Annotated in this window: 52 protein-coding genes and 1 tRNA gene (1 of these 53 cut by a window edge); 27 read left to right on the top strand and 26 right to left on the bottom strand. The window is 64.2% G+C overall.

Translation table 11 applies throughout. The features are described 5' to 3' along the window. From FRC96_RS08505 to FRC96_RS08525, 5 genes are all read right to left on the bottom strand, one after another. Nucleotides 1-188: YicC/YloC family endoribonuclease (locus FRC96_RS08505; protein ID WP_230470029.1), on the bottom strand; the 188-nt coding region annotated here is incomplete at its 3' end. A gap of 30 nt (nt 189-218) precedes the next feature. Further along, nucleotides 219-452, bottom strand: coding sequence for a Sec-independent protein translocase subunit TatA/TatB (locus FRC96_RS08510; RefSeq protein ID WP_115603188.1), 234 nt, complete (start codon nt 450-452; stop codon nt 219-221). Between the two features lie 106 nt (nt 453-558). Further along, complete coding sequence (rnc, locus tag FRC96_RS08515; protein ID WP_146974075.1) at nt 559-1,377, bottom strand: ribonuclease III; 819 nt, start codon at nt 1,375-1,377, stop codon at nt 559-561. Between the two features lie 11 nt (nt 1,378-1,388). Beyond that, nucleotides 1,389-2,480 carry a tRNA 2-thiouridine(34) synthase MnmA gene (mnmA, locus tag FRC96_RS08520; RefSeq protein ID WP_434006974.1) on the bottom strand — a complete coding sequence of 364 codons (1,092 nt, stop codon included), beginning with the start codon at nt 2,478-2,480 and terminating at the stop codon, nt 1,389-1,391. A 168-nt stretch (nt 2,481-2,648) separates the two neighbouring features. After that, nucleotides 2,649-3,806, bottom strand: a complete 1,158-nt coding sequence (locus FRC96_RS08525) for a cysteine desulfurase family protein (RefSeq protein WP_146974076.1) — start codon at nt 3,804-3,806, stop codon at nt 2,649-2,651. Between the two features lie 401 nt (nt 3,807-4,207). Between FRC96_RS08525 and FRC96_RS08530 the strand changes: the two genes are divergently transcribed. Further along, nucleotides 4,208-4,954: an SRPBCC family protein gene (locus tag FRC96_RS08530; RefSeq protein WP_146974077.1), complete on the top strand. Its 747-nt coding sequence runs from the start codon at nt 4,208-4,210 to the stop codon at nt 4,952-4,954. 22 nt (nt 4,955-4,976) lie between these two features. Then, nucleotides 4,977-5,651, top strand: coding sequence for an HAD family hydrolase (locus tag FRC96_RS08535; protein ID WP_146974078.1), 675 nt, complete (start codon nt 4,977-4,979; stop codon nt 5,649-5,651). A gap of 31 nt (nt 5,652-5,682) precedes the next feature. Here FRC96_RS08535 and FRC96_RS08540 read toward each other — a convergent pair whose 3' ends face one another. Genes FRC96_RS08540 through FRC96_RS08555 form a run of 4 tightly spaced genes read right to left on the bottom strand, consistent with a single transcriptional unit; the run spans nt 5,683 to nt 8,992 of the window. Next, a complete protein-coding gene (locus tag FRC96_RS08540; protein ID WP_230470031.1) occupies nt 5,683-6,261 on the bottom strand; it encodes a response regulator in 579 nt (192 codons plus the stop codon). Between the two features lie 54 nt (nt 6,262-6,315). Continuing rightward, nucleotides 6,316-6,807 (bottom strand): hypothetical protein, encoded by a 492-nt coding sequence (locus FRC96_RS08545; RefSeq protein ID WP_146974080.1) that lies wholly within the window; start codon nt 6,805-6,807, stop codon nt 6,316-6,318. Nucleotides 6,808-6,815: 8 nt separating this feature from the next. Further along, entirely contained in the window at nt 6,816-8,219 is a 1,404-nt protein-coding gene (locus tag FRC96_RS08550) for an MXAN_6640 family putative metalloprotease (RefSeq protein WP_146974081.1), read from the bottom strand. Next, on the bottom strand, nt 8,219-8,992 hold the full coding sequence (locus FRC96_RS08555; RefSeq protein WP_230470032.1) for an HmuY family protein: 774 nt from the start codon (nt 8,990-8,992) through the stop codon (nt 8,219-8,221). Before FRC96_RS08555 ends, FRC96_RS08550 begins: the two co-directional genes overlap by 1 nt. Nucleotides 8,993-9,262: 270 nt before the next feature. Between FRC96_RS08555 and FRC96_RS08560 the strand changes: the two genes are divergently transcribed. From FRC96_RS08560 to FRC96_RS08580, 5 genes are all read left to right on the top strand, one after another. Further along, a complete protein-coding gene (locus FRC96_RS08560; RefSeq protein ID WP_146974083.1) occupies nt 9,263-10,249 on the top strand; it encodes an energy transducer TonB in 987 nt (328 codons plus the stop codon). Next, the gene (locus FRC96_RS08565) at nt 10,249-12,774 is read left to right on the top strand and encodes a TonB-dependent receptor plug domain-containing protein (RefSeq protein ID WP_230470033.1); all 2,526 of its coding nucleotides are present in this window, start codon (nt 10,249-10,251) and stop codon (nt 12,772-12,774) included. The genes FRC96_RS08560 and FRC96_RS08565 overlap by 1 nt, the downstream gene beginning before the upstream one ends. Further along, nucleotides 12,775-13,386 carry a hypothetical protein gene (locus FRC96_RS08570; protein WP_146974085.1) on the top strand — a complete coding sequence of 204 codons (612 nt, stop codon included), beginning with the start codon at nt 12,775-12,777 and terminating at the stop codon, nt 13,384-13,386. Between the two features lie 129 nt (nt 13,387-13,515). Next, the gene (locus FRC96_RS08575) at nt 13,516-13,689 is read left to right on the top strand and encodes an IS4/Tn5 family transposase DNA-binding protein (RefSeq protein ID WP_146974086.1); all 174 of its coding nucleotides are present in this window, start codon (nt 13,516-13,518) and stop codon (nt 13,687-13,689) included. A 9-nt stretch (nt 13,690-13,698) separates the two neighbouring features. Continuing rightward, nucleotides 13,699-14,955, top strand: a complete 1,257-nt coding sequence (locus tag FRC96_RS08580; RefSeq protein WP_146974087.1) for an IS4 family transposase — start codon at nt 13,699-13,701, stop codon at nt 14,953-14,955. 167 nt (nt 14,956-15,122) lie between these two features. On the opposite strand, the gene FRC96_RS08585 is transcribed toward FRC96_RS08580, so the two are convergent. The 7 genes from FRC96_RS08585 to FRC96_RS08620 all read right to left on the bottom strand — a co-directional run bounded on the left by FRC96_RS08585 (nt 15,123) and on the right by FRC96_RS08620 (nt 22,432). Continuing rightward, nucleotides 15,123-16,949: an ABC transporter substrate-binding protein gene (locus FRC96_RS08585; protein WP_230470034.1), complete on the bottom strand. Its 1,827-nt coding sequence runs from the start codon at nt 16,947-16,949 to the stop codon at nt 15,123-15,125. Between the two features lie 70 nt (nt 16,950-17,019). After that, nucleotides 17,020-18,468, bottom strand: a complete 1,449-nt coding sequence (locus FRC96_RS08590) for a hypothetical protein (protein WP_146974089.1) — start codon at nt 18,466-18,468, stop codon at nt 17,020-17,022. An 88-nt stretch (nt 18,469-18,556) separates the two neighbouring features. Continuing rightward, a tRNA-Arg gene (locus FRC96_RS08595) sits at nt 18,557-18,630 on the bottom strand. A gap of 97 nt (nt 18,631-18,727) precedes the next feature. Then, complete coding sequence (locus FRC96_RS08600) at nt 18,728-19,837, bottom strand: hypothetical protein (protein WP_230470035.1); 1,110 nt, start codon at nt 19,835-19,837, stop codon at nt 18,728-18,730. 445 nt (nt 19,838-20,282) lie between these two features. Next, on the bottom strand, nt 20,283-20,978 hold the full coding sequence (locus FRC96_RS08610) for a hypothetical protein (RefSeq protein ID WP_146974091.1): 696 nt from the start codon (nt 20,976-20,978) through the stop codon (nt 20,283-20,285). Continuing rightward, nucleotides 20,979-21,494 carry a hypothetical protein gene (locus FRC96_RS08615; RefSeq protein WP_146974092.1) on the bottom strand — a complete coding sequence of 172 codons (516 nt, stop codon included), beginning with the start codon at nt 21,492-21,494 and terminating at the stop codon, nt 20,979-20,981. A gap of 251 nt (nt 21,495-21,745) precedes the next feature. After that, nucleotides 21,746-22,432, bottom strand: a complete 687-nt coding sequence (locus tag FRC96_RS08620) for a hypothetical protein (protein ID WP_146974093.1) — start codon at nt 22,430-22,432, stop codon at nt 21,746-21,748. Between the two features lie 255 nt (nt 22,433-22,687). Here FRC96_RS08620 and FRC96_RS08625 point away from each other — a divergent pair, with 255 nt between their 5' ends. After that, on the top strand, nt 22,688-23,278 hold the full coding sequence (locus FRC96_RS08625; RefSeq protein ID WP_146974094.1) for a hypothetical protein: 591 nt from the start codon (nt 22,688-22,690) through the stop codon (nt 23,276-23,278). A 122-nt stretch (nt 23,279-23,400) separates the two neighbouring features. Here the strand turns inward: FRC96_RS08625 and FRC96_RS08630 are convergent, their stop codons facing one another. From FRC96_RS08630 to FRC96_RS08640, 3 genes are all read right to left on the bottom strand, one after another. Further along, nucleotides 23,401-24,051 (bottom strand): hypothetical protein, encoded by a 651-nt coding sequence (locus FRC96_RS08630; RefSeq protein ID WP_146974095.1) that lies wholly within the window; start codon nt 24,049-24,051, stop codon nt 23,401-23,403. Between the two features lie 90 nt (nt 24,052-24,141). Beyond that, nucleotides 24,142-24,831 (bottom strand): hypothetical protein, encoded by a 690-nt coding sequence (locus FRC96_RS08635; protein WP_146974096.1) that lies wholly within the window; start codon nt 24,829-24,831, stop codon nt 24,142-24,144. A gap of 189 nt (nt 24,832-25,020) precedes the next feature. After that, on the bottom strand, nt 25,021-25,815 hold the full coding sequence (locus FRC96_RS08640; protein WP_146974097.1) for a hypothetical protein: 795 nt from the start codon (nt 25,813-25,815) through the stop codon (nt 25,021-25,023). 643 nt (nt 25,816-26,458) lie between these two features. Between FRC96_RS08640 and FRC96_RS08645 the strand changes: the two genes are divergently transcribed. The 3 genes from FRC96_RS08645 (at nt 26,459) to FRC96_RS08655 (ending at nt 27,728) form a co-directional block, all read left to right on the top strand. Beyond that, complete coding sequence (locus tag FRC96_RS08645; protein WP_230470036.1) at nt 26,459-26,875, top strand: fluoride efflux transporter FluC; 417 nt, start codon at nt 26,459-26,461, stop codon at nt 26,873-26,875. Then, the gene (locus tag FRC96_RS08650; protein ID WP_146974099.1) at nt 26,872-27,252 is read left to right on the top strand and encodes a FluC/FEX family fluoride channel; all 381 of its coding nucleotides are present in this window, start codon (nt 26,872-26,874) and stop codon (nt 27,250-27,252) included. The genes FRC96_RS08645 and FRC96_RS08650 overlap by 4 nt, the downstream gene beginning before the upstream one ends. A gap of 113 nt (nt 27,253-27,365) precedes the next feature. Next, the gene (locus tag FRC96_RS08655) at nt 27,366-27,728 is read left to right on the top strand and encodes an NINE protein (RefSeq protein ID WP_230470037.1); all 363 of its coding nucleotides are present in this window, start codon (nt 27,366-27,368) and stop codon (nt 27,726-27,728) included. Between the two features lie 86 nt (nt 27,729-27,814). On the opposite strand, the gene FRC96_RS08660 is transcribed toward FRC96_RS08655, so the two are convergent. The 5 genes from FRC96_RS08660 to FRC96_RS08680 all read right to left on the bottom strand — a co-directional run bounded on the left by FRC96_RS08660 (nt 27,815) and on the right by FRC96_RS08680 (nt 33,171). Then, nucleotides 27,815-28,543, bottom strand: a complete 729-nt coding sequence (locus FRC96_RS08660; protein WP_146974101.1) for a metal-dependent hydrolase — start codon at nt 28,541-28,543, stop codon at nt 27,815-27,817. A gap of 141 nt (nt 28,544-28,684) precedes the next feature. Next, nucleotides 28,685-29,137: a GNAT family N-acetyltransferase gene (locus tag FRC96_RS08665; RefSeq protein WP_146974102.1), complete on the bottom strand. Its 453-nt coding sequence runs from the start codon at nt 29,135-29,137 to the stop codon at nt 28,685-28,687. A 9-nt stretch (nt 29,138-29,146) separates the two neighbouring features. After that, on the bottom strand, nt 29,147-29,788 hold the full coding sequence (maiA, locus tag FRC96_RS08670) for a maleylacetoacetate isomerase (protein ID WP_146974103.1): 642 nt from the start codon (nt 29,786-29,788) through the stop codon (nt 29,147-29,149). A 137-nt stretch (nt 29,789-29,925) separates the two neighbouring features. Further along, nucleotides 29,926-30,906, bottom strand: a complete 981-nt coding sequence (locus FRC96_RS08675) for a fumarylacetoacetate hydrolase family protein (protein ID WP_146974104.1) — start codon at nt 30,904-30,906, stop codon at nt 29,926-29,928. A gap of 213 nt (nt 30,907-31,119) precedes the next feature. Beyond that, complete coding sequence (locus FRC96_RS08680) at nt 31,120-33,171, bottom strand: hypothetical protein (RefSeq protein ID WP_146974105.1); 2,052 nt, start codon at nt 33,169-33,171, stop codon at nt 31,120-31,122. Between the two features lie 417 nt (nt 33,172-33,588). Between FRC96_RS08680 and FRC96_RS08685 the strand changes: the two genes are divergently transcribed. The 7 genes from FRC96_RS08685 (at nt 33,589) to FRC96_RS08715 (ending at nt 43,255) form a co-directional block, all read left to right on the top strand. Then, on the top strand, nt 33,589-35,085 hold the full coding sequence (locus FRC96_RS08685) for an HAD-IG family 5'-nucleotidase (RefSeq protein WP_146974106.1): 1,497 nt from the start codon (nt 33,589-33,591) through the stop codon (nt 35,083-35,085). Beyond that, nucleotides 35,082-36,521, top strand: coding sequence for a trypsin-like peptidase domain-containing protein (locus tag FRC96_RS08690; protein WP_146974107.1), 1,440 nt, complete (start codon nt 35,082-35,084; stop codon nt 36,519-36,521). Before FRC96_RS08685 ends, FRC96_RS08690 begins: the two co-directional genes overlap by 4 nt. Before the next feature lie 90 nt (nt 36,522-36,611). Further along, complete coding sequence (gene holB / locus FRC96_RS08695; RefSeq protein WP_230470038.1) at nt 36,612-37,610, top strand: DNA polymerase III subunit delta'; 999 nt, start codon at nt 36,612-36,614, stop codon at nt 37,608-37,610. A gap of 64 nt (nt 37,611-37,674) precedes the next feature. After that, nucleotides 37,675-39,135, top strand: a complete 1,461-nt coding sequence (locus FRC96_RS08700) for a PSP1 domain-containing protein (RefSeq protein WP_146974109.1) — start codon at nt 37,675-37,677, stop codon at nt 39,133-39,135. A gap of 115 nt (nt 39,136-39,250) precedes the next feature. Then, complete coding sequence (metG, locus tag FRC96_RS08705) at nt 39,251-41,227, top strand: methionine--tRNA ligase (RefSeq protein ID WP_146974110.1); 1,977 nt, start codon at nt 39,251-39,253, stop codon at nt 41,225-41,227. 30 nt (nt 41,228-41,257) lie between these two features. Then, entirely contained in the window at nt 41,258-42,445 is a 1,188-nt protein-coding gene (locus FRC96_RS08710; protein WP_146974111.1) for a hypothetical protein, read from the top strand. Between the two features lie 21 nt (nt 42,446-42,466). Then, nucleotides 42,467-43,255, top strand: coding sequence for a TatD family hydrolase (locus FRC96_RS08715; protein ID WP_146974112.1), 789 nt, complete (start codon nt 42,467-42,469; stop codon nt 43,253-43,255). A 28-nt stretch (nt 43,256-43,283) separates the two neighbouring features. Here FRC96_RS08715 and FRC96_RS08720 read toward each other — a convergent pair whose 3' ends face one another. Then, nucleotides 43,284-43,769, bottom strand: coding sequence for a hypothetical protein (locus FRC96_RS08720; RefSeq protein ID WP_146974113.1), 486 nt, complete (start codon nt 43,767-43,769; stop codon nt 43,284-43,286). Nucleotides 43,770-43,973: 204 nt separating this feature from the next. Between FRC96_RS08720 and FRC96_RS08725 the strand changes: the two genes are divergently transcribed. From FRC96_RS08725 to FRC96_RS08765, 9 genes are all read left to right on the top strand, one after another. Continuing rightward, nucleotides 43,974-45,533: a hypothetical protein gene (locus FRC96_RS08725; protein ID WP_146974114.1), complete on the top strand. Its 1,560-nt coding sequence runs from the start codon at nt 43,974-43,976 to the stop codon at nt 45,531-45,533. 83 nt (nt 45,534-45,616) lie between these two features. Further along, nucleotides 45,617-46,462, top strand: a complete 846-nt coding sequence (locus FRC96_RS08730; RefSeq protein WP_230470039.1) for an ABC transporter ATP-binding protein — start codon at nt 45,617-45,619, stop codon at nt 46,460-46,462. Then, entirely contained in the window at nt 46,459-48,171 is a 1,713-nt protein-coding gene (locus FRC96_RS08735) for a putative ABC transporter permease subunit (protein WP_146974115.1), read from the top strand. The genes FRC96_RS08730 and FRC96_RS08735 overlap by 4 nt, the downstream gene beginning before the upstream one ends. Nucleotides 48,172-48,199: 28 nt before the next feature. Then, nucleotides 48,200-49,705 carry a hypothetical protein gene (locus FRC96_RS08740; protein WP_146974116.1) on the top strand — a complete coding sequence of 502 codons (1,506 nt, stop codon included), beginning with the start codon at nt 48,200-48,202 and terminating at the stop codon, nt 49,703-49,705. Nucleotides 49,706-49,831: 126 nt separating this feature from the next. Next, a complete protein-coding gene (locus FRC96_RS08745) occupies nt 49,832-50,749 on the top strand; it encodes a hypothetical protein (RefSeq protein WP_146974117.1) in 918 nt (305 codons plus the stop codon). A 90-nt stretch (nt 50,750-50,839) separates the two neighbouring features. Continuing rightward, nucleotides 50,840-51,676, top strand: coding sequence for a hypothetical protein (locus FRC96_RS08750; protein ID WP_146974118.1), 837 nt, complete (start codon nt 50,840-50,842; stop codon nt 51,674-51,676). Nucleotides 51,677-51,914: 238 nt separating this feature from the next. Next, nucleotides 51,915-53,021 carry a hypothetical protein gene (locus FRC96_RS08755; protein WP_146974119.1) on the top strand — a complete coding sequence of 369 codons (1,107 nt, stop codon included), beginning with the start codon at nt 51,915-51,917 and terminating at the stop codon, nt 53,019-53,021. A gap of 175 nt (nt 53,022-53,196) precedes the next feature. Next, the gene (locus tag FRC96_RS08760) at nt 53,197-53,928 is read left to right on the top strand and encodes a hypothetical protein (RefSeq protein ID WP_146974120.1); all 732 of its coding nucleotides are present in this window, start codon (nt 53,197-53,199) and stop codon (nt 53,926-53,928) included. Nucleotides 53,929-54,032: 104 nt separating this feature from the next. Next, the gene (locus tag FRC96_RS08765; RefSeq protein WP_230470040.1) at nt 54,033-56,963 is read left to right on the top strand and encodes a hypothetical protein; all 2,931 of its coding nucleotides are present in this window, start codon (nt 54,033-54,035) and stop codon (nt 56,961-56,963) included. On the opposite strand, the gene FRC96_RS08770 is transcribed toward FRC96_RS08765, so the two are convergent. Next, nucleotides 56,946-57,379: the end of a metallophosphoesterase family protein gene (locus tag FRC96_RS08770; protein WP_146974122.1), read on the bottom strand. The gene runs 724 nt beyond the window's last position; the window shows 434 of its 1,158 coding nt (coding positions 725-1,158); the start codon falls outside the window, past its right edge; it ends in the stop codon at nt 56,946-56,948. The genes FRC96_RS08765 and FRC96_RS08770 overlap by 18 nt on opposite strands.

Here is a 57,379-nt window from a genome sequence, read left to right on the forward strand (position 1 = left end):
TCCAGACGCACATCGACGCGCCCGCGGCCGAGCCGCGCGCGCGCCGCACGCAACACGTGCGGCTCCAGCCAGCGCAGCTCGCGGCTGGCGTGCACGCGCACCTCCAGGGTGCGGTGGTTCACGCTCTTGCACTCCACACGCAGGCTGCGCCCGTGACGTTCAAGCCGCGCCGCCCCAAACCCCGTCATGCTCCTGACCGGCATCGGTCGCCCTTACGCTTAGGCCTTGGTGTCGACGCGCTCGTCGCTGGTCACCGCGGCGTCGCGCGTGGCGCGATCGGCGGACTTATCTTCGATGGAGGCCTGCTCCTCGTCTTTGCCGCGCACCGAGTCCTGGAAGTTCTTCACCCCCAGGCCCAGCTGCTTGGCGGCGTGGGGAAGTTTGCCCAGGCCGAAGATCAGCACGAGGATAAAAGCGATGATGAGAAGTTCGGTAGTTCCGAGACCAAACATAGGGTCCTCACTGTGGTGACGTTGACCACCTGCCAGGCGACTCCTGGCGAGTTGTAGACGTTGGAGATAACCCGTCGCGTCGCGCGGCGACGGGCCTCAAGGCGTTTTACCCCGCGCGGCCTTCCGGGGGCAACGGCGCGAGTTTGAGCTGCGACAAATCACCGCCGGCGGCGTCGAGCCGCTCGATGGCCTGGCGTGCGGCCTCCTGCTGCGCCTGCTTTTTGGAGGCGCCCTGGCCGCGTCCCAGCGCGACCTGATCCACGTGAACCTCCGCCACAAACGTGCGGGCGTGGTCGGGGCCCTCCTCGGCCACGATGAGGTAGCGCGGGTGCTCCTCGCACTGGCGTTGCACCTCTCGCTGCAGGTAACTCTTGAAGTCGGTGGGAGATTTCTGAGCGCCCTCCCCGACCATCGTCGCGAGCGGCTGGGTGAGGATGCCCTCGGAGATCAGCGGGCCGTGCTGGCGCTCAATCACCTCGCGCGCCGCCTCATACCCACCGTCGAGGTAAACCGCCGCCAGGATCGCCTCGTAGGCGTCAGCCAAAAGCCCGGGCTTGCTACGCCCGCCGGTGAGCACCTCTCCACGTCCCAGGCGAAGATGTTCGCCCAGGCAGAGCACCTCGGCGCGCTGCACCAGCGCCGCCTCACACACCAGATCAGACTGACGGCTGGAGAGCGCACCCTCGGCCGCCTGGCGATCGTCTTCAAAAAGAAGATGCGCCACGACAAGCCCCAGCACCGCATCGCCCAGAAACTCCAGGCGCTGGTTATCGCCCGCAACCCCGGCGGTCTCATTGACGTAGGAGCGATGCGTCAGCGCGCGCTCCAGAAGCTCGCGCGCCTCAAAGGTGTAACCCAGCGCCTCTTCGAGCGCTTCAAGGTCTTCGCGATGCTCGTATTGCAGCTCGTCGCGTTTGTGCTTCATCGCGCCCATCGTTAGCTCCGGGGCTCTTCGATCCAGCCCCCGCCCAGGACCTCCTCGCCCTGGTAGAAGACCGCCGCCTGCCCGGGGGTGACCGCGCGTTGCGACTCCTCAAACTCCACAAACGCTGTCGTCGGGTCGGCGCCCACCGTCAAAAGACAGGGCACCGGCTCACCGGCGTAGCGGATCTTCACCTGACACTCGATCGGACCATTGGGGCGGTCGAAGGAGAGCCAGTTGCAGCGCTCGGCCACAAGACCGCGCGCGGCCAGCTCGTCGCGACCGCCCACGATCACCGTGCCGTCTTCGGGGCGAATCGCTTTGACGTAGAGCGGCTCGTGGTAGCTCAGCCCCAGCCCCCGGCGCTGCCCCACGGTGAAGTTGTGGATGCCATCATGCTCGCCAAGCACCTCACCGGAGCTCGTCATAATGCGCCCCGGGGTGCGCTCCTGCTCGGAGAGAAGTTTGGCGACAAAGGCTTTGTAGTCGCCTCCGCCCACAAAGCAGATCTCCTGACTCTCGGCCTTCTCAGCCGTCTCCAGCCCCATGGTGCGCGCGATGTCACGGACCTCATCCTTGGTCATGCCCCCCAGCGGGAAGAGGATGCGCCCGAGCGCCTCCCGCGGAAGCCCGAAGAGGAAGTAGGACTGGTCTTTGTTGCGATCGACGCCGCGCAACAACTTCGGCACCTCGCCACTGCGGTCGATGCGCGCAAAATGTCCCGTCGCCAGATAGCTCGCCCCCAGCGCCAGCGAGCGCTGCAGCAGGATGTCGAACTTCAAATGATCGTTGCACGCCACACAGGGGTTCGGCGTGCGGCCGCGGCGGTACTCCGAGACAAAATATTCGATCACCCGCTCGCGGAACGCGTCTTCGTAATTCGCCACGTAGAAGGGGATCGAGAGGGAGTCGGCCACCGTACGCGCGTCAAAAAGGTCGTCTGGCGAGCAGCAGCTCTTGGTGTAGGACTCCTGCGGCGTGGAGTAGAGGCGCATCGCGATGCCCACCGCGTCATAGCCCTCGCCGGCAAGGATGCCGGCGGTCACTGAGCTGTCGACCCCGCCGCTCATCGCCACGACCACGCGGTCCTGGACGGCGAGTTTGATGTCCTCGGCGTCTTCAAGGCTGGGGGGGCGCTGGTCTACCGAGCAGCTCTGCATGTCTGTGATCGTCTGCGACATCGTCTTGTCCTGGGACTCATTCCACGGCAGGCCTGAAGTGGCCTGTCACGGCGACACAGCTAACCGCTGCGTTCAAAAAGTGCAAAAGCAAAGTTATACGGGTGGGTTGGCACCCATGGCGCGAAGTCGGGCCACGACCGCGGCGATGATGCCGGCGGCCCGCTCCAGATCGTCTGTCGGCGTGTGCGGCCCGAAGCTCAGGCGCACCGAGCGCCGCGCCGAAGCCTCATCGAAGCCCATCGCCAGTACCACGTGGCTGGGCTCAAGTGAGCCCGCCGTGCAGGCGGAACCACTCGACGCGCTGATTCCTTCCAGGTCGATGGCCAGCAGAAGATCTTCGCCGTCAACGCCCTCAAAAGCCACATTGATAGTGTTGAGGAGCTGGTGCTCGGTATCGCCGCGCAGCTCCATCTTCTCGATCTGCCCGGCGAGCGCCTCGATGAAGAGGCGCCGACGCTCGCCAAGGGCCTCTCGCCAGGCGTCGAGCTGCGTGCTGAGCGCGCGCGCGGCGGCCTCAAGCCCTGCGGCCGCCGGCACATTCTCAGTGCCCGGGCGACGCCCCCGCTCCTGATGTCCGCCGGTGAGCAGCGCCTCCACCTTGAGCCCCTCACGCGTCACGATGGCGCCGATGCCCTTGGGCCCGCCCATCTTATGGAAGGAGAGCGTCATGTAATCGATGTGGCTCGACGAAAAATCCACCGGGATGCGGCCGAGCGCCTGGGTGCCATCGACGTGGAAGGTGGCGCCGGCGGCCTGCACCTGCTCACCGATGGCGGCCACGTCGTAGATGTTACCGATCTCGTTGTTGGCCCACATCACGCTGACCAGAGTGGCGCCGGCGTCGAGCTGCTCGCCAAGCCAGCCTTCTTTGAGCCGCCCCCTCACGTCGACCGGCCAAAGCGCGACGCGCACGCCTTCCTTCTCGAGCGCGCGCACCGTCTCCAGTACCGAGGGGTGCTCCACCGCGGTGCACACGATGAAAGGATCGGGTGTCTGGCGGACGTGCTGGCGCAAGACCTGATTGTTGCTCTCGGTCGCGCCGGCGGTGAGCACCACAGCCTGCGCCGGCGCTCCGACCGCGCGCGCGACGGCGCGACGGGCCCGCTCGACGACCGCGCGCGCGGCCTGCCCCTCGCGATGAATGCTCGAAGCGTTGCCGTGCACAGCCCCGAGCGCCTCCACCATCGCTTCACGCACCTCCGGCAACACGGGCGCGGTGGCGTTCCAATCAAGGTAGATTCGCTGGCTCATCGAAAGTCTCCAGGGGTCAAAAAGCGCCAACCGAGGGCGTGCCTATAAGGCTCGCCCGACAACGCCTGCCAGTACTACGCTGTGAGCAGAAGTTGACGCTGGTGGATGCGAGATCGAGCGTGACGCGGGCAAGGCGCGAAACGCAGGCGATGCTTTAGCATCGTCGAGGCTTTGCAACCTAACCTGCGGTGCTCTCAATGCAGCAGACACAGCGTCAACGATAGCTCACGGCGTACTAATCGGTGGCCCGGGCAGGGTCAAGCGCTGGGCGCTGGCGACCCCGGATCCCGGTGCTTAGGCTTTGAGGCAAGGTCTGAGGGTGGCACGCACGCATCGTCAGGGCGGCTACCGGCCTCAGAACCACAGCACCGGCCCTGTATTCCCTTCTCCGAGGTTCCACCATGAGCTCGCGCGACCAACGCTCCGACACCGTGATGGCGCTCAACGCCCTGAGCCGCGAGCCCGGCGCGCGCGGCGGTGTCGGGTTTGAAGCCATCAACCCGCTGCCCTTTATCGCCGGCGCCCTCCTGAGCGCCTACGGGCTCAAGCGTCGCGGCATCTTCGGCTACTTCCTCACCGGCATCGGCGTGGGCGTCGCCTACCGGGCGGCCCTTGAGGAGCAGCTCTTCGAACAAGACTGGCAGCGCCGCCTGCTGCACACCGCTGCCCGCGAGATGGCCCCCATCCACCGCACCATCACCATCAACCGCGCCCCCGCAGAGGTCTACGCGTTCTGGCGCGAGGTCGAAAACCTGGCCGTCTACCTGCCCCGCATCCACGACATCGACCGCATCGACGACGCGCGCTCCACCTGGAGCTTCAAAGGGCCCGGCGACATCGTGCTCAAGAGCGAGGTCGAGATCATCGACGACCAGCCCGAGCGTCTTCTGGTCTGGCGGGCCGTTGAGCCCTCCGACCTCTTCCACGAAGGCTGGGTGAGTTTTGCTCCTGTCGAAGGAGGCGCGGCCACCGAGGTCGACCTGCATCTGCGGGTTCTGGCGCCCGGAGGCAAGGCCGGCGCCCGCCTTATAGAGCTGCTCGGGCGTATGGGCCCGCTCTCCCCGGCCGGAGAGCTTGCCAGGATCCGCGAAGTCCTCGAAGCTGGCATCCCCGACCGGGTTGAGGCCGCGTCCTCAACCCTGCACTGAGACTCTGATCCGGCATCGCACCATGACCCAGACCACCGGGCGGCCCGCCGCCTTCTTCGATCTCGACCGTACCCTCATCGCCATCAACAGCGCCTTCGTGTACGCGCGCCACGAGCGGCGAGCGGGGCGCATCTCGGCGATGCAATTCTTGAAGGCGTCGGCGTGGATGGGCCTCTACCACCTCTCGCTTGTCGATATGGAGCGGGCCTTCGCCGAGGCGGTGCGCCACTACCGTGGCCAGCCGGCCGAGTCGCTGCGCGAGCGCACCCGGATGTTCTTTGAGGACCATGTCCTCAAGACGGTGCAACCCGGCGCCGAGGCCGCGCTGGAGCGCCACCGCGCCCAGGCGCACCCGCTGGTGCTGCTGACCGCCAGCAGCCCCTTTATGTCGAAGTTAGCCGCCGACCACTGGCAGCTCGACGCCTGGCTCTCCAACCAGTTTCCCATCGACGAGCAGGGGGCGCTGCGGGGCACCTTTGAGCGCCCCATCTGCTACGGTGCGGGCAAAGTTTTCTGGGCGAAGCAGTGGGCGGAGCAGGTCGGCGTCGATCTTAAGGCGTCGTACTTCTACACCGACTCCTACTCCGATCTGCCGATGCTTCTGGAGGTCGGTCACCCGCGGGTGGTCAACCCCGATCCGCGACTACAGCGCGAGGCCCTCCGCCGCGGCTGGACCATCGAGGACTGGACCGGCTGAGCGCCGCAGCGCTCCGCGATGTGCGATGGACTCAACCCTCGACGAGATCTTCATCGCTCTGCTCGGCGCGCAAAAGCGCGCCGGCGACCTCGCCAAGGAGCTCATCGACCTCAAAGGGTTTTTGCACGATGCTCACCGCCCCCAGCCTGCGAGCCTCGGCCTGAATATCCTCGTCGTTGACGGCGGTCACCAGCACCACCGGCGGACGAACCCGGCTCTCGCGAAGCCCCATCAATAGATCGAGCCCGCTGAAGTTGGGCATGTTGATATCCGCCACAATCAAGTCCGGGCGGCGCACCGAGCGCCGATACACCTCCGAGGCGGCGACATAATTAAGCGCTTCGATCCCGTCGCCCAGCTCCACCACCTCGACGCCGAGGTCGTTGAGCAGCAGCGCGATCAACGCCCGCACCGCCTCATCATCCTCAACCAGCAACACACACCGCCCCGCCAGCTTCGTCCGTGTGCGCTGCGAGGCATCCGCCTCGTCCTGCCGCCCCACTGCCTGCATCTGCCCTGTCGTCATCGCTCTGCCCTCATTGACCGGATTCACCTGATCTTCCCCTTCGACGCTCCCCGACACATCAGGCTTCAACAGCACCCAGGGCATGCATCTTCCATACATACGTGTGACATTTCGTTCGTCTTCAAGCACTTACACGCCTCAGACCCGCTCCACGCGCACCGGAAACTCGACCTCAACGAGCTCCCCGGACTCCATATCCATCAGGATCACCCCGTCGACCTCGTAAGCGCAGAGATACTCCAGCATCTGCCGCCGGGTGGCGGAGTTGCGGACCGATGGCGCGCGTTTGCCAGTCTTAACCTCCACCACATAGCGCTTGCCGGCGCGCTCGACAAGCCAGTCGGCCGATAATCGCACAATCTCCTCATCGTCATTGACGCGCACCACCCAGTCGCGCCAGGCCTGCTCCTCGATGAGCTCAAACCCCTCCTTCTCCAGCCAGCGGCCGGCGCGCACCTCGGCTCGACGCGCGTACCTCCCCTGACGCCGAGCCCGGGCGCTGCGCCAGCGCTTGCGCAGACGACGCCACAAAAGCGTCGCCACAAGCCCCAGCACCGCCACCACCCCCAGTGTGGTCTCCACAGGCCCCAGGCCGAGCGCCTCGGCCAGACGCTCGACCGCCGCGCTCACCCCCTCCATCATCGCTTGCGACGCACGCGCCGCCCCATCAAACATAGTCCCAGAAGCGCCCAGACCACGCCCGACGTGCTCCCGGAGCCGGCCTGCGAACAACCGCCCCCTTCCTCATCACGCCCATCATTCGAGGGCACCTGCGGATCCTCGCGCAACACTCGCCCCTGAGCGCTGATCACCGCGTCTTCCTCCAGCCCCTGGCTGGCCACCAGGTACACCGGCGAATCCTCCGGCCCGACCTCCACCGTGTCGCCGACCTCCAGGCTCTCATAGCCATCATTTTCCTGCTGACCGCCCCGGATCAGCGCGAGCCTCGCCGCCGGCCACCCCTCCGCCTCCACCGGCGTAAGCGTCATCGGCACAGTCACCTCCCAGCGCGCAAAACGCGCGCTGAACGCGTCGACGTTCTGCTCCCAGTTAAACGCGCCATCGCCCGGCAGCTCCACGACTTCCACCCCGGCAAATCGCTCCGCCTGCGGGTAGCCCTCCCCCTCCCCGGCCAGCTCGCCAGTAAAGAGGTTGTAGATCGCAAAAAGCTCCACCGCGTCGTCGGCCTCACTGAAGTTATCCAAAAGCTCGGCCTGAAGCGCATCTTCGATCGTCTCCGACGTCGCAAAACGCTCCGCCACCGCCACGATCATCTCCGGCCCGAAGACCACGTCGAGAAAGTAGAAAAAGATCCCCGCCCCGTACGAAAACCCATCCGAGGGGCCGCGGGCCCGGTCATTGAGGCTGCGCGCCGAGTCCTCGAAGTAGTAGCCGGTGAGCCGCTCAAAATCGTCCTGCTCCGGGTAGACGAGCTCCTCGTACCAGCTCGCGCTCCCCTCCGAGGCCCACCCGGGCCAGTCGGCGCGGTAAGCCGCCTGCACCGCATGAAAGATCTCATGGCTGACCACGATCTTCACCGCAAGCTCCCGTGACGGGTAGTAAAGCGGCATAAAGGCATGATCGAGCATCGCATAGCCCGCACAACGCTCGGGCGACTCCGAGGTGCAATACTCAGGCACAAACTGCCCGTCACCGGCCTCGAAGTTGATCAGATAAATATCAAAGCGCCCGTCGCCCCCGTCATCAGCGCTCGTAGGGTAGAGCTCGCTGTCGACCAGCGGCAGGCGAAAGCCGTGGGTCGCCATCGCCTCAAACACGTCGTCGCCTACCTCGGCGACCATGTCGGCGATCTCCGGGGTTTCCCCATCTTCGGCGACTCGCGGCGATCGGTGCTCCCCCTCGGTGACATACCACACCCGCACATGCCCACCGGTGCTGTCCAGGTAGCGAGCCTCCACCCCGTAACTCTGCGGATGCCCGGGGTTGGTGGGGCGCAGCGCCTGCGCCTCACTTACACCCACCACCAACGCCGCCGCAGCCAGCGCTGCCGCCACGATCCTCTGCTGCGCGTATCGTTGCATCAGTTCAACTCCGCCCAGCGCAGCTCAAACTCACCATCGGACCACCCGGTGATCTCCAGCTTGTAGGCCACCCCGGCCTCCGGATCGCGCACCACGTACACGTCCCCCGCCACTGGCGAGATGCCGCCGCCGTAGCTGTACCAGGACTGCGAGCCCGACGGGTTGTCCAGGTTGAGGTAGTTGAACGCCGTCATCGGCGTGCCGATCGGGTCGAGCTCCGGGGTGCAGCTCGCGTCGTAGGTGTCGTCGGTGCGGTAGGCCTCCGGGTTGCCGGGCACCGAATCGACCTCTTCAAAGGTCGTGTTGCTGACCTTGGTCACCAGCACGCCGCCCGGACCCGAGTCGCCGCTGTTGCTACGAATGATGAAGCGCTTAAACCCGAGATGCCACCCCTCGCTGAGCGCGGCTTCCACATCGTTAAGCTCCGCTTTCTCACCGGTCGTAAGGTTGAGGTAGACGAAGGGGTTGCTCGCTGCGCCCTGAGTCCCCCCGGCGCTCGCGTCGAGGGTCGCCGTAAACACGCCGCCCTCCTCGGTGATCTCCACCGAGGCATCCGAGACCTCCTCCTGAAGCGGCCAGTCCGCCAGCATCTCCTCCCCACAGGGGAGCTCCGCCAGCGCGTCGCGATCATCGACCTCGCCAATCTGCTCAACGTCTTCATCGCCGGCGTCTGTCTCGATCACCGTCGGCTCTTCCTGCTCGCTGCTCTCCCCGCACCCCACCATCAGCCCCGCGCCCAGCACCGCACACATCCACGCATACTTCAACTTCATCGCTGCTCCTGCCCTCGTGCAGCACGCTTCAGCGCGCCGCGCTTCGTCAAGTCGCTCACAAGGCGACATTCCTGAACTCAGGGATGCGTCATAGCGGAAAGGGGGGGCGATGGGCAATCGGCCGCCTCCCTCACCCCTTCCTAAACAACCTCCCCCTCACTGGCTCACACCAGAATTAGGCCCCATTGACTTCTTGATTTGCCAGAGCTAATCCAGAAATTAGGATAACCTAATACATACAATTCAGATTCACCCAAACGCCCCCTGACCATGACCGACACCCCACCCCCTCCTCGAAACTCCCGCGCAACAACGCCGGCCCCCCGGAGTCACGAGGACCTCCTCTTCTGGCGCGTCCTGCTCGCCAGCCTCGCGGCTCATATCGCGCTGCTCATGCTGGCGCATACCTTCCCGGCCCCCTCGCCATCTCAGGAGCTCGCCAGCACCACCCGGCAGGCGCAGCGCCTGCTCGCCATCATGCCCGGAAAGGTCCCCCGGGAGCCCGTGACCACCGCCCCCACCTCCCAATCTCCTGCGGCCGCCCCGACTCCGACAGCCGCGCCTCTCCCCCCAACGTCCTCGACTGCCCCAGACGCCCTTTCAGACAAGCCCGCCAGGCCATCCAGAAAGGCCCCCGAGCCGCGACAACCACCCTCCGAGCCCGAATCGCCTCGCCAGGACGACAACGCGCCACAGCGCTCATCTGCGACGCCACAGCTCCAACGCGCCGCCACACGCAAGCCCCCATCCACAAGACTCATCGAGGCCGCTCCACAGCCATCTTCATCAGCCCCGAGCCCACACGCCGCGCCCTCAACCGACGCCCCCGGCAACGCCCCGGCACGCGCCGAAGACGCGCACGCTGAGGGCTCCGCAGCATCTTCACAGGCGACCATCCCCGGCCCACCCGACAGCGCCGGCGCAGGCCTGCCCGCCTCCAAAAATGACACCGACGCCCTTCGCGCGGCCTACCTCCAGCGCCTCGTCCCCGATATCGCTGGCCGCCACTTCTACCCCCGTAACGCTCGCCGACTGGGGCTGGAGGGCCGGGTTCTTGTCGCTTTAACGATTGACGCTCACGGCGACATCGTCGCGCTGGACATCTACCGCTCCAGCGGCCACCTCGCCCTCGATGACGCCGCCCTCACCGCCCTTCGCCGCCTGCCCCGTCTGCCGCCTCCCCCACCCGCCCTTCTCACCCGCGATCGCCTCCGCGTGATCGTCCCGATGAACTACCGCCTCTCTGGAGCCCCATGATGAGAACCCTCCTTCTGAGCGCCGCCTGCAGCGCCCTGCTCTTCATCCCTCTTTCAGCCTCTTCCGAAACCTCCGGCCCCCTCCGAATTTCCGCAACGTCGAGCGCTCCGGGCGTCTATCACCTGGAGCTTGAGGCCGCCCCCGACTGGAAGTTCAACAAACGCGCCAGCCTCGACGAGCGACTCGTCCTCACACTCCACGAAGACGACATCCGCTTTACCGGACACGACTTCACCCTCTCCGACCGCCTCGCCAGCCTGGATTTTCAGCACTCCGGCTGCCCCTCCGGCGAGCTCCAGGCGCTGCTCTGCCAGAAGACCCGGTGCACGAAGGTGGTTGAATCCCTGAGCTGGCCGGGATGCGACGCCGCCGCGGCCACCGACGATGACGGCGCGCTGATGATGCTGCCCGAAATCGGCGGCAACGCCGCGGCATCGCCCCCCACTCCCGACCCACCCGCCAGCTCCCACGCACCCTCGTCGCCGGAGCCTCCCGAGAGCAATCCCCTCACCCTCCCCGACGTCTTCGTCTCCGGGACGCGCGCCTGGCAGACCGACGATGAGGCCCCCGTCCATGCGCAGACCATCGAACGCGAGGCCATCGAACAACGAAACGCCCGCAACGTCGCCGAGGCGCTCGAGTACACCAGCGGCGTACGCGTGGAGACCGGCTGCCAGAACTGCGGGTTTACCCAACTTCGCCTCAACGGCCTGGGCGGCGCCTACACCCAGATCCTCATCGACGGCCTTCCATCCTTCTCGGGGCTGGCCTCGGTCTACGGGCTGGAGCAGATCCCCACGGAGATTCTGGAGCGGGTGGTCGTCGTCAAAGGTGGCGCTTCCGCCCTCTACGGCCCCGGCGCCGTCGCTGGTGTGGTGGATCTGGTCACGCGCCAGCCCACCGAAAACTTTCTGGGCGTCACCACAGGCTACGACCACGTGGGCCTGAGCGCCCCCGACGCGCGCTTGAGCTTCGACGGCGCTCAGGTCAGCGCCGACGGACGCGCCGCCGCCCACGTCTTCGCCACCACGCGTCGCCGCACTGCGCTCGACTTAAGCGGCGACGGCTTCTCTGAGCTGACCGCACTGCAGCAGCTCGCCGCCGGCGCCAACCTCTTCTACGCCCCCTTCGAGAGCGGCAACCTCCGCCTCTCCTTTCACACGCTTCGCGAATACCGCCGCGGCGGCGATCGCCTTGATCTTCCCCCCCACGCCGCCGCCATCGCCGAAGAGCTTCAAACCGAGCGCTACCAGGGCGACCTGCGCTGGAAACACCCCCTCTCCCCCAACCTCCGCTACGCTCTGGGCTACGTGCTCTCCTACACCGACCGCCGCTCCTACTACGGCGGCGGAGGCCGCGAAGATCTTGAACTTCCCGAAGATGGCCAGCCCCTCGACGAGGAGTTTCGCGAGGCCTTCGAGGTGCAGCGCACAGCGTTGGGAGGTTACGGCCGCACGCTCAACCCGCTGCAGGTAGGCGACGCCCACGTCGACTTAACCTTTGATGCCCGGGGGCCCCAGACCCTCACCCTGGGCGTTCAGGGAAGCATTGACCGCATCGACGATCGCTTTCTGGGCTACGCGCGGCAGATCGACGAGACCTACACCACGCTCGGCGTCTACGCGCAGCATCACTGGATCTTTGCCGATTGGGGTGAAGCCATGCTCGGCGCCCGCATCGACCGCCACAGTGAGCTCGAAGCGCCCATCGCCAGCCCCCGCGCCGCGCTGATGCTGCGCCCTGCCTCCTGGCTCAGACTGCGCACCGCCCTCTCCACCGGCTTTCGCGCCCCCCAGGTCTTTGACGAAGACCTGCACATCGACACCGTCGGCGGCAACGCCCGACTCATCGTCAACGCCCCGGATCTTCAGGCAGAGCGCTCCCTGAGCATCACCCAGCAAGTCTCCACCGCCCTCACCCTCCCGGGCGGCGCAGACCTGCGCGTCGGCCTCAACGCCTTTCACACGCGTCTGAAAAACGCCTTTGTGCTCAACAGCATCGACGCCCCGGAGCGCAACGAACACCTGCTGCAACGCACCAACCGCGGCACCACGAGCCTGCTCGGCACCGAGCTTGAAGCCGGGATCTTCGCCCCCACCTGGGCGCTTCGGGCGGGCTGGACCCTGGAGCGCGCCCTCAACGAGGAGCCCGACGACGACTTTGGCACCCGCCACATCCTGCGCACCCCCAACCACTACGGCTACCTCGATGGCCTCCTCAACCTCGGCGCCCTGCGCCTTGTCTCCGGCATCGAGATCACAGGCCCGATGCGCGTTCCCCGCTACGACGCCAGCGGCGCTCCGGCCCGGCTGCACACCTCCCCCTGGTTCTTCAACTGGAGCGCCAACCTCAGCTTCGCCACCATCGCCCGCGGCGAGCTTTTGCTGGAGCCCTTTTTAGGCGTCCGCAACGTCCTTGACTCCCGCCAGCGCGACTTCGACCAGGGCCCCACCCGCGACGCCGGCTACGTCTACGGCCCCTCCCAACCCCGCACCCTCTACGCCGGCATCAAAGGGAGGCTATAAATGAGAACCGCTGCCCTCCTCATATCCGGCATTATCCCGCCAGCTGTGGCACTCCTGAGTCTACTGGCGACGGGGTGCAGCGGCGTCGAAACCCGCTCGGCGCTCTACATCATAGAAACGCTCAGCGTAGCCGCCCCCGAAGCACCGGCGCTCTGCGCCGACGCCGCTCGCCACCCGACCACCCAATCCCCCCGGGCCACGCTCTATGTGTTCACGAGCGACTGGTGCGCCGCCTGCGACCGCCTGCTCACCAGACTCGACGCGCAACGCGCTGACTTTGCAAAAGCGCGAATCGCGGTGATTCACCTCGTCACCGGCCAGGGCACCACCTGCATCGACGCGGCCCGCGTCGGCCGCCGCGCGAGCGTTCCTTACGGCGCTGCTTCACGGCAGGTCGAAGCCAACTGGGGGGTGCGCTCCACGCCCACGATGTGGCTCGTCGACTGCGAGAACATCGCGCGCCTCTATGTGGAGGGCGAGCCGGAGGAGGACGCGTTGTTCGGGGCGATGGGCGAGTCGTTAGGGGGGTGGGTGTTGAAGAGCAGAGGGTCCGCCGCTCCGGACGGGCCCTTTTGCATCCCTTGCCCCCTCATGATCCCCCACATCTCCTAAAACCCGCATAAATACTCGCGCTCACAGCCCTCCTAACTATCCTCCCAGCCCCACCTTACACAATCGTCCTCAATTTGATCGACTGGCCACCGACAACAGCGATGAAACTCGAAGACAAGGACGAGCGCGATGGAACCGACCACGATGATGGCAGATCTGACGTTGAGCGATGAACTCCAAGACGTGGATCTGGGCGATAAACGGCGCAACGAGCGCTATGTCAGAATCGCCGGACGACTGGCCGCGCAACCCGATAAATCGATCCCTGACGCGATGGAAAATCACGCTGAGGTTGAGGCCTAGTATCGCCTGATGAGCAACGATGCTGCCGAGCACCAAACCCTTCTTGAGCCGCATTTCGACAAGACTTCCCGGCGCAGCGAAGCGTCGCAAACCGTGCTGGTCGCGCACGATACCACCGAGTTTGCGTACGCCATTCACGACGAGCCATCTCGGGAGAATCTGGCGCGTCTGCGGGCGAATCAACAGGGCTTTCTCTGGCACGCTTCGCTGGCGGTGAGCGCCGATGGAACCCGCGCGCCGCTTGGCCTTGTGGCCAGTCGCCCCTACGTGCACGCCTCGCAGATTGAGGGCCAGGAGGCGCTTGATTTCTGGCGCGCCCAGAACGGTCTTCTGGACAACGAGCAGACCCGATGGCTTGACGCTGTCGAGGCCTCCGAGGCCCGTCTTGAAGACGTCGACGAGGTGATTCACGTCATGGATCGTGAGGGCGATGATTTCAACACGCTCTTTCCGATGGTGTTTTCCGGCTACGGATTTGTGGTGCGGATGACGGGCGATCGCAGCGTCTCCACCGGCCCAAAACGCAGCGAGAAAGCGCCGCTTGAGGCGGTTCTCGACGAGGTCGAATGGTCGAAATCGATCCGCACCGTAGAGCTCTCCGCCCGGCCCAAACGCAAGGCAAGCAAGTCGCACCGCGCTCGCCGTTTCCGCAAAGCGCGCATCAAAATCCGCGCCACTCGGGTGGAGCTTCGCCGCCCCGACAATCTGCCGGCGGCAAACTCTCCGGCGCGCTTCGGTGTGAACGTCGTCGAGGTCAGCGAGATCCGCACGCCAAAAGGCGAAGATCCGGTGCGCTGGCTGCTCGTCACCGACCGCCCGATCGACACCGACGAGGACTGCTGGAAAATCGTCGATTGGTACCGCGCCCGCTGGCAGATTGAGGAGTATTTTAAGGCACTTAAGACCGGTGCGGCCTACTCCAAATTGCAGCATCGGAGCGCCCACACGCTGCTTGCCGCGTTGAGCGTCAAGGCGATGGTCGCCTGGAATCTGCTCGTGATCCGCTACCTGGGCCGCAACCACGAAGACGTTGAAGCCAGCGCTTGGATCACCCCCGCACAGCTCGCGATTTTGAGGATGAAACGCCCCAAGATCATGAAGCGAAAAGCCACCGCCGGGCGCATCATGGCGGCGGTCGCCTCGCTTGGCGGCCACATCAAAAACAATGGCCCGGCGGGCTGGCAGGTGCTGGGCCGCGGTTGGGCTCATCTACTGGAGTTGGAGCAGGTTTTTTTGATCGCGAGGCAGATGATGGATGAGATGTGATCAATCATGAGCCTTGCCCCCCCCCTCCAGACCCAACCCGGAGGTACAATTTCCGAAACAACATCAAACATTTAAAGCACCACACCAATCGGAGAGATATACCGAAAATACACATCCCTCCCCCCCTTCCACACGTTTCTACACACTCCATAATCACTTCAGTTAACTCACTGAGCATCCCGACCGTCAGACAGATACCAGCCGAGCGTGGAGACATGGGGCCGCACCGCCTGAAAGGATACGTTTTTCACGCGAGCGTTCCAGATAGCGTAGCCCCGCAATCCGAATAAGAACAAATAGGGCTGTTCCCAATATACGATGCGATGAAACTCCCGAAGAAGCGAAATACGCTCATCCTCGTTCACGGTAATACGGAGACGCTCAATAACCCGATCCGCCTCCTCATGACGAAACCCGACACGATTTGACCCATTCTCAACATCAGCCTGACTTGAGTGCCAGATTTGGTACAAATCGACTTCCCATGCTAACCCCCAACCGCCGGTGAATGCATCGAACTCACCACTTTCCATTCGACGAAGCAAATTTGGCCAGGATAAGGGAACCCCCTCCATCCTTACCCCAACTTGAAAAAGGTTTTCACGATACGTATCCATAATCTCAAGCCAGGCGCGCCCATTAAAATGAACCGCCTCGAGCGTTAATTCGAGAACTTCACCGTTAATTTCCTTCTCGCGTATCCCGTCGCCGTCACGGTCCATCCAACCAGCCTCATCCAGCAATTGCGACGCCTTAGACAGGTCAAACTCGATGGGCTCAACATCGGGTGCATGACCCGGGTGTTTGTAAAAATAAGGACCGGGCTGAAGGATCATATCATCCTCATAATACTTCGCGCCCACCTCCTCCCGGTCAAACGCATACGCAAGCGCTTGACGCACCCGCCGATCTTGTAGTTGCGGGCGGTCCAGGCTCCACCCGATATAATAATACGCAAGACGATCAAAGCTCGCATCTCTCATCCTTCCAACTTCAAACAGATTTCGGACAGAATCCCTGCTCAAAACTGTACTTACCGGAGCCCTGCCAGTAACATCCGCGACATCTGCATCGCCCTGGGTGACGGCTTCTACGGCCGCAACTTCACTTCGGTACCACTTCCATTCCAACCTCTCGATCGGAGGACGCTCTCCGACATAATTGTCATTGCGCTCCATACGAAGCAATGAATTAGGACGAAACTCAACCACCCGATAAGCCCCGACTCCAGGAAAATACTGTGAAGCCCAGTGCTCATAAAAACGTCGCGCGACTTCATCCTCTGGTATCGGACTTCCATCTCGCTCCCGCGAATAGAGCCAGCGCGGCACAACCTGCGCCATCAAAACTGTAACCTTCGCATGATGCAGGCGATGCGACCACTCAACCTGAAATGTATAACGATCCAGGGCTTCCACACGAACAATGTCTTTCAAATAGGACTTGATAGCCCCCGATGGCACATCGGGATGCCCCATCATCTCATAATAAAAGACCGCATCCTCAGCGGTCAGCTCTCTCGGTGACTGAGTCCAATCAAGCTCCGGCTCATCTTCGCTCTCCCTTGAAAGATGCCAGAACACCCCCTGTTTTAAGCGTACAGTATATACCGTACCATCAGCACTAACTGTCGCACGCTCCGCAACATCCGGAACGTACCGATACGAATCCCGAACCTCCAAACGGGTCAGCCCCCCTTTCACATAATGCTCAATCTCAGAAAGCGCCGAGCTATTTGAGCCATACCATCGAAGATCAGAAATTTGAGCATGCATTGCCCTTCGCAATACACCACCGTAATCCGCATCATCGGGGACGATTAGGCGAGTGGGCTTCGATAACAAGTTATCACCGCTCAAAGATACCAACGGTTCATGCCCAACATTATTTTCAGCCAACGTGTCGCCACCTGTTGTACATGAACTCAGCACCACAACACCGACAAACATAAAAACACGAAAAACGCCGACCAAAACGCACCATTTACTCCTCATAGCCCACCTCCTACAAACACAACAACGCCGGGCACCGAACTCGTAAATACGCATCAAAAATCAATTTTGTTTAACAATGAGTATCATACGATTCCTTTGCAGCCTCAAGCACACCAATGTTTGTGCCAAACTCCCGATCCACCAACGCAAACGCCGCAGCCACCTCCGGCGCCACAGAAAGCCCGGGCGCTCGTCTATACACCTCGGGCAACACGCGCACAAACCCGCCCATTGCCGAGGGTCCCGTCAGCAGCATAGCGTCAAACTCCAGGTCCTCGTCACGCGCATCCGCGCCTTCGGAATCAAGGCTCTTTATGATCTCAAAACCCACCCCACCGGCCCCGTACTGACGTCGAAGCGCGTACCGCCGGGTCTGCTCAAACACACGCTTCACCGGCGTCCAACCTCCGCCCACCCGGTGCGTATCCGCGACCTTCAACACGAGTTCCTCCAACTCCGCCGGCCGATAGTCGAAAAAAACGCCGTCGCGAATCATCATCTCCAGAAACTGCAACGGGAGGTCGGGCTCACCCTGGACCAACCAACCAAACGCCCCACCGGTCCGCGTATTGAATTCGGTGGGCACGAAGCCTTTTGCCGTCAGCACGCCATCGACGGTAAACGCGCCGCGGTAGCCCACTTCTCGGGCGAGCTGCCGCCCGACGCGCTTCGCGACCGCGCGCATCGCTTCTCGCGCACTCGCTGGCGGATCCCAGAAGGTCGCAAAACCTGTGTACAAAAACATCCCGGAGTTGGGCCGACGAAACACCACCATCTCCACCGGGCGAAACGCGATAGTTTTTTCGGGGAAAACCACCCCGTGAATGCTGCAGGGGATGCCTTCGAGATAGGGCATCACCCTCACGCGGTCGCAATGGCTGCGAAAGAACTCAAGCGCTGCATCGCGCTCGGCCTTGGTTTGGCTGTAGCGCACGTACATCGCCCCGCCGTTAATCCCCTCCCGGGCGTCTCCGGCCCAGACCACGCCCGCATTGTTGCCCAGTCGCGCCGCAGCCTCCCCGCACTGCGCATCGTCATGCGGATCGACCACCTCGGAAGGTGCCCGCGCGACGTTTGCGCGGTCCCAGAAGGCGTCGACAACCACCTTGTCCTCCAACTCCAGCCAGGACCTGAGCCGCGGCCCAAGCCTGGGCCGACCACAGAGCTCCTCGATGTCGCAGACATGCGAGCTCAGCACGATCGCTCGATGGTCCGGGTCGAAGCGCTCCACGGCCTCAACCACCTCCGGCGAGGGGTTTCGTAAGGCGGCCTCATAGTTCCGAAGACCCGTGAGCATATCGGGCGCCTTCGCCATAGACGCCACCACCCAGGGCGTCTGCGAAGGGTCGGGCACCTCCCCGGTCCCGATGCCGTCGCCCACAATCAAACACTCCGCTACGCCAAGCTCTCGCAACGCCTTCACGCGACCTGCGGAGCCGGCCACAGGCCCCATCGCCAGAATGACGCGCTTTCCGTCGAAAAACTCCCGCACAAGCTCACGGTAGTAGCCCACAGACATTTTCGACTCCGGATTCGAAACGAAAAAAGCCTCCCCAGACCCAACCCGGAGAGGCATTTTCACCAACACTTTCAACAACTTACAAAAATGACCCCGACAGGAATTGAACCTGTGACCTACGGATTAGGAATCCGTCGCTCTATCCGACTGAGCTACGGGGTCTGGGCGCGCCGTGATCGGGCGCGAGGCTGTTTTTCGCACCCCTGCGCGCGCGGATCAAGCCCTTTTGTAACCGCCCTTCGTCCTCGCACCTCCCACTCTACCAGACTGGTGGAGGAAACCCGTCGATCCCCTCTTGCAAAGTCCACCGCAGGTTACGCTCATAGTCGACAAGGACGAGGTTATCATCAACCTCAGTAAGAACCTCTCCCCCATAGACGCTCGTCCCAAACGCTCCCACCGCTCCCCCCGGGTAGGTGTAAACATGCCCTGGCTGTTGAGGATCAAGCTCGACAAGGCCACTTCTCCGACTGACGAGTACTTTCCCTGCTGTAGTCCAACTCAACCCATCGACAAAGAGCAGCGCCATATCAGAGTCTAGCTCTGAGAGGATGCGTACACCGTTTTGAAACTCTAAATTCGGATAGTACGTAATATGATTGGATCGTGGATTAAGACTGCAGTTTCTTTGATGCAGAACAACCTCATGCGTGACTGGATGAACCCGAATACTGCTGGTCCAACCACACGCAGGAGTATGCACAGTAATCTCACCAGCCCGATACACGAGCGGTGAATTGTTATAAGAAAGGCCTCCAGAAAATTGACCGACTTTAAGCACAATCGGATCCAGAAGGCCTCCGGTCGAACTCTCGACATAAAGCGACGCCGATGACGCATCGGTTTCGATAGGATCGAGCAGACGAACTGCCTCGCCACCTTCTGCGTTGACAAAATAAAGCGCGTGCGTCCAATGATGATCAGGTTTATCCGCCGTGAACAGAAGCCCACTACGATCCCACATCACCGTCATCGAATGTATCTCTCCAGAATGAGTATAAAATGGCTCGACATCGTAATATACCACCTCTTCTTGAAGATCGACGGACATGGCAATCTTCCAGATACTGGATGACGTCTTCATGAAAAATGCTTCGTTAGTAGCAAAAAATGCAGGCTCAGGTTCAGGCTCAGGTTCAGGTTCAGGTTCAGGTTCAGGCTCAGGCTCAGGGTTCGGATCAGTGTCAGTGCCTGGATTGGGCTCAGGCCCGGGATCGTATTCATCATCCCGACCACCATGGTCGGTTCCTGCGTCGGACTCTTCAAAATCGTCGTCGATAATAATTAGTGGTTCCTGCGGCGGAGCCGCCTCACCACAGCCACCGACAATCATCAGTACTACACTCAGACACCACATCTTCTTCAGCATGCCTTTCATCATTTCACCCCTCACTTGAAATAGTGACCTACACGCAAGTCCAAACAACCTTCATTTCAAAACCAAACACGGCACCTTCACATCTACCCTCAAGGCACAAAAGTGCCCCACATAGCATATCCACCAGCTACGTCTTCACGTCTCCCCAAAACACAATATGATCCGGGGCAAAGGTACGGGCACATAACATACGCGCACGACACGCATGCACGTGCCCTCACCCGTAGTTACAACACATCCTCACTTAGAATGAGCTAACACTAGCAGCCCCCTCGTGGTAGTCAACCCCCCGGCGTGCAATAATTTCGACTGAAAATGTTCTCTATCACCGCAGATTTCGGTACGTGCTTGCTTCCCCCTATACCGCTCTACTAAACGCACAGCGGTCACGCCTCTGAACATAACGACGTTACCCCTGACGTAAATGCCTTAGCCTCTACCGTGTCGCCCTATACAGTTCGTGCTCTCGCCATTCCTCGCCGCCTCGCCGCCTCACCCACACAACCCCCACCCCCAACACCACCCACATCACCCCCCAGGGCTCCTGCCCCTCCCCACCTCCCCCGTAGGCTGCGCATCCATAAAAAGGCCTGTCGTCCCCGCAGCTCCCGTCGTGGTCGTTGGGGACTCCGGAGTACGCGTACTGAATCAAGGCCAACCCTTCGTATTCATCAGCCCACACCTCCTCGACGCCCCGGTCCTCGCCAAAAAGCACGCTGAGTGGAAGCTCCCCCTCCCCTTCCGACTCGCCATAGAGCTGGTCGACCTCCGCGCTCAGCGTGAGGAGCGCGCCGTCGGCGACGCGTTCTCCGGGGGCGCGCTCCTCGCCCCACACGACCCAGACATCTTCACCACATGCGTTGCCAATATCGGCAAACATCTCGACGTGGCCTTCCCAGGGTTCCGTCCGAATTTCGTGCTCAACGATCAGGCAATCAAAAGCCTCGTTCTTCCAGACTTCATCGATCTGCGCCTCAAGTTCGACGTACTCGGGAGGCTGTACGCAGCTCAACGCGTGGGCCGACATCGGCGCCAGCGACGTCGCAAACGCCGCCAACGCGACGAGGAGCGCCGGTACGCCTGGCAAAGTCGGCGTCGAAGGTGTGTGGGGTGAAGGGATTGAGACATTCATTTATATCACCTTGATACGCTGTCGACGGACCATCAGACCCGCCAGCGCCACTCCAACAAACGTCAGCGGCCCCTCGGGTCCATGGGATTTGGATGTCGCGCACCCGTAAAGACCCGAATGCTCTCCGCACCAGTCGTCGTGCTCACGGAGAGTACCCTTATAGGAGTATCGAATTCGGGCCAGGGCCCTGTGGGGCGCAGGCTCCGGCGCGTTGCTTAGCCGTTCCGTCTCCGTGATCGCATAAAAATTGACCTCCCCCTCGCCCTCGGACTCCTCCATCAACTCCAGCAGATCGGCGCGTACCCTGACCAGCTGTCCATCGCCGACACGTTCCCCATTCGACCCATCTCGCTCTGCAACCACCAATAGCTCTTCACCACATACATTCGTGACGTCGAGAGAAAGTTGAATCACACCGGAGTCCGGATACGCCACGATCTCGGGCTCAGCGATCACGCAATCAAACGCTTCACTGGTCCAGATTTCATCAATGTGCGCGTTGAGTGATTGATACATGCCTGATTGCTCCACGCAATCGGACGCATGGGCCGAACGAAGGGATGTGACCGTCACGCAGACACCCACGCATAGCAGCGTCAACAACACGCACCAAAAACGTGGGGGGCCCGTAACATGCGGATCTTGAAGTCGTGTAGCCATGCGAATGTCCCTGACGTCGATTTTCAACCTTATACATGCCCAACGAAACCAGACCCAAAACGCTGGTCGCCAGCGCCGTGTCGTGTTTCACGCTTAGAAACGCTGCCTCATCGCCCCACTCGCCGCCTCACCCCCACCACCCCTAACCCCAACACCACCCACACCAGCGGCCAGGACAAAGGCGCTTGCGTCCCCGAACTCGTCACTGCGCATCCGAACGTGGTCCCCGGGCCGCAGTCGCCCTCATTGTAGTAGGGGTCCGCGTAGGTGGGCGTGCCCGAAAACGAATAATGCACGCTCGCCATCGCACGATACTCCTCGAACCCCATCTCCTCGCCAGTGCGCTCTGAGGCAGGAATCGCGCGAATCTCGGCGATGCCCTCGCCATGCTCTTCATCCTCAAGCTCCCTGATCGGACCGCCGAAGCGCAGCGTTTCCCCCTCAGCGACAATCTCTTCATGCAGGTAGGGTTCCCCGTAGGGCTTGTCGATGTTCATCGCGATCGCGATGTCCTCCCCGCAGGCGTTCGCGATGTTGAGCAGTAGGTGAACGAAACCATAGTGCTCGTCCTCGTCCATCTCATATTCCACCGCCAGGCAATCAAAGGCGGCCTCGCTATGCACCTCGTCGAGTTGCACATCGAGGTCCCCGTAGGCGTAGGGCCCGGAGCACATCATGTCGGCTGAAGCCTGTGGCACGCCCGTCAGCGCGCCCCACCCCACGAGCAGCCCCAACCCACAGGACGCAACCCTCAACACCCGTTCTTTTGCGCCTTTGCCAGACTTCATCGTCATCATGCCCTCGCCCTATCCATGGTTCGCTTTCATCGACTTTTTGGTGGGAGGGGGCAGTCTGCCGACCGTCGCAACGTGTTTCCAGCACTTTTGCGCGACGGGCCGAGGCGATGTGCACTCAGCGCTGCCCCTCGGTTGGGATTTGAAACGAATGTTGAAGTCACCGGCCAGCGCCTTGAACCCATCCTGCTGTGTCCTTAGGCTTTGTCGCACCCCGACGACATGACTGTTGGATTCGATGAAAAAGGAGCTGCCGTGATTGCTTTGCTTACGCCCCGCCCCCTCGCCCTCATCGCCCTGCTCGCGCTCTGTGTGGCCTGCGTCTCCGAAGACGGCACCTCGCCAGATCGCTACGACTCGGCCTTCTTCCAGCCCGACGAGGCCCTGGCCAGCTCGGAGTGGTCCAACTCCTACAGCGTGGCGCACACGATCAACGGCTCCGGCCTCCCCGAGGGCTTTGGGCCGGCCGACACCCACGCCGACTACAGCGGCAGCAACCACTGGACCACCTCCGACGGCGACATCGAGGGTGCCTGGGCCACCTACAGCTTCAACGGGCCGGCGACCATGGACACCCTCTACATCTGGCACCACCGCTCCACGATGCCCCCGGCCTACAGTGAGGGCTACGCCATCGCGCGCTTCGACGTAGAGTTCCTCGACGCCAACGGCGAGCAGCTCCTGCTCCTTGAAGACCTGGCCGGCGAGCCGGACCTGGCGAGCGCGGCGGTCTATGAGTTTGAGGAGGTGGAGGGGGTGCGGGAGGTGCAGATCATCGTGCGCGAAAACAACGGCGATGAGCAGGTCACGGGGCTGGCCGAGGTCGCTTTTGGCCTGACCCGCTAACCTGCTGACGCGCGACTTAGACGCACATAAAAAAGGCCGCCGGACTCTTCTCCGGCGGCCTTTTCGTTTTTTGCAACACGCAAGCGCGATGCCCGGCGCGGGCCTCAGTCGGAGCCTCGCTCTTACGATTGCGCGCTGCGCCGCACACGCCTCCCCAACCCAATAAGCCCCAGCCCCACCATCACCCAGGCCAGCGGCGCGTGGGCCGGAGTCGCGTTGGAGGCGGCACAGCCGCCACACCCCATGACAGAGACCTCGTCGTTGCACTCAAAGTCGCTGTTATCGCGGGGCGTCCCTTCAAACGAATAAAGAACACGCACGATCGGCTCGTCCTCGCCGGCCACGCGAAACTCCAGCTCGCCGTCCCCTTCCGGTGCATTCTGGTAGCTCTCCACCTGCACCTCCAACGTCACCGCCTCTCCCGCTGAGATGAATTCGCTATCTGGAGAAGGTGGGTCCATGGGAACGTGCGCGACGCGCTCGAACTCGACCATAACACCTTCCTCACACCCGTTGATGATGTCGGTGACGATCCACACGGCCCCCGTCGCCGCGTCGGTCACGGTGTCAGCTTCGACGTCCAGACATGCGTAACTCTCGGTCGACCCGATCTCGTCGATATAGGCATTGAGCTCATCGTAGCGATCGGGCGCAACGCATACCGCGGCCGCCTGCGGCACCCCTCCCAGAGCGACAAACCCTGCGGCGAGCCCCGGGAGGAGGGCAGACCTTTTCTTGAAAGGGATGAGCGTGGGGCGATGGGATGGCAGCATGGCATGTCCGAATGAAATAGCTTTGGATGACTCGGATGGGGCAGGTCGAGCAGTGTGCCGGAGGTGGCTTCCCTTTTCCATAAAAAGCTCTCAGGAGGCTGGTGGGCTGCGCCGCGCACGGCGCCCCAGCCACACCATGCCCAGCCCCACCATCACCCAGCTCAGCGGCGCCTGCGCTGGCGCTTCCGGCGAGCTTGCCGTCGACGAACACCCGAACATGGTGGCGTTGCTGCACGGCCAGTCGTCCATGTCGTAAAGCGTGCCGGAGTACGAATACTGAACCCGCGACAGCGGCACATACGCATCAGGGTCTGCCTCCATCGCGTCGCGCTCGGCGTCCGGCAACACCTCAAAAATCAGCTCCCCCTGCCCCTCTTCCCGGGGGCGCATCTCAAGCGAAGCGCGTACGGTCACGAGCTCGCCGTCCTCCACCCGCACCTCGTCCATCCGGTCACCGGCGGTGTAGAGATAGTCCGCATCCGCCCTCACCCAGAGGTCTTCTCCACATGCGTTGGCCAGGTCTGTGGAGACGTTCACAAAGCTGTTGCCCTCATGGACAGCGAACTCATGCTGAACCACCAGGCAATCAAACGCCTCGCTCGTCCAGACCTCATCGATCTGCCCCTGGATCTCCGCGTAGACAGGCGGCTCCTCGCAGTCCAGGGCGTTGGCGAGGGGCACTGTGCCCGGCGCAACCAGCCCGGCAGCGAGCCCGACGAGCAGGACCGCGGGCTTTGTGATGACTGCGCGCCGGGAGAAGAACGAGCGTGGGAACGTCATGCGATGTCTCGGTGCGTGGGGTTCAGGGCTTTCAAAGGGCGATGGGGCAGTGTGCCGGGGCATCGATCGCGTTTCCAGTCTTTTGGGCGACGTAGCTCCCTGAACCCTGACCCAAAAAGACCGCCGGAGACTCTCCGGCGGCCCTTTTTTGTTTCATTTTTCATGTTTTAGCGCGTTTCATCACGGAAACTACTCCGCCACCTCCGGCTGCGGCTCTGGCGAATCCTCCAGCTCGGGAGCAGCCGGCGACGCCGGAGTGTCGGGCTCACCCTCGTCTCCTGGCGTGTCGATGCCGAGAGACCGACTGACCGTGGGACGTACGCGCCGGGCCAGCTCATCGTCGCCAGCCAGGAGGTAGAGCTGCTCCATAATTGCAGCGACCGCCTGGTAGATGCGCGACCACTCCTCGATCAACGCGTCGCGCTCCGTGAGCAGACGCTCGGCTTTGCGCTCCTCCTCGTTGAGCGTCGTCAGCTCTTTGCGCAACCCCTCGATCGGAGCCTGAAGGTTGGCAGCAAGCTCGCGGGTGGAGATGGGCGAACCGAAGGCGTCGATGTGCATGTCGGCCTGATGAAGCATCTCGACGACGTTTTGGCCAAAAGACTCCACCGCCTTCGGATGGCGAGGCAGCTCACCGTCGACGCCGAATCGCCGGGCCAGCCCCGGAGCGCCGGCGTCCAGCAGCGAACGAACTCTGGCGAGCGCTGTGAGGGTCTGCGCCGCGGCCTCATCGCGAGCCGTCCGATGTGAGTCATCGTCCGCGCGCTCCCGGGCCAGCTCAGCTTCCTTCTGCCATAACGCATCGGTGCGCTCGTCAAGCGCGTCGCCCTGCCCGGCGATGAAGCGTCGCCAGTCCTCCACGTCGAAGCCCATCTGACCATCGAGCTTCGTGGCGACGTTCTCGCCATGCGTACGAATCGACGAGGCCACCCAACGACCCCAGGTCACGCGATTCTCCACCGTCTTTCCCACTTTGTTGCTCATCACAAACTCCTGTCTCCAAAAGCAGATGATGCGTCTCTCGCAAGCGCGCGGTGCCGCGCGCAAGCCTGATACGAGCCGCAAACGGACCCCCGTACGGCAAAAACAACTCGGGTATGCGACGCAGCCTACCAGACGCTCTTTCCCACACAAACCCGGGCACGCGACCGCTGATCTCACGTTCTGGGTTTCCAAAACGCGTGCGCGACCGTCGATCTCACGACTCGCCAGTCCAAACTTCAACCACGACCGCTGATCTCACGTTCTGGGTTTCTAAAACGCGTGCGCGACCGCCGATCTCACGCTCTGGATTTCTAAAACGCGTGCGCGACCGCCGATCTCGCGTTCTGGGTTTCTAAAACGCGTGCGCGACCGCCGATCTCGCGTTCTGGGTTTCTAAAACGCGTGCGCGACCGCCGATCTCGCGTTCTGGGTTTCTAAAACGCGTGCGCGACCGCCGATCTCGCGTTTTGAGCTCGGAATGCCGCCTTCGCGACACTCGCGAAGACGTTTTGCCCCGCGCAGCCCTCACCGCGACCGTCGCGCACCCGGGAGCTGGCCAATTGGCGCCCTCCCAGCCCTCATGCTAACTCTCCCCGGCCCGCCGCGCTCCGCGCCCCTGATCGAAACGCCGAGACGATTAACGATGCCCACCTCCCCCCCGACCCACCTGGCCACGCTGGCGCTCGTCGCCCTGGGCGGCGCGCTCGGGGCGCTGCTGCGCGTGTGCGTGGGGCTGGCGCTGCCGGCCATGGGGGCGATGCCCACGGGCACGCTTGTGGCCAACCTCATCGGTTGCCTGCTGCTGGGGATCGTCGCTGCGAAGGTCGCCTCCATAGGCCGCCCCCCGGCCTGGCTGCAGCAGGGCGTGGGGGTGGGGCTCCTGGGATCGTTTACCTCCACCTCGACCTTTGCGTCGGAGGCGTTCTGGCTCCTGAGCGACGCGTCGCCGGGGCTTGCAGCGAGCTACGTGGCGCTCTCGCTTGTCGGGGGGCTTGCGCTGGCGGCGCTTGGCGCGCGTCTGGGCGGCGCGCCCCTTTCACTCGCCGGAGGTGGGGCGTGAGCTGGGAGATGGCAGCCCTTGTGGGTGCGGGCGGGGCGGTGGGCGCATTGATGCGCTTTGCCCTCACGCGCGCGCTGGCGGAATTCTCCAACCGACGGGATTTTCCGCTCAACACCCTGCTCATCAACCTCGGGGGCAGCGCGCTGCTGGGCTGGCTGATGGCTTCAGCTCAAAGCGCCGACCTACCGGTGCACGAGAGCCCCCTCTTCATGGTTGCGGGGCTCGGGTTTTGCGGCGCCTTGACCACCTTTTCGACCTTCGCGGTGGAGACCCGGCAGCTCGCCGCGCGCTCCTTCTGGCGCGCGTTAGGGTATGTGGTGCTGACGGTGGGCGGGGGCGTAGGGAGCTTTGCGCTGGCGCTCATCCTGAGTGGTTGACCCGGGACATGGCAACGAGCTTGCGCAACACCCCCCAAAGCTCAAACAATGGCAAGCGATCATGCCAGCCCTTGTGGCCACCTCCCCGCACCCCATCCCGCAGGACGCCCGCTATGAAACGAAAAAAGACCGCCACCCTGCTGGCCTTCTTTTTGGGAACCTTCGGTGTTCACAAGTTTTACCTGGGCCTCCACGTCCAGGGCCTGATCTTCCTGCTGCTCTGTTTCACCGGCGCCTCCACGCTCTTCGCACTCTACGACACGGTGGTTTTTTTGGGGATGAGCCCGCAGAAATTCGACCGAATCTACAACAGCAAGCACGACGAGCCGGTGCTCCGCACCGAGCAGACAGGTCAGGATGCAAGCATGAGTCCGTGCGCCCTCCGACAGGACTTCAACGAGCTCAAAGAGCTGCATGTCAGCGGCGTGCTCACCGATGAGGAGTTTCTGGCCCAGAAGCAGCGCCTGCTGACCTGATCACACCGCCTCGTGGCATGAAAAAACCGCCGGCCCTCAAAGGCCGGCGGTTTTTTTACTTTTACTAAAAAGTACTCTGGAGCCACTTAGAAGCTATGCGCCTGCCCCGGCTCCAGCGCGATCACGTCGACCTCCAGCTCGTAGGTCTCCAGATACTCCACGAGCTCCTTCGGGGTGCCCGTGAGGGCGTCGAAGGTGCCGTAGTGGCAGGGGATCACCGCTTCGAGCTCCAGCAGGTCGGCGGCCAGCGCCGCCTGGAGGGGGTCCATGGTGAAGTGGTCGCCGATGGGCAGGATGCCCACGGTCGGGCCGTAGATCTCGGCGATCCAGGCCATGTCGCCAAAGAGGGAGGTGTCGCCGGCGATGTAGAGCGACTCGCCACTGGAGAACTCCACGACAAAACCGGCCGGCTCGCCAAGGTAGATGACCGTGCCGTCCTCGTCGGTGAAAGAGGAGCTATGGCGCGCGTCGGTCATCGAGACGCGCACATCGAGCGCTTCGAGCTCGACGGTACCGCCCTTGTTCATGCCCACGAGCTTGTCGGAGGCCACGCCGCGGCTCCCGAGCCAGGTGATCAAATCGAAGATGCCCACGATGGGGCCCGAGCAGCGATCGGCCACCTCAAAGACATCGCCGATATGGTCGTTGTGGCCGTGGGTGATCAGGATGGCGTCGGGGCTGATATCGTGCGCCTCCGCGGGGCATTGGGGGTTCGAGCGCACCCAGGGGTCCACCAGGATGTTCTTGCCCTCGGGGGTCGTGATCACAAAGGTCGAATGCCCCAGCCACTGCACTTTTACGCCTGCCAACGCCATGGTTGTCTCCTCAAGTAGGTACGTCGTCGTTTGCGAATTTTTGTGGTGCCGCACCGACCGAACATGATGGCCGGCGAGTTTCATTTCCCAAAAAGAGCGGCCCTCCGGTGAGCGTGGGTCGGGACGCCGCGCCGCAGAGTCTTAACGCGAGCCGCCCGAAGGCCAGCGCATCATCACATGCGGGATCTCCGCCTCGACAAAGGGCTCTCCGAAACGCTCCCAGCCCAGCCGGGTGTACCAGCGCTCCAGATGCGCCTGGGCGTGCAGCTCGGCGAGGCGCTCGCCAAGGTAGCGTTGCACCGCCTCCATCACCTTCGTGCCCAGGCCCTGCCCCTGAAACTCAGGGTGCACCGCCACCCGCCCTACCACCATCGGCGACGTTTTGTGGAAGATTCGGGCGGTGCCCACCAGACGCCCGTCGGCGCGCAAAAGCACATGGGCGCACTCGACATCGAGGCCGTCGACCTCGGGCTCGGCGGTGATCTTCTGGCCGACCACAAAGACCTCGTTGCGCAACACCATCACCTCGTAGAGCTCGCGTTTGCTGAGCTCCTCAAAGGTCTTGATCTGCGCGTCCAGCGCGTACGTCTGCACGTCAGAACCTCATTGCGCGTCGGGCTGCTGATCGGGGTGCGAGACCTGAAAGGCCTCCAGCGCGTTGCAGCGCTCCTCGATGCCCAGGATGGTCGGAAAAGCCTCCAGCTCCACGTCAAAACGGCGCGCGTTGTAGAGCTGCGGGATCAGGCAGATGTCGGCCAGGCTGACCTCATCGCCCACCGAGTAGGCGCCGGCGCGGCGCTCCGCAAGCAGCTCGTAGGCGGTCAGGCCGCGCTCGATCCAGTCCCGGCACCAGGCTCTGGCGTCGAGGTCGGTCTCGGCTTTGATCTTCTGAATCACCGCCAGGTTCTGCAGGGGCTGGGTGCCGGCGTTGATGACCTCGGCCATCTCGCGGGCCCAGGCGCGATGCACGCGGTTTGCGGGCAGAATGGCCGGGGTCGGCCGCAGCTCATCGAGAAACTCCAGGATGGCCAGCGACTGCGTGAGGTAGATCTCCTCGCCATTTTCTTCCCACTCCAGCATCGGCACCTGGCGCATGGGGTTTTTGGCGCGGTACTCCGCGCTGTGCTGCCTGCCGCCGCCTTCGACCAGGTGCACGGCGCGGTATTCGTAGTCGAGCTCTTTGAGCGCAAACCCGATACGTACCCGCCAGCTCGAAGAACTCCGCCAGTATCCGTGAAGAATCATCACTCGCCGCCTTTGCTCAGTGTCCGCCCGTCAGGTCGATACGCCAGACCTGTGCTTTAAGCCTATGCGTTAAACCCATGCGCGCCGCCGGCACAGAAGGCCGGCGGCGCGCTCCTCAACAGCTCGCAGCGTGTTGCTCAATCGGCGTCGACGACCTTTTGGTCGATGGTGCCGAAGATGTTGTTGCCGTTCTTATCGAGCATCTCGATCTTCACCGTGTCGCCGGGCTTCATAAAGGGCGTGGTGAACTCCCCGGTGTCGATCTTCTCGAGCATGCGCTTTTCGGCAAGGCAGGAGGAGCCGCGGCTGCGGTCTTCGTTGGAGACGGTGCCGCTGCCCACGATCGTGCCCGCAGTGTACGCGCGGGTCTTGCAGAGGTGCTGCAAGAGATCGTTGAACGAGAAGTGCATCTCGGGGCCGGCCTCCGGATCGCCGAATTTTTCGCCGTTGTAGTAGGTGTTGAGCGGCAGGTGGATGCGGCCCTCCTTCCAGGCGTCGCCGAGCTCGTCGGGGGTGACGGCGAAGGGCGCAAACGCGGTGGCCGGCTTGGACTGGAAGAAGCCAAAGGACTTGGCGAGCTCGGCCGGGATGAGGTTGCGGAAGGTCACGTCGTTGAGGATGACGATGAGCTTGATGTACTTCGAAGCTTCGGCCGCTTTGACGCCGCGGGGGGTGTCACCGAGGATCACGCCGACCTCGGCCTCAAAATCGGCGCCCCACTCGACGTTGGGGACCTCGATGGGGTCATGGGCGCCCAGCAACACGCCCGAGCCGCCCTGGTAGACGAGCGGATCGGTCTCGAGGGTCTCGGGCGGCTCGGCGCCGCGGGCTTTGCGCACCAGCACGATGTGGTTGATGTAGGCCGAGCCGTCGATCCACTCATAGGCGCGCGGAAGCGGCGCCATCATCTTCGAGGCGTCCACCGGGGTCGACTCCACATCGCCACGCTCGAGCTTCTCGGCCAGCGCGCGCAACTTCGGCTCAACCTCATCCCACTGGTCGAGCGCGGCCTGCATCGTCGGGGCGATCTCGGCCGCCGAGGTGTAGACCGTGTTGTTTTTGCCCACCACCACAAGCGCGCCATCACGAGTACCGTTGCGTAGCGTTGCCAGCTTCATGCATCAACCTCCAGGTTGGTTCATTTCAGTGCGAGTTTTCGCCACTAGACGTAGCCACGGGGCCGCGGGGTGTCAATGCTGCGGTGCCGGCGGCGACGGCTCCTGCGCCCCCTGAAAAAGAAAACGGGCGCCTCCGAAGATTCGGAGGCGCCCGACGATGTGTCGCAACGTGTGCTGACGGCGCCCGCGTGCGAGCCGTCAGTCCAGGTCACCTTACTCCACGACTGCAGCGCCGTCGGTGAACACATCCAGGCGGTACTCACCGTCAGCGCAGAACACGCCGAAGATGCTCGCCGAGCAGTAGGGCTCCACGCTCAGGAAGTAGGTGCCATCTTCTTCCACTTCGTAGGAGAAGGCCGAGAAGAAGGTCTCCGCGTCGGCCTGACCGACGTAGTAGTCCGCTTCGAGGATCTGCGTGGTTCCGTCGCCTTCAAAGAGACGCACGATGGTGTCGGTGGTGGAGGGATCATCCTCTTCCTCGTCCTCCGGAGCCTCGGCACCACGCGAGGTGCGCGCCACGAGCACATCACCGGCCACGAGATCGATGGAGAAGAACTGCACCGGAGTGGCTTCTTCGTCGATGGCGGCGGCAGCTTCGGAGTCGAGCATGCCGAAGACCTGGGCCGGCAGCTCGATGACTTCAGCGTCGGCGCTGGTCAGCAGCGGGTCGGTGAAGGTGTAGGTGGTCGGACCTTCAGGAAGCGTTCCGTCCACGAAGGTGGCGTTGAGGGTGTAGGTGGTGGTGGCCGCGCCGCGGAAGGCCGCGTCACGCACCAGCACCGGCATCGTCACGGCTTCGTCGGCGTCGTTGTAAAGGACGGCTTCCCCACCGAAGGCCGGCGAGAAGGTCCAGTACGCGGCGCTGACAACCAGCGGGGTGAAGTCGTCTTCGGCGACTTCGGTCTCCACGGCCAGGCTCACGATCGACTTGGCCGGAACGACCACGTCGAACCAGGTCACGTTACCGACGTCCGCGAGCACTTGAGCCGACGAGGTGGAATCTTCGAGCGAGACGGCGTTGCGGGTCGCCGCCTCGACGGTCAGGGTGTAGCCGAAGCCCTCACCACCGACCGGCTCGGCGTCTTCCGTGAGGTTGCGCTCATCGGAGACGTAAAGGGTGAAGGTCTGACCTTCTTCTTCGTCGGCGCCGACGCCCACGTACATACCGGCGCGGCCTTCGACAGGAAGCGAGCTACCGGCCTGCTGCTCTTCACCGGCCGGGCCGGAGACGGCCACGATCGCCGGGGTCAGCGCGTCGTCAGCTTCCACGAGCACGCGGAAGTTCTCGCCGGGCTCCACCGTCAGGGAGTAGGCCTTGATGTCGGTGCCCACCAGGCGGGCTTCGATGTTGCCAGTCTCTTCGGCGCCATCGGCGATGACCACGGGCTCGGTGCTGCCGCCTTCGTAGGTCTCCATGGTCAGCTCGAAGAGCCCGTCGGCGTCGTTGCTGTAGGCGTCGACGATGACGTAGTAGGTGTTGCCGTTGGTGATGTCGGCGAAGACCTGCGAATCGTAGTGGCCGTCACCAAAATCGTCGTTCTGGGCGATGCGGGCTTCAGCGGCCACGTCCCAGACGTGCAGGAAGGTGTCGACGCCGCCTTCGGGAGCGAGGCGCTGGGCGGAGGTCTCGGCGGCCAGGGTGCCGTCAAGGTCAGCCACAACCTCGAAGACCTTGATCGAGCCGTCGCTCATGTCGCCTTCGGTCACACCGGGAAGGGTGGGCTCTTGCGGATCGAGCTCAACCACTTCGGTAGTGATCTTGTAGGCGCCGCTGAGCTCTTCGCCGGTGCTGGGCACCAGCAGGTGGCTGCCGTCGGCGTAGATGAAGAACTCACGGCTGGCCGCACCTTCGGCGTAGAAGAGTGCGCGGTTGCCTTCGTCGGCCACTGTCTGCAGCGTCACACCGAAGGTGTCTTCGCCGGCGAGGTCGCCATCCACGGCTTCCACGGTCACTTTAAGGGCGGTTCCGGCCTCGAGGGTCAGCTCGTAGTACTGGGGCGCACCGACAAGCTCGCCGCCGATGGTCTCGCCGGCTTCGATGGCCTGGGGCGCGTCCGCGGAGTTGGCGGTGTCGCCCATCCACACGTCGACTTCATCTTCGAAGGGGTGCGGCTCGTTGGGATCGGTGTCGGTGTCCTCACCGGCATCATCGCCAGCATCGACATCGGTGTCGGGGGTGTCAGCCGGCGTATCGTCGCCGCCACAGGCGGTAACCGAGGCGCTCAGCAGGCCGACAAGCAGCATTGCGAACAACTTCCTGGACATGGTGTTACTCCGTCAAAATAGTGACTACATTGTTGCCCCGGGGCTTCGCGGCACCTGCCGGCGAGGCCTCTTCTGCGCGGGCTGCCGGGGGCAAGCTCAACACGGTCGAGGCTCTATCACAGCCCCGAACGCGATTCCAGTGAATCGATGTTGGCCTTTGTAAGCGCTCACGCATCGCAACGACGCCAGCGCGGCGTGCAGGCGGACTTTCCATGGAAGGGAGGCGGAATCCCCGGGTCGCTCTGTCTGTTACACCCGGGCTGATCGCGGCCTGCGCCTCATGACGCACCCCGCACCTTTAAGCACGTCCGCGCGTCGTCTCCGCGGGCCTCCCGCTGTATACTCCCATGATGATGCCGCCCCTTTTCTGATGACCGCCGGGGCACTCACCACAACGACACACGCTTCGAGACAACCTTGGTTAACCCTCCCGACTCCGAGCAGCCGCTCTCGCTGCTGCAGACCCTGCGCAAGGGTCACTCCCCATCGCTCGCTCCCGTCCATCAGGTCTTCTGCAACCGCGACCTCAACCTGGCCGAGGTTGAGGCGGTGGGCTTTGATATGGACTACACCCTGGCGCACTACCACCAGGACGCCATTGAGCGTCTCAGCGTCGAGAAGACCCTGGAGCGCCTGGTGCTGGAGCGCGGGTATCCACGCGAGATTCTTGAGCTGGAAGTTCCCGCCGACTTTGCGATTCGCGGGCTTGTGATCGACACGGTGCGCGGCAACATCTTCAAGCTCGACAGCCACCGCTTTGTGGGGCGGGTCTACCACGGCTTTAAAGAGCTTCATGGCGACGACATCATCGAGTACCACACCCAGGCGATGAGCATGACGACCTCGCGCTATGCGCTGGTCGACACGCTTTTCGCGCTTCCGGAGGCCGCCCTCTACGCCACGTTGGTCGACTACCTGGAGCGAACCCGCCCCGGCCAACGCCACGACTGGCGCCGCCTCTACGACGACATCCGCTACAGCATTGACCTGGCCCACCGCGACGACTCCATCAAAGATGAGATCATCGCGAATATGGAGCAGTACCTCACGCGCAACCTGGATCTGGCGCACACGCTGCAACGCCTGCGCAGCGCCGGCAAAAAACTCTTCGTGCTCACCAACAGCTACGCCCGCTTCACCGAGCACGTCATGAGCTACCTGCTCGACGACCTTCTGCCTCAGCTGCCGCGCTGGCAGGATTACTTCGACATCGTGATCACCGGGGCGTCGAAGCCGGGCTTTTTCACCGACCGCCAGCCCTTTTTGCGCGTCGACGCCCGCGAAGAGGTCAGCGGCGAGGAGTTCGGTCATTTTGAGCCCGGTCAGATGTACCAGGGCGGCAACCTCATCGACTTTCATCGCATGACCGGGTTCCGTCCGGACCGGGTGCTCTACGTCGGCGACCACATCTACGGCGATATCGTGCGTAGCAAGAAGTCGACGGCCTGGCGCACCGCGATGGTGGTGCAGGAAATCGAGGGCGAGCTCCTGCGCACCGATGAGCTGCGCGAGGAGCGTGCGCGCCTCGACGCCATCGAACACGAGCTGGTGCGGATCAACGAAGAGATCGCCTTTGAGCTCGGCCTGGCCCGTCGCCTGCACGCGCTCGACGCCCCTGAAGGCGACGCCGAGGTGCAGGCGGCCTTCGACGAGATCAAGCGCACCCAGAGCCAACTTCGCGCCCGCCGTCAGACGGTCCTTCAGGAGCTCTGGCAGGTCGAGCGCCAGCTGGAGAGCGAGTTTAATCGCTACTGGGGATTACTCTTTAAGATGGGCAACGAGAACACCATCCTCGGCGAGCAGATCGAGGTGTACGCCTGCATCTACACAAGCCGCGTGGAGAACCTGGTGCATTACTCGCCGATGCATTACTTCCGCGCGCCGCGACAACCCATGCCCCACGAGCGATCATGAAACCTCTCCGCCTGGCCACTCGTCCTCGTCTCGGTCATCTGACGCTCGCGCTCTGCGCGCTGATCCTGCTGCTTTTTGCGGGCGGCAACCAGGCCGCCGCACAGGATGCCGAGCGCGCATTGTGGACCGAGGGCCGGGGGGCGCGCGGCATGGACACCTCTCCCTTTGTGGAGCTGGTCGAGGAGGTGGGGCCGGCGGTGGTCAGCGTGATGGTGAGCTATGCGCCGGGTACCGGTCCCTCACATCTTCGCGACTTAAGCTCGGGTCCGGCGCTGGCCCAGGGCTCGGGCTTTGTGATCCACGAAGAAGGCTACGTGCTGACCAACTTTCACGTCATCGACAACGCGTCGAGCGTTGATGTGCGTTTTAGCGATCGGCGCGAGATGCCCGCGCGGGTGGTGGGGGTGGACCAACCCACCGACCTCGCCCTCTTGAAACTCGACGTCGACCAGGGGCCCCTTCCGGTCGCGCCGCTGGGCGACAGCGACGCGCTTCAGGTGGGTGAGTATGTGCTGGCGATCGGCAACCCCCTGGGGCTCAACCACTCGGTGAGCGCGGGCATCGTCAGCGCGCTGGGCCGGCGCAACCTGCCGGTTGAAGGGCGTGAGCAACAGGGCGATTTCATTCAGACCGACGCGCCGATCAACCCGGGTAACTCCGGCGGTCCGCTGGTGAGCATGAATGGCGAGGTCATCGGCATCAACACCGCCATCAACCGGCAGGGTCAGGGCATCAGCTTTGCTATTCCTATCAATATGGTGAAGACGCTGCTTCCGCAGCTCCAGGATCGCGGCTTTGTCGAGCGCAGCTGGCTGGGAGTGCGTGTGCAAGATTTAGAGCCGATGCTCGCGACGAGCTTCCGGCTGGAGAGCGCCGCCGGCGCGCTCATCACCGAGGTCGTTGACATGAGCCCCGCCGCGCAAGCCGCGCTTCAAGAGGGCGATGTGATCACGCATTTTGGCGGTCGCACCATCCTCACCAGCGATGATCTTCCCTGGTACGTCTCAACCACCCCGGCCGGGAGCACGGTGGAGGTTGAGATCATGCGCGCAGGTGAGTCGCAGCGTGTGGAGGTGCGGATGCAGGCCATCCCCGACCAGGAGCGCCCCAGCCTTCCGGTGGCCTCCGCGAGCCTGCCGGCCGACCCGACCAGCCCGACACGTTTCGGGGTGGAGGTCGCGCCGATGACCGCGCGCCTGGCCCGCCAGGTGCGTGCCCCCGATGAGCGCGGCGTGCTGGTCACCGGTATGAGTGACGACTCGCCAGCCCGGCAGGGAGGCCTGCGCAACCGCGATGTCATCGTCGAGGTGGGCACCACCCCTATCGACTCGCAGGAGAGCTTTGAGCAGGCCGTCGCCGACCTGAGCGCGGGCGATGTGGTGCGCCTCAAAATCATCCGCCGAGGTCGCTCGGTTTATCTGGCCTTTGAGCGCTGAGCTTTGTGCCGGCGATGATTGACACCTGCGCGGCGCGCTCCCTAACATGCGCCGCCCTCGGTGCAGGCCCCCACCCCCCGGAGCCCCTCTGTGCGTAAGTGGTCGGAACTCTTAGGAAATTCTAGAACGCGGCAGGTCTTAACCCAGGCCGTGTCTGCGGGCCGTCTGCACCACGCCTACCTCTTCAGCGGCCCGACGGGCGTGGGCAAATACACCACCGCCTTAAGTTTTGCGGCCAGTCTCAACTGCCTGGAGCGCTCCGGTGATGTTCTGGAGGATGCGTGCGGGCGCTGCACGGCCTGCAAACGCATTGAGGCCGGCCAACACCCCGACGTGCTGGAGATCGCGCCGAGCGGCAACTTCATCAAGATCGACCAGATCCGCGCCATTCAGAAGGCCGCGCTCTCACCACCTTATGAGGCGTGCTACCGCGCGGTGATCATCGATCAGGCGCATGCCATGACTGAGGAGGGCGCCAACGCCCTGCTCAAGACGCTGGAGGAGCCGAGCGCCCTCACCCTGCTCTTTTTGATCACCGACCAACCTCACCGCCTGCTCGATACGATTATCAGCCGCTGCCAGCGTCTGCGCTTCGGCGCGCTCAGCGACGATGAGGTCGCCCGCGCCCTGCCCGACGTGCTGGAAGAGCCCGTCGATGAGGCCTTGCTCAAGGTCGCGGCTGGCTATGGCGAGGGAAGCCTGGGTCGGGCCGTTGAGGTTCTGGAGTCCGGGATGCTGGAGCAACGCCAGGAACTTCTGGAGGCGTTTCTGGCGGTGCCCGCCGACCGCGCTAACCAGTGGTTGGAGACGGCCGAGCGCTTCGGGCGCGGCAACTCCGAGCTGGAGGCGCAGCTCGACGTGCTCATCGTGTATTTTCGCGACCTGATGCTGGCCGGACGTGCCGATCGAGGGCGCGTGATCAACGCCGACCTGATGACCACCATCGACAAAGGCGTGGAGCGCTTCTCGCTCGACGCCATCTTACGCATCCTCGACACGCTGACCGAGGCCCGCGGGCGTCTTAAACGCAACGTCAACGCCCAGCTGATCGTCGAGGGTGTCCTCGACCAGATCCGTCAGCCCTCTTAACTGCATGAGTCCCGGGCTCCGGGCGCCGCTTCGGCGCCCTCCCGCGCATCCATAGACGACTTCCATGACCACAACGCTTTTTAAACCTGCCAAAAAGCAGGCGCGCCCCTTCGGCGGAAAGAAGAAACTCTACAACGTGGTATCGCTGCGTTACCGCATCAGCCAGACCCGTCATGAGGCCGACGCCCGCGAGCTGCAACTTCGCGAGGGCGATCACGTGATCGTCGACACCGATCGCGGCCCCACGCTGGCCGAGATCTGCGGGGTGGTCTCGCGCAAGGTGCTGCCCACCGACAGCCTGCCGCGGGTGCTGCGCAAGGCCACCGAGGCCGACATCGCCCAGGCCGACAAACACGCCGGGTTTGAGGAGCAGGCCTACCGCTTTGCGATCGGGCGCATTCGATCGCGCAAGCTGCAGATGAAGCTGATCCGCGCGCAGTACATGCACGACGGCTCCAAGCTGGTCTTTTATTTCAGCGCCGACGGTCGCATCGACTTTCGGGATCTGGTCAAAGATCTGGCGCATAAGTTTCGCACGCGCATCGAGATGCACCAGATCGGCGTGCGCGACGGCGCGCGTATGCTCGGCGGCATCGGCCCCTGCGGGCGCGAGCTCTGCTGCAGCACCTTTCTGGACAACTTTGAGCCGGTCTCGATTCGCATGGCCAAAGATCAGGGGCTGACGCTCAACCCCAAAAAAGTCTCCGGGATGTGCGGGCGGCTGATGTGTTGTCTGGTGTACGAGCAGCAGCTCTACCGGCGTATGCGCACCAAACTCCCGCGCGCGGGCAAAATGGTTCGCACCGAGCTCGGGGAGGCGAAGATCCTGGAGGTCGACGTCATCAACCGGCGCGTGATGGTGAGTTTTGCCGACAACAACCGCAAGATGTTGCCGGTCACCGAGATCGAGCTCATCGATCCCAACGTCATCGACCGAGGAGTCGACTCAGGCAACGCTGAGGAGTCGGCACAGGGTGGCGGTCGCAAGCGTCGCGGCTCCAGCAGCCGGCGTCGCTCCCGGGGCTCGAAGTCCTCGCGCTCCAGCCGACGCTCACGGGGCTCCAAATCCTCACGGTCGGGCTCCAAATCCTCGCGCTCCGGCCGCAATCGGCGCCGAAACTCGCAACGCTCCGAGCAGAAGCCTTCCGAAGAGAGCGGCGCGACCGCCTCCGACAACGCGCAGCGCAGCGATGAGGCGGCGAGCAAAGACTCCGGTCGCTCCAAAAAGCGTCGCTCCGGCCGCCGGCGCTCCGGCCGCTCCCGCTCGCGCCGCTCCAAAGGCTCCCGCTCCGAGAGCCCCTCGCGTGAGCAACGCTCGCAACGCGGCACCAACACGTCCTCTGGCAACACCTCGACCAAAGAGGGCTCGAAAGCCGGCGGAAAGCCCGGCGCCGAGAAGGCCACTGGCGAGCGCTCCTCGAGCAAGCGACGCTCCAGCCGCCGCCGCGGTCGCAACAAAAAAGGCGGCGACAAGCCCCCCCGCACCGAAGGAGCCACCGAATCGCCCAAACCCAAAGGCGACTGAGCCTTGCCAGCGACGCCAACTTCTGGTTCACCCTGCCCTTGCCGCCAGGCGACCCTCGACGGTCGCCTGGCGAGATTTAAGCTGATGTGTTCCCAACTGCGCTGAGACTTCTCTTATGTCGAACTTCTACCTGACCACCCCCATCTATTACGTCAACGGCGCGCCGCATATCGGCCACGCCTACACCACGATCATCGCCGACGCCTTCGCCCGCTACCGCCGCCAGAAAGGCGACGAGGTCTTCTTTTTGACCGGCACCGACGAGCACGGGCTCAAGATCCAGCGCGCCGCCGAAGATCGGGGCGTCAGCCCCCAGCAGATGGTCGATGAGAACTCCGCGCGCTTTCGCGATCTCTTTGAACAGCTCCGCCTCACCCACGACCGCTTCATCCGCACCACCGACGCCGATCACAAGAAGACGGTCGCCGAGATGGTCGCGCGCATGAAGGCATCGGGCGACATCTACCTCGATAAGTACGAGGGCTGGTACGCCGCGGCCGACGAGGCCTACTACGACGAGTCGGAGATCGCCGACGGCAAAGCCCTCGCCACCGGCGCGGCGGTGGAGTGGGTCGAAGAAGAGAGCTACTTCTTTAAGCTGAGCAAGTACGCCGAGCCTCTGCTCGAGTGGTACCGCTGCAACCCGAACGCCATCACGCCTTCGGGGCGCCGCAACGAGGTGGCCTCCTTTGTGGAGGGCGGGCTTCGCGATCTTTCGATCAGCCGCACGACCTTCTCCTGGGGCATCCCCATGCCGGAGGACCCCGAGCATGTGCTCTATGTGTGGGTCGACGCGCTGACCAACTACATCACCGCGGTGGGCGCGTTTGATGATACCGAGCGTTTTGAGGCCTTCTGGCCGGCCGACATCCACTTTATCGGCAAAGACATCCTCCGTTTTCACGCGGTGTACTGGCCGGCGTTTTTGATGAGCGCGGGCCTGCCGCTTCCGAAGCAGATCGTGGCCCACGGCTGGTGGACCAACGACGGCATCAAGATGAGCAAGAGCCTGGGCAACGTCATCGACGCCTTTGAGCTTGCCGAGCGCTACGATCTCGACGTGCTGCGCTACTACCTTTTGCGCGAGATCCCGATCGGCAACGATGGCAACTTCAGCGACGCGCGGGTGGTCGAGCGCAACAACGCGGAGCTGGCCGACAACATCGGCAACCTCGTCAACCGCACCTTCGCGATGGCCGGCAAGTTCATCGGCGGCAGCGTGCCGGCGCCGCGCGACATCACCGAGTCGGAAGACGTGGCGCTGCGCGACGCGGCCTATGCGGCGCGCGACGCCATCGACAAAGCCTTCGACGATCGCGAGCTGCACCGCGCGCTGGAGCACCTGATGGCCTTCTCCAGCGAAGTTAACAACTACATTCAGCGCACCCAGCCCTGGGCGCTCAACAAGGCCGGCAACACCGAGCGTCTGGAGCAGACGCTCTACAACGCGCTGGAGTCCATCCGCTGGATCGCGCTTCTGGCTGCGCCCTTCACCCCGGATGCCTCGCGCAAGATCCTGGCCGGCTTTGGTCAGACCACCGAGGCGCACCTGGACTTCGATACGTTGAAAACCTGGGCCAACCTCCCCGCCGGCACCCCGCTTGAAGCTCCGGGCGTGCTCTTCAGCAAGCTCGAAGCGCCGGCCGAAGAGGATGAAAGCAGCGAGAAAAGCGCCCCGAAGGATCAAAAACCGGCCAAAAAGGCCAAAAAAGACGAGAAAAAGGTGGAAAAGAGCAAAAAGAGCGACGACAGCGAGAGCACCGGCCTGATCGAGTTTGGCGACTTCACCAAAGTGGAAATTCGGGTCGGCGAGGTCCTCACGGCGGAGAAGGTCGAAGGGGCAGATAAGTTGCTGAAGCTCAGCGCCAACGTCGGCGAGGAGGCTCCGCGCACCATCGTGGCTGGCATCGCCAAATCCTTTGCGCCGGAAGAGCTCGTGGGACTGCGCGTGGCGATGGTCACCAACCTCAAGCCCGCCAAACTCTTTGGCATTAAGAGCGAGGCGATGATCCTGGCGGCGAAGACCACCGACGGCAAACTGGCGCTGGCGCGTTACGACGAGCGCGTCGAGGTGGGCACGCGCATCAGCTGACGCGCGTCTCATATTGCATAGGGAGGCGCTTTGACGCCCACACTGGCCCATATCGCCAACTCAGAGGCTCGCCACCGCGAGCTTCTGCGCATTCTGGAGCAGGAGCAGGACTCGCCGGCCGAGCGGCGCGCGCTCCTTCTGGTCTGCCTCGATGATCCCTACCCGCCCGTGCGCCAGGACGCGGCGCGCGGGCTGGGTGCGTTGATGAACGACGAGGTCGTCGAGGCGCTCTTGTCCCTCGCCCGGGGTCAGGCACCGCCTCCCCAAACTCTTGTTTCGCTGGCGCTGCCGGATGGCGCGCTGGACTGGCAGAGCTCGCGCGCAGCGGTGGCTGCACTCGCCGCGCTGCGATTTACCCCGCAGGTCGACCGGAGCGCGGAGGTGGCTGCCGAGCTCCTGGGGGACGCGCGCGCCGACGTGCGATTTCAGGCGCTTCTGACCCTCTACCGCGTGGCGCCCGAGCACCCGACGATTGGCGAGAAGCTCGAAGCGTTGCTCTCCGACCCGGACGCCGAGCTCGCGGCCAGCGCCGCGCAGATCGCCGTGGAGTTGAGGCGCGCCGAGATGTTGCCGGCGCTCTTGCAAAGCTGGCAAGGCGCGCGCGGTGCGGCGCGAAAGGCGCTGGCGGTGGCCGTGGCCGAGCTGGTCGATGCCTGCGAGCTCAGCCCGGAGGCATTGCCCGAGGCCAGCCGGAGCGCGGTGGTCGACGAGCTCACCTCCATGCTTCGTGATGAAGCCTGGGTCGCCCAGGCCTCCCGCGCGCTGGCGATGCTCGATGGCCAGGCCGCCCGCGACGCGTTGCATGCTGTGATTTCACGTTGGTTTGCCCACCCGCTGCTCAAGCTCGACGCGGCCGCAGCCCTCATGGAGCTCGGCGATGGGCGCGGCGACGAGCATCTTGCGGCGTCTCTCGACTCGCGTCGCAACGACGTGCGCGGCTACGCGCTGCGCCTGGTCGGCGTCAAACACCTCGACGCGCACCTCGATCACCTGCTGGAGCTGGCACGCTCCTCGGATTATCACGCCGACACGGCCGTTTTAGCCCTGGCCGACTTCGGTGGAGAGGCTGCCGCCAACACGCTGCGCGAGATCGCTCAGAGCCACGCCGATCCTGAACTTCGCGACCTTGCGCGCGCCGGGCTTGCGCTCGGCCGCGCTCCCGAACCCATCGCCCCGCGACACGCACGCACCGATGCGGACGTTGACGGCGCGCCCTGAACTTTTTCTGTGAGACTTCCTATGACGACGCCCAGACTTTTCGATACCCACGCCCACCTGGACTTCCCGGCGATCTTCGAGAACCTCGACGAGGTGCTCGCCAGCGGTCGCGAGCTCGGTCTGGAGCGAGTCGTCTCCATCGGGGCGAGCCGCGGGCTTGGCTCGAACGTCCGCGCGCTGGAGATTGCGCGGCGCTACGACTTCATTCGCTGCACCGCGGGCATCCACCCGCACGACGCGGCGATGTGCACCGACGAGGTCTTTGAGACCATCGCCACCGAGTTTGCGCGTCTTCCTGAAGTTGTCGCCATCGGCGAGAGCGGGCTGGACTATTATTACGACAAGGCGCCGCGCGAGGTGCAGATCGACGTCTTCCGGCGCTTTCTGGAGCTGGCCAACGAGGTTGAAAAACCCATCGTCATCCACAGCCGCGACGCCGAGGACGATACCGTGCGCCTCCTGCGCGAGACCGACACCACCGGCGGTATCCTGCACTGTTTCACCGGCTCGCAGAAGATGGCCGACGAGGTGCTGGAGCGCGACTTCTACGTCTCATTCTCGGGGATTGTGACCTTTAAGAGCGCACGCAACCTGCTCGACGTGGCCAAAAACGTCCCCCTGGATCGTCTGCTGATCGAGACCGACTCGCCCTACCTGGCGCCGGTGCCCTACCGGGGCAAGAGCAATCAGCCGGGCTATGTGCGCCACACCGCCGAGGTGATCGCCGAGGCGCGTAACATCGCCCTCGATGAGCTGGCCGAGGCCACGTTCGCGAACGCCTGCCGCGTCTACAACTGGCCGGACGAATGACGCCCGAAGTTCGCGTGTGACGGGGGGATCAGGGCTGGCCGGGTGACTTCTTGAGCACGTCGGGAGAGAGCGCCTTCATCGCCGGGCGCGTAGCCTCAGCGAGCTTGGCCTTGCCGGCGGCGGTGAACTCGGCCCACATCGTCTGTCCGCCGTCCATCTCGGGGAAGATGCCGTTAAACGTTTTTTTATCGATGTAGATCACGCCGATGGGCTCAGAGTCGATGGCCTGCCCCAGGACCGACGAGCTCACGTCGGCGGGCGTGGCCATGTAGATCTTGCGCATCAGATCGCTGCAGCGGTGCACCCAGACCGAGCGACGTTTGGCGGGGTTGCCCTGCGTGCCGCCCTTCCCGGCAGAGGAGCCACGGGCGGCGTTATGCGCCCCGCTTCGCGCCTCGGCCACATCGCGCATCACCTGTTTGTACATCTTCTCCACAAACTCGCGTTCGCCGCTGAGCTCCAGGGTGATGCCGCCAAAATCAAAATGAAAGTGGGTCGTGTCGCTCTTCGACATGCGCGCTGGCCTTGCGTCGGGGGCTGCAGTTGAGGGGGCTCCAACGCGATGATGCCCCGCGCAGCCCCCGTGATCAACCCCCCGCGCGAGGGTGGTGACGCTGCCAGGGGTGGCGTGGGTGCCGCGGTTGGCGCACTTCGGGCGATGGTCTACACTTCGTTGCGTCGATGCGCGCCCTCTCTTTCTCCCGCCCGGAGTGCAGTCTTGCGAACCTTTGACATCATTGGTGGCGTGGTCGTCGTCGCCTGGCTGGCGGCTTCGGCGGTCTTTGCGCTGAGTGCCTCCGAGGAAGCCCGAGCGATGGGCTCAGGCACCTTCGACCTGGAAGAAGGCGTCACCTTCATCACGCTGCAGCAGGGGGAGGAAGACCGGGGTGTGATCCGCGAAGAGCGCACGCGTCTGGTCGAGGGCTGGCTGGTGGAGACGAGCGCCTACGCGACCTTCGCGATTATGGGCCAGGTTCAGGGAGTGCACCTCGACTCGAAGGTCTCACTTGACGACGATCTTCGCCTGCGCTCGGCCTCTGGCGAGGTCGAGGCCTTTGGCATGCACCTGCGGGCGCTGGCGAACTACACCGGGGAGGCCTTTGACGTGACGCTCTACCTCGATGGGGAGCAGGAGCGCTTTACGATCCCGCTGGACGCCCCGCCGGAGCTCGTCGGCCACGCCATTCCACGGCTGATGGCCAGCGGCGAGCTTGAGCCGGGCGCGACCTATGCGCAAGACTTCATCGATCCGATGACGCTCGCCCCCACCGACCTCTCGCTGCGCTATGTGGGCGAGGAGACCATTCGTCACTTTGGCGAGGAGGTGGAGGTGCACCGGTTTGTGCAGGCGATTGGCTCGCAGTACCTCGATGTGCTGGTGGATGGGCGTGGCGAGGTGGTGCAGCAGGGCTTTCCCTTCCGTATCCGCGGCAGCCGGCTGCCCGAGGCGCTGGCGAGCACGTACTTCCGACGTGCCGAAGAGGCTTATGAGGCAGCGCCCCGAGAGCGCCCGGACTTTCTGAAAGGGGTCAGCGCCGGCGACCTGCTCACGATGGCCAGCTACCTGGGTGGCGGTCAGATCGAGGCGCTCACCGGCGCCGAGGATGTCTCGGAGCTCAACCTGCGAGAAGTTGGCCTGCAGGGCCTCGATGATCGCAGCGGGCTGGCCCTGGAGTCGCCCCGCCAGCGGGTGATGCTGGAGACCGACGAGGAGTTCGTGATTCAGGTCGGGCCCTTAAACCCGCATTGGGCTGGCGAGGCGTGGAGCGAAGCGCCGGAGGTGGCGCTGCCTGAGAAGCTCCCCGCCGCCATGGAGGCGATGGCCCGGGCGCTTGCCACCGACGATACGGAGCAGCGCCGCCAGGCGCTCGCTGCGCTCTGCACGCTGCGCGATGATGAGCGCCCGGTGCGCTGGCCGGAGCCGGGCGACGGGGCAAACGCCGCGTCCTCACTTGAGGATCTTCAGGCAGCGCTGCTGGCCGCCGACGGCGCGCTGCCAGCGACCCGGCCGCAGGGCTGCCTGGCCGCGGTGCATCTGGCCGCCCGTCACGCCGGCCACGACGTGCGCCTGGCCCACGGGCTCAACTTCGGCACGGAGGGCTTTCTGGGGCCGCGCATCTGGCTTGTGGCCATCCGCCAGGACGGGACCCGCTACGAGATCGATCCGCTGCGCGCGGGCAAACTCGGCGCCGACCACCTGCAGCTCTTCCTGAGTCCCACGCTCGAGACCCCGCGCATCTTCGATCTCTTTGAGAAGGCGCAGGTCGCCGGTGGCTGAGTGCTTTGTGTTTCGATTTGACCCCACTTTCATTTGACGCTGTTTCGATCTGACCCCGAGTGCGACTTCTTCACGAGAGCATTATGAGCACCGACCCTGTGGCATCATCGCCCCTCCCCGAAAGCTCGCCAGACGACGTGATCGTGCGCGTGCGCGGGCTGCACAAGAAGTACGGCGACTTCACCGCTGTCGATCATATCGACCTGGATGTGCCCCGTGGCGAGGTGTTCGGGGTGCTCGGGCCCAACGGTGCGGGAAAGACCACCACGCTGCGCATGATCACGGGCCTTATCGCCCCGGATCGTGGCGAGGTGATCATCGACGGCCACGATCTGGGCCGCGCGCCGGTCGATGCGCGGCGCGTCACCGGCTTTATCCCGGATCGCCCCTACGTCTACGACAAGCTCACCACGCTGGAGTACCTGCGTTTTATTGGCGGGCTCTACAAGATGAAGGCCAACCATGTGGCCGCGCGCATCGAAGAGCTGCTCACCCTTTTCGGGCTCAAAGAGTGGGCCGACAGCCTCATTGAGAGTTTTTCGCACGGGATGAAGCAGCGCCTGGTCTTCTGCGGCGCGCTGCTCCCCGAGCCCTCGGTGCTGGTGGTCGACGAGCCGATGGTTGGGCTCGACCCGCGCGGCCATCGCCTCATCAAGAGCCTCTTTCGGGAGCTTGTGGCCGACAAGAAGATGTCGATCCTGCTCTCGACCCACACCCTGGAGGTGGCCGAGGAGGTCTGCGACCGCATCGTGATCATCAACCACGGTCGCATCGTGGCGCGCGGCTCGCTGGGCGAACTTCGACTGGAGTCGGGCCAGACCGACGGCAACCTGGAGCAGGTCTTTCTACGCATCACCGAAGAGTCGCAGGCCGAGCGCGACCAGGCCGTCGCCGAACGCTTTGGCCATGAGCCGGGAGAGCGCCCGTGATCCTCGATCTTATCGGCATCAAACTGCGCATGGTGCGCGGCACGCTGCGCTCCGATGAGGGCCGGCTGCGCGGTCCTTTCTTTGCGGTCTTAAGCCTGATGTTTGCCGCGGCGCTCTTTCGCTCCGGTCATTTCATCGTCACCCAGTCCTTGATGCTGGAGCCGGTGGGCGAACTTCTGGTGCAGCGCCTGCTGGCGATCACGCTGCTGGTCTTCTTCGGGCTGCTGGTCTTCAGCAACATCGTCACCTCGTTCAGCTCGTTTTATCTGGCCGACGATCTTGAGTTTTTGATGGCCCAGCCTATCCCCAAAGACGCGATGTTCACCTCGCGTTTTCTGGAGGCGATGCTGCAGTCGAGCTGGGTGATCATCCTCTTTGGCGTGCCGCTCTTCTCGGCGATTGGCTACGGGATGGGGGCGCATTGGAGTTTTTACCCCTACCTGGTGCTGGTGCTGATCCCCTTTGTCGCGATCCCTACCGGGCTGGCGTCGATCCTGGCGCTGCTGGTGACAAACATCCTGGCGGCCAACCGCACCCGAGACGCGGCACTCTTTTTCGGGCTGGTGGGTTTTGCGACGCTCTTTGTGGTGATCCGCTCGGTGCAGCCCGAACGCCTGCTCAACCCGGAGAGTTTTGACTCCATTGGCGAGTTGATGAGGCTGCTCTCGGTGCCGACGACCTCGTATCTACCGAGCGATTGGGTGATCAACATGCTCGCGCCGATGCTTTTTGGCACGCGCGGGCAGTGGATGTGGTCGGCGACCTTTCTGGCGCTCACGCCCCTGGCGCTCTACTTCATCTCGGCCTGGCTGCACCGCCCGCTCTATTTTCGAGGTTACACCAAAACCCAGGAGGGGCGGCACGGGGGCGGTCTGATGACGATCGCGCGCAACTGGGCGGTGGAGCGCTCCCGTCGGGCTGGCGGCGACTACCATGAGCGCATGGCGAAGCTGCGCGCGCTTGGCGAGCAGCCGCTCTCCTCGTTAAAAGCCCTGGTCCATAAGGACCAGGCCGTCTTTATGCGCGATGCCAGCCAGTGGTCGCAGCTTTTGATTGTTGTGGCGATCATCATCATCTACCTGGTGAACTTTAAATACTTTGAGATCGCCGCCAACGAGGCGCTGCTGGGTGATGTGGGGCTGTCGTTTTTCAACCTGGCGGCGTGCAGCTTTGTGACGGTGACGCTCTGCGGGCGTTTTCTCTTTCCGGCGGTCAGCGTGGAGGGGCGCAGCTTCTGGCTGATCTTGCAGGCGCCCATCTCGCTGGAGCGTTTTCTGGTGGGCAAGTGGCTGGGGAGCCTGGCGCCGATTGTGATCATCGGACAGCTCCTGATCTGGTCGTCGAACCTTCTGGTGGGGACGCCCTTTCTGACCTGCCTGTTGAGCGGGATTCAGATCCTTGTCATCACCGTGATCTGCGCGGCGGTGGCGGTGGGGATGGGCGCGCTCTACCCGCAGTTTCATAACCCGAACGCCGCCAAGATCGCGTCGAGCTTCGGGGCGGTGATTTTTATGATCTCATGCATCTTTTTGACCTTGATGCTGCTGGGGATGTGGTTCTATCCCTCGATGACGATCACCCAGCCCGAACGCTTCGGCTCACTGAGCTTCGGGCTGTGGGCGATTGCGGCGCTGGGCATTGTGATCGCGGCGTTTACACCTGTGATCGCGCTGAAAGCCGGCGCAAGCTCGCTGCGCGCGCGCTTCTAACGATCTTCCTGAGCAGTACGGACACCCCATGAGCACGACCCCTCGCCAGGCGCCCGCCCGCATCAAGTTGGCCGCGGCGCTTATGCCCGCGGCGCTGACTCTGGCGCTGCTGGGATTGAGCCTGATGCGCCAGGACGCCACGTGGTGGCGGGTGGCCTACGGGCGGTTGATTTCGGCTTACGGACGCATCCCCGACCAGGAGCTCTTGGTATTCACGGCCCCCGAGGGCACCGGCTGGCTGGATACCAGCTGGCTGGCCAGCGTGGCGATCTTTCGGCTGGTGGACTTAGGGGGCATTGAGGCCGCGATGGTCACGCGCAGCGCGTTGGTGGCGCTGGCGGTAGCGATGGTGGGGTGGGCCGCAGCCGAACGCAGCCCACGCCCCGCGTCGTTGCTCAACGTGGCGTGGCTGGGGGTGCCGGCGGCGGTCTTCTTCTCGGCGGTGGGGCCCGAATCTCTGGCGCTACCGATCGCATGCGCGGGGCTTATCGCCGCCACACGCGCGTTGACCCGCGAGCGCCCCGGCCTGCTCGCTACGATCGTGGTGAGCGCGAGCGCCTTCGCGTTGGTCAACCTCTCGCTTCCCGCAGCGCTGGTGATGATGGCCACCGCGCTGGCGGTGGGTGCCTACGCCTGGAAAACCGGAGCGAAGCTCGGCGCAGCCCTCGCTTTTGCCGGCGCACTTCTGGCGCCGCTGGCAAGCCCGCTGGGCTTTGGGGTGCTGGCGCATCTTACTAAAAGTCCCGCGCTGCCTACCTATCTGCCCGGGCCGCTCAGCGTGACCCTGTCGCTGAGCACCGGGGCGGTGGGGCTGGCGCTTTGGGCGCGCTACGCCCGCGCCACACAGATGCCCCTGGCCGCAGCGGCCGCACAGGCCCTGCCCGCCTTCCTGCTCACGCTGTGGGCGAGCATGATGCCGGCGATGATGCCGCTGCAGCATCTGGCGTTGGTGCTCTTGCTGGCGCCCGCGATCTCGCCAGCTGCCAGGCCAGAGCTTCGCCGCCCCACCCTGGCGTTGCTCACCTCGGTGCTGCTGCTCGCTGCCGCCGTGCTCACCCAGCCCGCGCTGCCCTGGCACGCCGACTTGACCACCCGCGTTCACGCTGACGCGCGTCAGGCCATCCCGATGCGCGGGGTGGTGCCCGACGACACCCCGCTGGCCTGCGGCGAGTTGTTGCGCCGCGCCGGCAAAGAGCTGCGCGTCTTCAACGATCCCTCCCTGGCCGGCTATCTGGCCTATGCGCTGTGGCGACCCGAGCGCATTGAGCCCATCCTCTACGCCGACGCGCGTGACCTGAGCACCGAGACCGCCACCTCGCTCTACGAGCTCGCGCGCGACCAGCCGATTTTACGCGGCGTGGCCCAGCAGGAGAACATCAACGCGGCGGTGATCCGCCCCGACGCCCACCCGGCCACCTTCGACGATCTTGCGGCCGACCCCACCTGGGCCCTGCTCGCCGGCGATCGCGACCAGCCCGTGGCGTGTTTTCTCAAGGCCGCGCCGGCCTATCCAGGCACCTGGGTGATGCCTTAACGTACGGGGGCAGCCGTGGTGAGGCTGGCACGGCAAAACGCCCTCTGGTAAGGCTCTGCGTCCCCTGTGAATGAACCCCGGGTCTGCCGCGTTGGTCGGCGATGCCCATGTTGAGCCGGAGCCCTCATGCGTCGCCTCGCCATCTCGCTACCCCTTGTTCTGAGCGCCACCTTTAGCCTCGCGGCGTGCTCCGACGGCGAGGCCAGCCGCGCCTGCACCGAAGCGATCAACTGCTTCGCTGGCGAGGTCTGCTACGCCGGCTTTTGCACCCCGGACCCCGGCAGTGAGGCCGATGCCGAAGATCCCGACGCGTCGGAGGATGCCGACACGCCGGATGCGGATGCTCTCGATGCCGATGCGCCGGATGTCGACGATCGCGATGTTGACGATCTCGACGCGGACGAACCCGACGCCAATCAGCCTGACGCGGACGAACCGGACGCCGAAGATGCCGATGTCGACGATCCCGACGCGGACGAACCGGATGCCGATCAGCCTGACGCAGATGAGCCCGTCGACGACGACCTCTATGCGATTGAAGTGACCTGGGAAAACGCCGAGTGGTCCGAGGGCGATCCGAACCTGGATATCGACCTCCACTACTGCTTGCAGGGCGCCGCGGAGTTTGAGCAGAGCATCCGCACCGAGCTCTGCATCAACGACCAGAACACGAGCGACACCTGGACGATCGCAGGCACCGACGTGGAGGTTCACCAACGCGCGAGCACATTCCGCATGCCGGGGCCTGAGCGCGTGGAGCACACGTACATTGAGGCGGACACCATCACCTACGTGGGTGTGCACAGCTTCAACTACGAGGGGATTGACCGCCTCACCGCGACCCTGCGTGTACGACGCGGCGACACCGTGATTTACGAGGACCAGCGCGAGGTTATCGGCTACGGCGCGGTATGGTTCGCGGCGCATATCGTGTGGAGTTCGTTGGGCCCGCCGATCATCTTCGAAGGCCTCGATTGCACCGAGAATTGCGTCGGCGATGGCTTCTACGCGATGCCCGTTCCCCTCCCTCAACCCGAGCCCTGAGCACCGCGCCTGGTCATGGCCGGAAACCCTCGTTCAAAGCTACGTATGAAGTCGTTTTTCACATCGGGTAGGACTGCGCTGCTACTTCTCATGTCTCTGCTCTTCGGCGCGCCAGTCGCAGCCCAGGCGCCCTCCCCTTCGCCACCCGGCTGGCTGGACGCCTGGCAGGGCGTGGAGCGTCTGGAGGTGCGACGCTTCGTGGAGACGCAGGTGGAAGGCGGCGATGGCGAGGATCATCTTCGCGTCTGCGAGATCGTCTTTGAGATCGAGACCGACGCCCGCGGACTGACGCTTCGCCCGCAGCGCGACGACGCGCTCTTTGAACCGGTGATCGATCCGCAGCTTTTCCCCGGGCGCGTCGAGCGCCTGGGCTGCCTTGTGCCCACGCTGCGGGTCGACGCCGGCGGTCGGGTCAGCGCCCCCGACGCCGCCGCGATCGAGGCGAAGGTGCGCGCTCTTTTTGAGCGATTCATCGCCGCGCAGCCCGGACGAGACGAGCAGGCGCGCGTGCGCGCCCGCGTCCGCGGAAGTCTGCAGAGCCTCTCAACGCCCGCGCTGCAAGCCAGCGCCCAGACCTGGTGGTCGATGCTGGGAGCGCGCCCCTCAGACTTCGCCGCCGCGGCGCTGCACCGCTCGCCCTGTGTGATGCCTTCCCCGCCCACAACGCTCTGCACGCAGGCGCAGAGCGAAGAGGTCCTCGACCTGACCCGCTCCATGACGCAGATGTATGAAGGCGCGGGCTTTCGGCTGGAACGGGCGCTTGCCAACCAGCAGGCCACGGTGCGATTTCGCTCCGATCAGGCTCCCCCCACGACCTACGTGCGACGCATCAGCCAGGCTCAAGATCTGGTGCACCGCTACACCGACGAGAAGGCGCGCATCACCGCGACAAACCTGGAGTTTTTGACGATCCACGTGGTGCGCTGACGCGCCCTGAACGACCGCGCTAAGCGTTGTTCGAACGCGCACACCCGGGAGCCTTCCTTTCGCGGAGTTCGGATGCCGCGTCGCTGTGATTACATTTAGTCGGAGAGTCATGGGGGTATCGCGGCTCGCCGGCGCCAGTCGCCGGCGAGCGGGGCCCCGATGAGGTGATCTCGAAGATTGGGGGGGACGGTCGCTGCACCGATCCCGTGACGCGACACAAGCGATGGCGAGGTGCGCAATGCTCGAAGAACCCGAGGGGCCCGGACCGCAGGAGACACGACGCTTAATCGGCTGGATGATCATCGCCCTGACCTGGATCTTGCTCGCCGGCGTCAGCCACGCCCAGGCCCAGACCACACCGGACGCGCCTCCCGACGAGGCCCGGGCCAGCGCCGCCGACGGCGCCACCAATGACCCCGATGCGCTGCGCTGCTTTACCTGCACCGAGAACTGCGAGGCACAGGGGGTCGCCGAGGGGGAGCGCGTCTGCACAGGCGCCGAGGGCCTGGTGGAGCCGATTCCCGCATCGACTCCTCAGGGCAGTCTGATGGCGCAATCCACCGCCGGCAGCCCATCGCCCGACGTGGCCGTGATCCCCTGGCGCTGGCGCCCGCGCGTCGACGCGCTGGTCACGAGCCTTCCCCTTGCTTCCGACCGCCTGGAGCGCCAACTTTCCGGCGATCTCAAAGCGATGAGCGACTGCCTCAACCCGCGCTCCTACCGCCCGGAACCGGCGATGCTCGTCGAGCTACGGGTCTCCGACGAAGGTCACCCTCTGGCCGTTCGCGGCACGCCCAAAGAGATGCCCGCCGACGACGCGCGCTGCATGCTCAAAAAACTCTGGAACCTCACCTTCGAGCTCCCCGCAGAGCCCGACTTGAGCCTGCCTGAGGGCCCGGTCTACACGCTGAGCTACCGCCTGGGCTTTGAGCTCGTGGCCACCGAACCCCGCCCCGGCCAGACCGCCGATGTGCTCATCGAAGGCTTCCGCTGGCAGGGGAGCGCCACCGACGCTGAGAGTTCCCTGCCCGCCGCGCTGGCCCGCCAGGCCGGCGCGCTGAGCGCCTGCGCCGGGCAGCTTCGCTCGCAACTTCCCCTGGACCTGGTCGTGGCCGAGGTGCAGATGGGGTGGCCCACCACCCCGGCCGAGGGCCCGGTGCGCCCCTCGACCCTGGATCTGACGCTGAGCAATGAGACCGGCCCCGATCACCCCTCCGATGAGGCGCTGCACTGCATGCAGGAAGCGCTGCTGGGCTGGGAGCTTCCCGCAGACGAAATCGCCCCGGGGGGCAGCGCGAGCTTCTTTGTGACAATTCGCCCCGAGGGCTGGATCGGCAGCCAGTGACGCATGACGCAGGCGCTCCGCCGTGTCGTTCTCTCCCTCGTTGTTCTGGAGCGCCCAACGCCCATCGCATCGAGAGGTAGAGCCCCGCGCCGATCGGAGCACGACATGCGCGTTGCGCTGCGCCCCGGCTATGTGTCAGCTTCGTTGACTCTCGCCAACGCCCGGAGCGCTCCCGATGTTAGACGTCTTTTCAGAAACCTTCGGCCTGAACGGCATTCAGGTCTTTTTGATCCTTTTCATTTTGCTGATGTGCGCCGTCGTCGCCCTCTTCGCGATGATCATCGAGCATATGGCAAAGTCCGCCTGGACCAACGCAGCGGATGCGATGGGACTCAAGCTGAGCGGCGACTCGCTGAAAAACTACCGGCTCGAAGGAACCTACCAGGGCATGGATCTCCAGATCGTGGCGCGCCATGAAAGCGAGACGGTTCGGACCCACAACGCGTCGAGGACCATCCACGCTTACTTCGTCGGCGTGAACGTCGGGCTAAGCCCGGCCTGGCATCACTTCGGGCGCATCCACAAGAAAAAGCCCGAAACTCTGCATAAAAGTAACGTCCCGAGCTTCTTAAACGCACTCTCACCCAACCGCTTTGACGATGAGCTGCATATGCACCTGGAGCCCGACGCCGCGATGAAGCGGCTCTTTGCCGATGACGAGGTGCGCGAGAAGCTGCTGAAGACGAGCCTGAAAACCGGCAACCTGACGATCTTTAACGGCACGCTCCTCATCGAGCATAAAAAGCGGGTGCTCGACGCCGATCTTCTCAAAGCTTATGTCGACGACGCGCTGGCATTGGCGGAGCTTCTGGAGAGCCGCTTGCAGCGCTACCAACCCACCCCGGGTGCCGCGCCCGCCGTGGCACCTTCACCAGCGCCGGTCGATGAGCGGGTGACCTACTGGTAGCGCGCGGTATGCTTTCAACGCGCCGGGCGCGCTGCTACAACCTCCGGGCTATGCTCTTACGCCCTTCCCATGCGCCCGGGCGCACTCGACACCTTCTGGCAGTGATGCTCCGACTGTGGATGCTCGCCATCCTCATCGGGGCGAGTGTGGCGACCTTTGCTTCGCCGAGCGCGCACGCCCTCGACGATCCGGAACGTGACTACTTCACGCTGACCACGCCGCACTTTTACATCCATTACGACGATCAGACCGAGGCGCTGGCGCGCCGCGCCGCGGTGGCCTTTGAAGAGGCGCACCTGATCCTGGCGCCGACGCTCGACTGGACGCCTCGCCATCGCACCCACGTGGTGGTGACCGACCGCATCGACTCGGCCAACGGCTTTGCGCGGGCGTTCGGGCGCAACTTCATTACGATCTACGGGATGCCCCCGGAGGCCGACAGCGTGCTCGGCTACTTCGACGACTGGCTGCGCGTGCTCGCCTACCACGAGTACGTACACACCCTGCACATCGACACCAACCCGGGGCTCTCGCAGTGGGTCAACCGCATCTTCGGCAAACAGTTTCACCCCAACGCCATCTTGCCCCGCTGGTACACCGAGGGCATCGCCACCTACTTTGAGACGACGCGCGCGGGCACAGGTCGCGTCGACAGCCCGCTCTTCTCGATGTGGCTGCGCACCGCGGCGCTCGAAGACGAGCTCTTTACCCTGGGACAGTCCACGGGCCTGCCGGTGGCCTGGCCCTCGGGCAGCGCCGCCTACCTCTACGGCGGCTTTTTTGCCGAGTACATCGCGCGACGTCATGGCGAGTCATTCATCCGGGATTTTAACCACCTCTACGGCAAACGCGTCATCCCCTACGCGCTCAACCGCAGCGCGCGCGAGATCAGCGGCGAAGGGTTTGACGAGCTCTGGGCGGGCTTTATGGCCGAGGCTCAGGCCAAAGCCTGGGCGCGCCAGGCGCTGACGCGCGCGCAGGGCGTCAGCCCCACCGACCTTGTGACCCGCGGGGGCGGTCGCCATCAGTACCCGACGTTGCGCCCCGGCGATCGGCCGGAGATCACGTATTACGCCGCGGCGGAGTCCGCCCACCCGGTCTTCGCCGGCGTACGCGCCGGGGGGCTTAAGCCCCGCTCGCTTCGCGAGGCCGAAGGCGCCGCCGGCCCCTCGGCCTGGACGCCCGACGGCCACACGCTCATCTACTCGCGCTCCGATAGCTTTGAGGGCGTCTACACCTTCCAGGATCTTTTTGCCTACGACGCCCGAAGCGGCCAGACCCGCCGCCTCACCCGGGGCGACCGCGCCCGCGAGCCGGCGGTCTCACCCGATGGCACGCTTGTGGCCCATGTGCGCAACCGCCGCGGCACCATGGAGCTTGTGGTGCGTCCGCTCGATGCGCCCTCACAGGAGCGCGTGCTCGTCTCCGGCCTGCAGCATCCTCCCGAGGATGACGCGCACTGGCAGCAGATCTCGCGGCCGATCTTCGGCCCCGGGGGCAACACGATCATCTTCAGCTGGTGGCGCCTCGACCTGCGCCAGCGCGACCTCTGGGAGGTGAACTTGAGCGACGGCGCGCTGAGACAGCTCACCGACACCGCCGCCCATGAGCTCGATCCGCACCTCGGCCCCGACGGCCACCTCTACTACGCGGCGGACACCGGCGGGGTGTTCAACATCTTCGCGCTGGACCTTGAGACGCTGGAGCGCTGGCAGGTCAGCAACGTCATCACCGGCGCGTTTTCGCCGGTGGTCACCCCGGACGGCGACTTCATCTACGTGAGCCTGTACACCGCGCGCGGCTTTGAGATCGCGCGCCTGGCACACCCTCACACTCGCCAACACGAGCCGGCGCAGAGCGTGCGCCCGCGCCCGCCGATCGCCTACCCGGAGCCCGAGCTCGATCTTCAGCCCAGACCCTACCGGGCCGCGCGTTGGATGGCGCCGCTGACTCTTCTGCCGGATGCGGGCGTGCTGCGCGCCGGCGCGGGCCTGGGCGCCACCCTCGAGGGCTATGATCCGCTGGAGCTTCACAGCTACACGCTCAGCGGAGGCGTGACCACGGCCGAGGGCTTTGAAGATCCAGGCGCCAACCTGGGCTTTGTCTACCGCTACGGGGGGCTCCCCTTTAACCTCACCCTGCTCGGGCGGTTTTCGGACTACCCGCGCGCCCGCTCACTCATCGCCGAGAGCCGCTATGTGCCCTTTTTGGAGCGCCAATACATCGGCCAGCTCGGGCTCTCGTTTCCGCTGCGTATCCTCTCGGAGCGGGTAAGTTTTACGACCAACTACCGCGCCGAATACACCACCTTCAAAGAGAGGCCCCGGGTGACCCCGGAGCCCGGCGACATCCGCCCCCGCGAGCCCCTTCTGGGCTGGTTTAACGAGCTCTCGTTCGGGCTCTCCTACAGCCGACTTTTTCGTTATGCGCGCTCCATCTCGGCCGAACGCGGCATCTCGATGAGCGCCTCGGTGGGGGTGCAGCACCCGGCGCTGGGCCACCAGTACAACGCGCTGACCTTTGGCTACGCGCTGAGCGCCTTTCACCCCAACCCGCTCATCGACCGACACGTCTTCGCGCTGCAACTTCGCGGCGCGCTCACCCGCAGCGCCAGCGGCCCCCAGCGCCAGTACGCCATCGGCGGGTTGAGCCCCCAGGAGATCTTGAGCGCGGTGGTCTTCCAGGAGCCACGGGTCGGCTACCCCATCCGCGGCTTTGCTCCCGGGGTGCAACGCGGCCAGCAGTACCAGCTCGCGAAGCTGGAGTACCGCTTCCCGATCCTCGATCTCGATCGCGGCTTCTCCACCCTTCCCCTCTTCTTTCGTCAACTCAAAGGCCAGCTCTTTGTCGACACCGGCACCGCCTACAACGGCTACCTGGCCGACGCAGATGTTCTCACAGGCATCGGCGCCGAGCTGCAGGTCGATGCCATCCTGGGCTACTACCTCAGCAACAGCCTGCGCCTGGGCTACGCCCGCGGGCTTGGCCCCGAGGGCATCACCGATCTCTACCTGCTCTTAGGCGCCGCCTTCTAAGCCACCCCAGACCCGGCGCTCCGCCTGCCCCTCGGCCTCGTCCGGCTGCACATCGTCACGCCAGATTTTGCGACGCCCCTCTCCCACCGAGCGCGGCAACTCCTCGCGGGGCACCACCTCCTCAAAACCCTCCCCGCGGTACGCCTCTACCGAGCGCAGCCCCTCGGCCCCGTAACGCACCAGCGCCACCGAGCGGTCGCTCACCCGCTCCTCGCCCAGAAGTTTGCGCGGCCCCGCCCCGATGCACGCGCTGTGCAAAAGCCCCAGCTCCCCGCGCTTTCCGGGGTAATACGCATGATGATGCCCGGCCACATAGAGATCGACCTCGTGGCGCAAAAGCAACGCCTCCAGCGCCTCGTCGGCCAGCGTCTCGTCCTCTTTGCTCTGCGCCACCGGGTGCAGCGGAAGATGCCCGA

Source organism: Lujinxingia vulgaris (assembly GCF_007997005.1).
Taxonomy (GTDB): Bacteria; Myxococcota_A; Bradymonadia; order Bradymonadales; family Bradymonadaceae; genus Lujinxingia.

What these genes read in the sequence shown, in the direction of transcription:
- FRC96_RS08510 (WP_115603188.1), bottom strand. Translation starts at nt 452, where the DNA reads ATGTTTGGTCTCGGAACTACCGAACTTCTCATCATCGCTTTTATCCTC.
- FRC96_RS08560 (WP_146974083.1), top strand. Translation starts at nt 9,263, where the DNA reads ATGACCGACACCCCACCCCCTCCTCGAAACTCCCGCGCAACAACGCCG.
- FRC96_RS08730 (WP_230470039.1), top strand. Translation starts at nt 45,617, where the DNA reads ATGAGCACCGACCCTGTGGCATCATCGCCCCTCCCCGAAAGCTCGCCA.
- FRC96_RS08600 (WP_230470035.1), bottom strand. Translation starts at nt 19,837, where the DNA reads ATGCTGAAGAAGATGTGGTGTCTGAGTGTAGTACTGATGATTGTCGGT.
- FRC96_RS08720 (WP_146974113.1), bottom strand. Translation starts at nt 43,769, where the DNA reads ATGTCGAAGAGCGACACGACCCACTTTCATTTTGATTTTGGCGGCATC.
- FRC96_RS08640 (WP_146974097.1), bottom strand. Translation starts at nt 25,815, where the DNA reads ATGAGCAACAAAGTGGGAAAGACGGTGGAGAATCGCGTGACCTGGGGT.
- FRC96_RS08645 (WP_230470036.1), top strand. Translation starts at nt 26,459, where the DNA reads ATGCCCACCTCCCCCCCGACCCACCTGGCCACGCTGGCGCTCGTCGCC.
- FRC96_RS08675 (WP_146974104.1), bottom strand. Translation starts at nt 30,906, where the DNA reads ATGAAGCTGGCAACGCTACGCAACGGTACTCGTGATGGCGCGCTTGTG.
- FRC96_RS08540 (WP_230470031.1), bottom strand. Translation starts at nt 6,261, where the DNA reads ATGCCCTGGGTGCTGTTGAAGCCTGATGTGTCGGGGAGCGTCGAAGGG.
- FRC96_RS08630 (WP_146974095.1), bottom strand. Translation starts at nt 24,051, where the DNA reads ATGCTGCCATCCCATCGCCCCACGCTCATCCCTTTCAAGAAAAGGTCT.
- FRC96_RS08680 (WP_146974105.1), bottom strand. Translation starts at nt 33,171, where the DNA reads ATGTCCAGGAAGTTGTTCGCAATGCTGCTTGTCGGCCTGCTGAGCGCC.
- FRC96_RS08760 (WP_146974120.1), top strand. Translation starts at nt 53,197, where the DNA reads ATGTTAGACGTCTTTTCAGAAACCTTCGGCCTGAACGGCATTCAGGTC.
- rnc (WP_146974075.1), bottom strand. Translation starts at nt 1,377, where the DNA reads ATGAAGCACAAACGCGACGAGCTGCAATACGAGCATCGCGAAGACCTT.
- FRC96_RS08715 (WP_146974112.1), top strand. Translation starts at nt 42,467, where the DNA reads ATGACGACGCCCAGACTTTTCGATACCCACGCCCACCTGGACTTCCCG.
- FRC96_RS08620 (WP_146974093.1), bottom strand. Translation starts at nt 22,432, where the DNA reads ATGACGATGAAGTCTGGCAAAGGCGCAAAAGAACGGGTGTTGAGGGTT.
- FRC96_RS08525 (WP_146974076.1), bottom strand. Translation starts at nt 3,806, where the DNA reads ATGAGCCAGCGAATCTACCTTGATTGGAACGCCACCGCGCCCGTGTTG.
- FRC96_RS08555 (WP_230470032.1), bottom strand. Translation starts at nt 8,992, where the DNA reads ATGAAGTTGAAGTATGCGTGGATGTGTGCGGTGCTGGGCGCGGGGCTG.
- FRC96_RS08565 (WP_230470033.1), top strand. Translation starts at nt 10,249, where the DNA reads ATGAGAACCCTCCTTCTGAGCGCCGCCTGCAGCGCCCTGCTCTTCATC.
- FRC96_RS08615 (WP_146974092.1), bottom strand. Translation starts at nt 21,494, where the DNA reads ATGTATCAATCACTCAACGCGCACATTGATGAAATCTGGACCAGTGAA.
- FRC96_RS08580 (WP_146974087.1), top strand. Translation starts at nt 13,699, where the DNA reads ATGAGCAACGATGCTGCCGAGCACCAAACCCTTCTTGAGCCGCATTTC.
- FRC96_RS08755 (WP_146974119.1), top strand. Translation starts at nt 51,915, where the DNA reads ATGCTCGAAGAACCCGAGGGGCCCGGACCGCAGGAGACACGACGCTTA.
- metG (WP_146974110.1), top strand. Translation starts at nt 39,251, where the DNA reads ATGTCGAACTTCTACCTGACCACCCCCATCTATTACGTCAACGGCGCG.
- FRC96_RS08690 (WP_146974107.1), top strand. Translation starts at nt 35,082, where the DNA reads ATGAAACCTCTCCGCCTGGCCACTCGTCCTCGTCTCGGTCATCTGACG.
- FRC96_RS08535 (WP_146974078.1), top strand. Translation starts at nt 4,977, where the DNA reads ATGACCCAGACCACCGGGCGGCCCGCCGCCTTCTTCGATCTCGACCGT.
- FRC96_RS08750 (WP_146974118.1), top strand. Translation starts at nt 50,840, where the DNA reads ATGTCTCTGCTCTTCGGCGCGCCAGTCGCAGCCCAGGCGCCCTCCCCT.
- FRC96_RS08590 (WP_146974089.1), bottom strand. Translation starts at nt 18,468, where the DNA reads ATGTCTGTGGGCTACTACCGTGAGCTTGTGCGGGAGTTTTTCGACGGA.
- FRC96_RS08530 (WP_146974077.1), top strand. Translation starts at nt 4,208, where the DNA reads ATGAGCTCGCGCGACCAACGCTCCGACACCGTGATGGCGCTCAACGCC.
- FRC96_RS08570 (WP_146974085.1), top strand. Translation starts at nt 12,775, where the DNA reads ATGAGAACCGCTGCCCTCCTCATATCCGGCATTATCCCGCCAGCTGTG.
- FRC96_RS08655 (WP_230470037.1), top strand. Translation starts at nt 27,366, where the DNA reads ATGAAACGAAAAAAGACCGCCACCCTGCTGGCCTTCTTTTTGGGAACC.
- FRC96_RS08575 (WP_146974086.1), top strand. Translation starts at nt 13,516, where the DNA reads ATGGAACCGACCACGATGATGGCAGATCTGACGTTGAGCGATGAACTC.
- FRC96_RS08765 (WP_230470040.1), top strand. Translation starts at nt 54,033, where the DNA reads ATGCTCCGACTGTGGATGCTCGCCATCCTCATCGGGGCGAGTGTGGCG.
- FRC96_RS08585 (WP_230470034.1), bottom strand. Translation starts at nt 16,949, where the DNA reads ATGAGGAGTAAATGGTGCGTTTTGGTCGGCGTTTTTCGTGTTTTTATG.
- maiA (WP_146974103.1), bottom strand. Translation starts at nt 29,788, where the DNA reads ATGATTCTTCACGGATACTGGCGGAGTTCTTCGAGCTGGCGGGTACGT.
- FRC96_RS08700 (WP_146974109.1), top strand. Translation starts at nt 37,675, where the DNA reads ATGACCACAACGCTTTTTAAACCTGCCAAAAAGCAGGCGCGCCCCTTC.
- FRC96_RS08550 (WP_146974081.1), bottom strand. Translation starts at nt 8,219, where the DNA reads ATGCAACGATACGCGCAGCAGAGGATCGTGGCGGCAGCGCTGGCTGCG.
- FRC96_RS08740 (WP_146974116.1), top strand. Translation starts at nt 48,200, where the DNA reads ATGAGCACGACCCCTCGCCAGGCGCCCGCCCGCATCAAGTTGGCCGCG.
- FRC96_RS08610 (WP_146974091.1), bottom strand. Translation starts at nt 20,978, where the DNA reads ATGAATGTCTCAATCCCTTCACCCCACACACCTTCGACGCCGACTTTG.
- FRC96_RS08745 (WP_146974117.1), top strand. Translation starts at nt 49,832, where the DNA reads ATGCGTCGCCTCGCCATCTCGCTACCCCTTGTTCTGAGCGCCACCTTT.
- FRC96_RS08660 (WP_146974101.1), bottom strand. Translation starts at nt 28,543, where the DNA reads ATGGCGTTGGCAGGCGTAAAAGTGCAGTGGCTGGGGCATTCGACCTTT.
- FRC96_RS08635 (WP_146974096.1), bottom strand. Translation starts at nt 24,831, where the DNA reads ATGACGTTCCCACGCTCGTTCTTCTCCCGGCGCGCAGTCATCACAAAG.